The 56,210-nt window shown below is 69.0% G+C and carries 55 protein-coding genes and 1 tRNA gene (1 of these 56 running past the window's edge); 22 read left to right on the forward strand and 34 right to left on the reverse strand.

All coding sequences use genetic code 11. The annotated features are described in order from the left end of the window. A protein-coding gene (locus OC372_RS05055; protein ID WP_262001091.1) for a hypothetical protein crosses the window boundary here: on the reverse strand, positions 1-760 show its 5' portion. 32 nt of this gene lie to the left of the window's left edge; only the first 760 of its 792 coding nucleotides appear in the window; its start codon is at positions 758-760; the stop codon falls past the left edge of the window. Positions 761-900: 140 nt separating this feature from the next. On the opposite strand from OC372_RS05055, the gene OC372_RS05060 reads away from it, so the two are divergent. After that, complete coding sequence (locus OC372_RS05060) at positions 901-1,923, forward strand: DUF2804 domain-containing protein (RefSeq protein WP_262001092.1); 1,023 nt, start codon at positions 901-903, stop codon at positions 1,921-1,923. Here the strand turns inward: OC372_RS05060 and OC372_RS05065 are convergent. Beyond that, positions 1,910-2,980: an NAD(P)-binding domain-containing protein gene (locus OC372_RS05065; protein WP_029261682.1), complete on the reverse strand. Its 1,071-nt coding sequence runs from the start codon at positions 2,978-2,980 to the stop codon at positions 1,910-1,912. The two genes, OC372_RS05060 and OC372_RS05065, sit on opposite strands and share 14 nt — an antisense overlap. A gap of 137 nt (positions 2,981-3,117) precedes the next feature. Between OC372_RS05065 and OC372_RS05070 the strand changes: the two genes are divergently transcribed. The 6 genes from OC372_RS05070 (at position 3,118) to OC372_RS05095 (ending at position 5,921) form a co-directional block, all read left to right on the forward strand. Continuing rightward, positions 3,118-3,190: transfer RNA gene (locus OC372_RS05070), tRNA-Ala, on the forward strand. A 106-nt stretch (positions 3,191-3,296) separates the two neighbouring features. Continuing rightward, entirely contained in the window at positions 3,297-3,758 is a 462-nt protein-coding gene (locus tag OC372_RS05075) for an SRPBCC domain-containing protein (protein WP_262001093.1), read from the forward strand. A 104-nt stretch (positions 3,759-3,862) separates the two neighbouring features. Then, positions 3,863-4,051, forward strand: a complete 189-nt coding sequence (locus OC372_RS05080; RefSeq protein ID WP_029261680.1) for a hypothetical protein — start codon at positions 3,863-3,865, stop codon at positions 4,049-4,051. A gap of 38 nt (positions 4,052-4,089) precedes the next feature. Further along, the gene (locus tag OC372_RS05085) at positions 4,090-4,548 is read left to right on the forward strand and encodes a DUF6153 family protein (protein ID WP_262001094.1); all 459 of its coding nucleotides are present in this window, start codon (positions 4,090-4,092) and stop codon (positions 4,546-4,548) included. A gap of 104 nt (positions 4,549-4,652) precedes the next feature. Then, positions 4,653-5,240 carry a DUF305 domain-containing protein gene (locus tag OC372_RS05090; RefSeq protein ID WP_262001095.1) on the forward strand — a complete coding sequence of 196 codons (588 nt, stop codon included), beginning with the start codon at positions 4,653-4,655 and terminating at the stop codon, positions 5,238-5,240. A gap of 63 nt (positions 5,241-5,303) precedes the next feature. Beyond that, a complete protein-coding gene (locus OC372_RS05095; RefSeq protein WP_262001096.1) occupies positions 5,304-5,921 on the forward strand; it encodes a CueP family metal-binding protein in 618 nt (205 codons plus the stop codon). Between the two features lie 124 nt (positions 5,922-6,045). On the opposite strand, the gene OC372_RS05100 is transcribed toward OC372_RS05095, so the two are convergent. The 11 genes from OC372_RS05100 to rplU all read right to left on the reverse strand — a co-directional run bounded on the left by OC372_RS05100 (position 6,046) and on the right by rplU (position 13,838). Then, positions 6,046-6,330 carry a hypothetical protein gene (locus OC372_RS05100; protein ID WP_262001097.1) on the reverse strand — a complete coding sequence of 95 codons (285 nt, stop codon included), beginning with the start codon at positions 6,328-6,330 and terminating at the stop codon, positions 6,046-6,048. Between the two features lie 95 nt (positions 6,331-6,425). Next, the gene (locus OC372_RS05105) at positions 6,426-7,115 is read right to left on the reverse strand and encodes an SDR family oxidoreductase (RefSeq protein ID WP_262001098.1); all 690 of its coding nucleotides are present in this window, start codon (positions 7,113-7,115) and stop codon (positions 6,426-6,428) included. Position 7,116: 1 nt separating this feature from the next. Beyond that, on the reverse strand, positions 7,117-7,497 hold the full coding sequence (gene rsfS / locus OC372_RS05110; protein WP_029261674.1) for a ribosome silencing factor: 381 nt from the start codon (positions 7,495-7,497) through the stop codon (positions 7,117-7,119). Further along, complete coding sequence (locus OC372_RS05115; protein ID WP_262001099.1) at positions 7,497-8,708, reverse strand: hypothetical protein; 1,212 nt, start codon at positions 8,706-8,708, stop codon at positions 7,497-7,499. The genes rsfS and OC372_RS05115 overlap by 1 nt, the downstream gene beginning before the upstream one ends. Further along, positions 8,705-9,310, reverse strand: a complete 606-nt coding sequence (gene nadD / locus OC372_RS05120; RefSeq protein ID WP_029261672.1) for a nicotinate-nucleotide adenylyltransferase — start codon at positions 9,308-9,310, stop codon at positions 8,705-8,707. The genes OC372_RS05115 and nadD overlap by 4 nt, the downstream gene beginning before the upstream one ends. 6 nt (positions 9,311-9,316) lie before the next feature. Further along, the gene (locus OC372_RS05125; RefSeq protein ID WP_029261671.1) at positions 9,317-9,541 is read right to left on the reverse strand and encodes a hypothetical protein; all 225 of its coding nucleotides are present in this window, start codon (positions 9,539-9,541) and stop codon (positions 9,317-9,319) included. A gap of 67 nt (positions 9,542-9,608) precedes the next feature. Beyond that, on the reverse strand, positions 9,609-10,862 hold the full coding sequence (locus tag OC372_RS05130) for a glutamate-5-semialdehyde dehydrogenase (RefSeq protein WP_262001100.1): 1,254 nt from the start codon (positions 10,860-10,862) through the stop codon (positions 9,609-9,611). Positions 10,863-10,871: 9 nt separating this feature from the next. After that, complete coding sequence (gene proB / locus OC372_RS05135; RefSeq protein WP_029261669.1) at positions 10,872-11,657, reverse strand: glutamate 5-kinase; 786 nt, start codon at positions 11,655-11,657, stop codon at positions 10,872-10,874. Further along, complete coding sequence (gene obgE / locus OC372_RS05140; RefSeq protein WP_029261668.1) at positions 11,654-13,153, reverse strand: GTPase ObgE; 1,500 nt, start codon at positions 13,151-13,153, stop codon at positions 11,654-11,656. Before obgE ends, proB begins: the two co-directional genes overlap by 4 nt. 100 nt (positions 13,154-13,253) lie before the next feature. Continuing rightward, entirely contained in the window at positions 13,254-13,511 is a 258-nt protein-coding gene (rpmA, locus tag OC372_RS05145) for a 50S ribosomal protein L27 (protein ID WP_028501603.1), read from the reverse strand. Positions 13,512-13,529: 18 nt separating this feature from the next. Further along, entirely contained in the window at positions 13,530-13,838 is a 309-nt protein-coding gene (rplU, locus tag OC372_RS05150; protein ID WP_028501602.1) for a 50S ribosomal protein L21, read from the reverse strand. 246 nt (positions 13,839-14,084) lie between these two features. On the opposite strand from rplU, the gene OC372_RS05155 reads away from it, so the two are divergent. Then, a complete protein-coding gene (locus tag OC372_RS05155) occupies positions 14,085-14,351 on the forward strand; it encodes a DUF4031 domain-containing protein (RefSeq protein WP_262001101.1) in 267 nt (88 codons plus the stop codon). Here the strand turns inward: OC372_RS05155 and OC372_RS05160 are convergent. Next, on the reverse strand, positions 14,316-16,949 hold the full coding sequence (locus OC372_RS05160) for an Rne/Rng family ribonuclease (protein WP_262001102.1): 2,634 nt from the start codon (positions 16,947-16,949) through the stop codon (positions 14,316-14,318). The two genes, OC372_RS05155 and OC372_RS05160, sit on opposite strands and share 36 nt — an antisense overlap. A gap of 283 nt (positions 16,950-17,232) precedes the next feature. On the opposite strand from OC372_RS05160, the gene OC372_RS05165 reads away from it, so the two are divergent. Then, positions 17,233-17,850: a vitamin K epoxide reductase family protein gene (locus OC372_RS05165; protein WP_262001103.1), complete on the forward strand. Its 618-nt coding sequence runs from the start codon at positions 17,233-17,235 to the stop codon at positions 17,848-17,850. Positions 17,851-17,919: 69 nt separating this feature from the next. On the opposite strand, the gene ndk is transcribed toward OC372_RS05165, so the two are convergent. The 5 genes from ndk to OC372_RS05190 all read right to left on the reverse strand — a co-directional run bounded on the left by ndk (position 17,920) and on the right by OC372_RS05190 (position 24,146). Further along, entirely contained in the window at positions 17,920-18,336 is a 417-nt protein-coding gene (gene ndk, locus OC372_RS05170; protein ID WP_029261664.1) for a nucleoside-diphosphate kinase, read from the reverse strand. A gap of 1 nt (position 18,337) precedes the next feature. Beyond that, positions 18,338-18,751, reverse strand: a complete 414-nt coding sequence (locus OC372_RS05175; protein WP_262001104.1) for a DUF4233 domain-containing protein — start codon at positions 18,749-18,751, stop codon at positions 18,338-18,340. Continuing rightward, complete coding sequence (locus tag OC372_RS05180) at positions 18,748-20,100, reverse strand: bifunctional folylpolyglutamate synthase/dihydrofolate synthase (protein WP_262001105.1); 1,353 nt, start codon at positions 20,098-20,100, stop codon at positions 18,748-18,750. The genes OC372_RS05175 and OC372_RS05180 overlap by 4 nt, the downstream gene beginning before the upstream one ends. Continuing rightward, positions 20,097-23,477: an isoleucine--tRNA ligase gene (ileS, locus tag OC372_RS05185; RefSeq protein WP_262001106.1), complete on the reverse strand. Its 3,381-nt coding sequence runs from the start codon at positions 23,475-23,477 to the stop codon at positions 20,097-20,099. The genes OC372_RS05180 and ileS overlap by 4 nt, the downstream gene beginning before the upstream one ends. Positions 23,478-23,894: 417 nt before the next feature. Next, positions 23,895-24,146: an endonuclease domain-containing protein gene (locus OC372_RS05190; protein WP_262001107.1), complete on the reverse strand. Its 252-nt coding sequence runs from the start codon at positions 24,144-24,146 to the stop codon at positions 23,895-23,897. Positions 24,147-25,046: 900 nt separating this feature from the next. On the opposite strand from OC372_RS05190, the gene OC372_RS05195 reads away from it, so the two are divergent. Continuing rightward, positions 25,047-25,697, forward strand: coding sequence for a pentapeptide repeat-containing protein (locus tag OC372_RS05195; RefSeq protein WP_262001108.1), 651 nt, complete (start codon positions 25,047-25,049; stop codon positions 25,695-25,697). Here the strand turns inward: OC372_RS05195 and OC372_RS05200 are convergent. The 11 genes from OC372_RS05200 to OC372_RS05250 all read right to left on the reverse strand — a co-directional run bounded on the left by OC372_RS05200 (position 25,687) and on the right by OC372_RS05250 (position 37,549). Next, positions 25,687-27,192 (reverse strand): ATP-binding cassette domain-containing protein, encoded by a 1,506-nt coding sequence (locus OC372_RS05200; protein WP_258134062.1) that lies wholly within the window; start codon positions 27,190-27,192, stop codon positions 25,687-25,689. The genes OC372_RS05195 and OC372_RS05200 overlap by 11 nt on opposite strands. After that, positions 27,189-28,001, reverse strand: a complete 813-nt coding sequence (locus tag OC372_RS05205) for an ABC transporter permease (protein ID WP_262001109.1) — start codon at positions 27,999-28,001, stop codon at positions 27,189-27,191. The genes OC372_RS05200 and OC372_RS05205 overlap by 4 nt, the downstream gene beginning before the upstream one ends. Further along, positions 27,998-28,945: an ABC transporter permease gene (locus OC372_RS05210; protein ID WP_105710131.1), complete on the reverse strand. Its 948-nt coding sequence runs from the start codon at positions 28,943-28,945 to the stop codon at positions 27,998-28,000. The genes OC372_RS05205 and OC372_RS05210 overlap by 4 nt, the downstream gene beginning before the upstream one ends. A 25-nt stretch (positions 28,946-28,970) precedes the next feature. Beyond that, positions 28,971-30,584 carry an ABC transporter substrate-binding protein gene (locus OC372_RS05215; RefSeq protein WP_105710132.1) on the reverse strand — a complete coding sequence of 538 codons (1,614 nt, stop codon included), beginning with the start codon at positions 30,582-30,584 and terminating at the stop codon, positions 28,971-28,973. Between the two features lie 94 nt (positions 30,585-30,678). After that, positions 30,679-32,199, reverse strand: coding sequence for a serine hydrolase domain-containing protein (locus OC372_RS05220; RefSeq protein ID WP_262001110.1), 1,521 nt, complete (start codon positions 32,197-32,199; stop codon positions 30,679-30,681). Beyond that, complete coding sequence (locus OC372_RS05225; RefSeq protein ID WP_262001111.1) at positions 32,196-32,909, reverse strand: type 1 glutamine amidotransferase; 714 nt, start codon at positions 32,907-32,909, stop codon at positions 32,196-32,198. The genes OC372_RS05220 and OC372_RS05225 overlap by 4 nt, the downstream gene beginning before the upstream one ends. Continuing rightward, the gene (locus tag OC372_RS05230) at positions 32,906-34,024 is read right to left on the reverse strand and encodes a dipeptidase (protein ID WP_262001112.1); all 1,119 of its coding nucleotides are present in this window, start codon (positions 34,022-34,024) and stop codon (positions 32,906-32,908) included. The genes OC372_RS05225 and OC372_RS05230 overlap by 4 nt, the downstream gene beginning before the upstream one ends. Continuing rightward, positions 34,017-34,907, reverse strand: coding sequence for an aminotransferase class IV (locus OC372_RS05235; protein WP_262001113.1), 891 nt, complete (start codon positions 34,905-34,907; stop codon positions 34,017-34,019). The genes OC372_RS05230 and OC372_RS05235 overlap by 8 nt, the downstream gene beginning before the upstream one ends. A gap of 25 nt (positions 34,908-34,932) precedes the next feature. After that, complete coding sequence (gene menC, locus OC372_RS05240; protein WP_262001114.1) at positions 34,933-36,081, reverse strand: o-succinylbenzoate synthase; 1,149 nt, start codon at positions 36,079-36,081, stop codon at positions 34,933-34,935. Further along, positions 36,078-36,767 carry a MurR/RpiR family transcriptional regulator gene (locus tag OC372_RS05245; RefSeq protein WP_029261649.1) on the reverse strand — a complete coding sequence of 230 codons (690 nt, stop codon included), beginning with the start codon at positions 36,765-36,767 and terminating at the stop codon, positions 36,078-36,080. Before OC372_RS05245 ends, menC begins: the two co-directional genes overlap by 4 nt. Then, the gene (locus OC372_RS05250; protein ID WP_146114799.1) at positions 36,764-37,549 is read right to left on the reverse strand and encodes a GNAT family N-acetyltransferase; all 786 of its coding nucleotides are present in this window, start codon (positions 37,547-37,549) and stop codon (positions 36,764-36,766) included. Before OC372_RS05250 ends, OC372_RS05245 begins: the two co-directional genes overlap by 4 nt. Before the next feature lie 93 nt (positions 37,550-37,642). Here OC372_RS05250 and OC372_RS05255 point away from each other — a divergent pair, with 93 nt between their 5' ends. The 8 genes from OC372_RS05255 (at position 37,643) to OC372_RS05290 (ending at position 47,182) form a co-directional block, all read left to right on the forward strand. After that, on the forward strand, positions 37,643-38,791 hold the full coding sequence (locus tag OC372_RS05255; protein WP_262001115.1) for a M20/M25/M40 family metallo-hydrolase: 1,149 nt from the start codon (positions 37,643-37,645) through the stop codon (positions 38,789-38,791). 289 nt (positions 38,792-39,080) lie between these two features. Next, positions 39,081-40,913 carry an ABC transporter substrate-binding protein gene (locus OC372_RS05260; protein ID WP_105710140.1) on the forward strand — a complete coding sequence of 611 codons (1,833 nt, stop codon included), beginning with the start codon at positions 39,081-39,083 and terminating at the stop codon, positions 40,911-40,913. Positions 40,914-40,984: 71 nt separating this feature from the next. Further along, positions 40,985-42,028, forward strand: coding sequence for an ABC transporter permease (locus OC372_RS05265; RefSeq protein WP_029261645.1), 1,044 nt, complete (start codon positions 40,985-40,987; stop codon positions 42,026-42,028). Beyond that, on the forward strand, positions 42,025-42,939 hold the full coding sequence (locus OC372_RS05270) for an ABC transporter permease (protein WP_091037101.1): 915 nt from the start codon (positions 42,025-42,027) through the stop codon (positions 42,937-42,939). Before OC372_RS05265 ends, OC372_RS05270 begins: the two co-directional genes overlap by 4 nt. A 1-nt stretch (position 42,940) precedes the next feature. After that, positions 42,941-44,590 carry an ATP-binding cassette domain-containing protein gene (locus OC372_RS05275; protein WP_091037104.1) on the forward strand — a complete coding sequence of 550 codons (1,650 nt, stop codon included), beginning with the start codon at positions 42,941-42,943 and terminating at the stop codon, positions 44,588-44,590. Beyond that, positions 44,587-45,540: an LD-carboxypeptidase gene (locus OC372_RS05280; RefSeq protein WP_262001116.1), complete on the forward strand. Its 954-nt coding sequence runs from the start codon at positions 44,587-44,589 to the stop codon at positions 45,538-45,540. The genes OC372_RS05275 and OC372_RS05280 overlap by 4 nt, the downstream gene beginning before the upstream one ends. Continuing rightward, positions 45,537-46,373, forward strand: coding sequence for a serine hydrolase (locus tag OC372_RS05285; protein ID WP_105710144.1), 837 nt, complete (start codon positions 45,537-45,539; stop codon positions 46,371-46,373). Before OC372_RS05280 ends, OC372_RS05285 begins: the two co-directional genes overlap by 4 nt. Continuing rightward, positions 46,370-47,182: a serine hydrolase gene (locus OC372_RS05290; RefSeq protein ID WP_262001117.1), complete on the forward strand. Its 813-nt coding sequence runs from the start codon at positions 46,370-46,372 to the stop codon at positions 47,180-47,182. Before OC372_RS05285 ends, OC372_RS05290 begins: the two co-directional genes overlap by 4 nt. A gap of 21 nt (positions 47,183-47,203) precedes the next feature. Here OC372_RS05290 and OC372_RS05295 read toward each other — a convergent pair whose 3' ends face one another. After that, the gene (locus tag OC372_RS05295; RefSeq protein WP_262001118.1) at positions 47,204-48,253 is read right to left on the reverse strand and encodes a P1 family peptidase; all 1,050 of its coding nucleotides are present in this window, start codon (positions 48,251-48,253) and stop codon (positions 47,204-47,206) included. A gap of 157 nt (positions 48,254-48,410) precedes the next feature. On the opposite strand from OC372_RS05295, the gene valS reads away from it, so the two are divergent. Both valS and OC372_RS05305 read left to right on the forward strand, forming a co-directional pair. After that, on the forward strand, positions 48,411-51,026 hold the full coding sequence (valS, locus tag OC372_RS05300) for a valine--tRNA ligase (protein ID WP_262001119.1): 2,616 nt from the start codon (positions 48,411-48,413) through the stop codon (positions 51,024-51,026). Beyond that, on the forward strand, positions 51,026-51,241 hold the full coding sequence (locus tag OC372_RS05305) for a hypothetical protein (RefSeq protein WP_105710148.1): 216 nt from the start codon (positions 51,026-51,028) through the stop codon (positions 51,239-51,241). The genes valS and OC372_RS05305 overlap by 1 nt, the downstream gene beginning before the upstream one ends. Positions 51,242-51,272: 31 nt before the next feature. Here the strand turns inward: OC372_RS05305 and OC372_RS05310 are convergent, their stop codons facing one another. After that, positions 51,273-51,491, reverse strand: a complete 219-nt coding sequence (locus OC372_RS05310) for a hypothetical protein (RefSeq protein WP_029261636.1) — start codon at positions 51,489-51,491, stop codon at positions 51,273-51,275. Next, complete coding sequence (locus tag OC372_RS05315; RefSeq protein ID WP_105710149.1) at positions 51,488-52,111, reverse strand: ArsR/SmtB family transcription factor; 624 nt, start codon at positions 52,109-52,111, stop codon at positions 51,488-51,490. Before OC372_RS05315 ends, OC372_RS05310 begins: the two co-directional genes overlap by 4 nt. A gap of 103 nt (positions 52,112-52,214) precedes the next feature. Between OC372_RS05315 and OC372_RS05320 the strand changes: the two genes are divergently transcribed. After that, the gene (locus tag OC372_RS05320) at positions 52,215-54,266 is read left to right on the forward strand and encodes a M3 family metallopeptidase (protein ID WP_262001120.1); all 2,052 of its coding nucleotides are present in this window, start codon (positions 52,215-52,217) and stop codon (positions 54,264-54,266) included. A gap of 19 nt (positions 54,267-54,285) precedes the next feature. Continuing rightward, positions 54,286-54,783, forward strand: a complete 498-nt coding sequence (locus OC372_RS05325) for a GyrI-like domain-containing protein (protein ID WP_262001121.1) — start codon at positions 54,286-54,288, stop codon at positions 54,781-54,783. A gap of 6 nt (positions 54,784-54,789) precedes the next feature. Here OC372_RS05325 and clpX read toward each other — a convergent pair whose 3' ends face one another. After that, on the reverse strand, positions 54,790-56,058 hold the full coding sequence (clpX, locus tag OC372_RS05330; protein WP_029261632.1) for an ATP-dependent Clp protease ATP-binding subunit ClpX: 1,269 nt from the start codon (positions 56,056-56,058) through the stop codon (positions 54,790-54,792). Positions 56,059-56,210: the final 152 nt, after the last annotated feature.

Genomic DNA, 56,210 nt, shown 5'->3' on the forward strand with positions numbered 1-56,210 from the left:
CGACGGTCTGCGGGTCCTCCCGGCGGTAGAACGCCCATACGGGAGCTCCCACCTGGAGATGCGGGATCGCCTGGGGGTAGACGAACACGGTCGTGTCGGCCTCCCACGTCGCCGCTCCTTCGGGTGCCATGAGCACGCGCAGCGCGAGTTCGCTCTGCCCTTCGCGACGTCGGCCCGTCGGCCTCACCTCGAGCACCGACGCGGGCACCTGCGTTCCGCTGGTGCGCGCCCGCACCTGGCGGGGGTCGATCAACCCACGATCGATGCGCCACTGCAGCATCGCGTCGCGCACAGCGGGGTCGCTGAGGTCCGCGAGCTCGACCGTGTCCTGGTCGGTCACGCTGTAGCGCACCGGGACCGGAAGCCCCACCTGGAGCGTCGCGAGATCCGTCGGCTGCACGAGTGTCCGGAGCTGCCCGATGAAGTCATCGGCCGCGCTCGGGGTCACGCGGATGAAGAGGTCGTACTGCGGCACATCGTTGACCGTCATCCCGGTGCGGGTGACCTCGACGATCGTGCCGACCCCGATCTGCGCCTCACCGCGCGGGGTCCTGCGACGCGCCAGGCCCGACGGCATCCCGCCGAACGTCAGCAGCAGGCCCCACGCGACGCCGATGATGATCGGGCCGCCGAGCGTGTCCTCACCGGCGAAAGGGAGGATCGAGTGACGCTGATCCACGCCGAACAGCCCTTCGCCGACCCAGATGACGAGCCAGGCGGAGAGCAGCAGCCAGACGACGAGGAACACGATGCGGAGCATGCTGTTCAGCGTAGCCAGGCACCGGTCTCCGCCCGAACACGGATCCGTGTGCCGGGTCCCTCGTACGGCGGCACCGGGTCCTCTACACTCGGGTCAACGATGCCGACCCGAACGGTATCCCTCCCGACAGCAGGACGACGATGCCCACACCGCTGATCGAGCGCGAGATCACCGCGCCCGTCTCGCTCACGACTCCCGACGGGGCACTGAATCGCGATGCGCTCGGCTGGTCTCGAACGCCTCTGCACGACACATCCGGCATCCCCGGTCGAGGCCACTGGGGGCGCAACAAGCGCTGGGAGTACTGGAACGTGATGACGCCGTCGCACATCATCGCGTTCACCGTGTCGTGCGTCGACTACCTGGCGCTGCACGAGGTCTGGGTACTCGACCGGGCGACCGGCGAGGACATCGGATCGACCGTGATCTCCCCCGGAGCGCGCTCCGCGACGCTGCCGCCTTCGCTCGGGGACGGCCCGGTGCGGGCCCGCACCCGCCGCATCACGCTCGACGTCGACGAGGTGTTCGACGGCACGCGTCTGCGCGGCACCGCTCCTCGCGTGTCGTTCGACCTGCTCGCCGCGCGGCCGCTCGAGCACGAGTCACTCGGCGTGGTCGTGCCCTGGCGTCGGGGGGACGACATCCGCCGGTTCCAGTACACCGTGAAGGATGTGGCGCGGCCGACGACCGGCAGCATCGCCATCGACGGCACCGCCCACGACGTGCCGGTGGGCAGCTGGGCGGTGCTCGACCACGGACGCGGGCGCTGGCCGTATCAGGTGCAGTGGAACTGGGCCGCGGGTAGCGGCATCGTCGACGGCCGCACGATCGGGTTGCAGCTCGGCGCGAAGTGGACGGATGGCTCCGGGGCCACCGAGAACGCCCTGCTCGTCGACGGGCGCCTGTCGAAGATCAGCGAGGAACTCGTGTGGGACTACGACCCCGAGCAGTTCATGCGCCCCTGGCAGGTGCACGGTGCGACCGCCGACCTCACGTTCACACCGTTCTACGACAAGATGTCACGTACGAATGCGCTGGTCATCGCGAGTCGGACCGATCAGCTGTTCGGCGTCTGGTCGGGTTGGGTGCACGACGACACGGGTACGCCGGTGCGCGTTGACGGCATCGAGGGCTTCGCCGAAGAGGTGCTCAACCGCTGGTGACGCTCGCCCCGGCGGACCGCAGCGCGCGCTGCACACCTTTCGCCGCCGAACGCCCGGCACGATTGGCGCCGATCGTGCTCGCCGACGGCCCGTAACCGACCAGCTGCACCCGCGGGTCGGCGACCGCGGTCGTGCCGCGGCCGTTCCGGTCGAGCTGGATGCCGCCGGCCGCGCTGCGCAAGTGCAGGGGCGCCAGGTGGCTGATGGCCGGACGGAAACCCGTGGCCCAGAGGATGACGTCGACGTGCTCGAAGCTGCCGTCGGCCCAGCGCACGCCGTCGGGCTCGATGCGCTCGAACATCGGGCGACGTGCGGCATAGGCGCCCAGACGCTCGGCTTCGCGTTCCTGCGGGCGCAGCATGAGTCCGGTGACGCTGACCACGCTCTCGGGAGGGAGTCCTGCGGCGACGCGCTGCTCGACCAGAGCGACCGCGGCCGCACCGGCTTCGGGCGTGAAGTCGTCGTTCCGCCACACGGGTTCCCGACGGGTGACCCAGAGCGTGTCGGTGATCGGGGCGAGGGCGCCGAGGAACTGCACCGCGGACGCCCCACCGCCCACCACGAGTACCCGCTTGCCGAGGAAGTGCTCGGGGCCGGGATAGTCGACCGTGTGCAGCTGCTCCCCGACGAAGGTCTCCATCCCGGGGTAGTGCGGGAGGAACGGATGCGACCACGTCCCCGTCGCGTTCACCAGCGTGCGGGTCGTCCACTCCCCCTCCCGCGCTCGCACGATCAGGAGTCCGTCTTCGTCCTCGACGCGTTCCACGTGCACCGGTCGGAGCACCGGGAGTGCATGCGTGCGCTCGTATGCCGCGAAGTAGTCGGGGACGGCCACGTTGGCACGGGCTCCGTCACGCGGCGGCGGCGTGTCGCCGGGCAACTCGGCGACACCGTGCACGTCGCGCATCGTCAGGGCGTCCCAGCGATGCTGCCAGGCGCCTCCAGGTCGCTCATCCGCGTCGAGGACGACGTGCGAGATGCCGAGCCGCGACAGGTGGAAGGACGCCGAGAGGCCGGCCTGCCCTGCGCCGATCACCAGACTGTCGAGGATGCTCACGAAGAACAGAACGCCCCGCCACTCCCGGTTGTTCCAGCCCGGTGACGACACTCCCGGGCGGCTGCCGCCGATTGGTGCTCGCGCGGATTCGTGTAGTACTCTTTTCAAGTTGCTCCGGCTTCTACGGAGCGGCATCTGGGCCTGTGGCGCAGCTGGTAGCGCACCTGCATGGCATGCAGGGGGTCAGGGGTTCGAGTCCCCTCAGGTCCACAACGAAACCCGCGAGAGATCGCGGGTTTTCTTGTTTTCCGGGGCCCTTCGAAGCTGCGACGATCACCGGGAGCCGCGGGGAACGTCGCCGTCATAGGCTGACGACATGAGTAGAACCGATCGCGCCAGCCTCCTCCTCCACGTCGGCCGCGACGAGACGTTCGCTGCCTTGACCAGCCGCGAAGCGCTGCTCACCTGGCTGCCTCCCCACGGGATGCACGGGCGGTTCGAACGCTTCGACATGCGCGAAGGCGGCTCGTATCGACTGGTTCTCACGTATGACGACCCCACCGACTCGCCGGGCAAGACCTCGGCCGACTCGGACGCCTCCGAGGTACGCGTCGCGCGGATCGTGCCGGGCGAGCTCATCGTGCAGGAGGTCGACTTCGACTCCGACGACCCGACGTTCCACGGCACGATGCGGATGGAGTGGCGTGTCCGCAGCGTGGCGGAGGGGACGGAGGTCGAGCTAACGGCCCGCGACGTGCCCGAGGGCGTCCGCGCCCGCGACCACGCGCAAGGACTGACATCGTCGCTGGCGAATCTCGCCGCGTATCTCGAGCCGTGAAGCCGCGGCGCCGAAGCTAGCGTGCGACTTCATGAGCGTCAACCCGGTTCATTCCGCACGCTCCAGGATCTAGCGTGAACGCACCTCGACGAAAGGATGCGATCATGTCGAACCCCATCATTCCTCCGGTCCCTCCCGTCCCCCACGATGACGATGCGGCCGACGTGCCCACCAGGGACGTCGACGGTGAGCGCGTCCTCGATCCGGATGTCGATGACGCTCTCGTCGACAGCGCCGAGGCCGATCGCGTCGCCGCGGGAGCGGACGAGGACGCAGACGCCACCGGGGTCTGAGCGGGCCCGAGCCGCACCACCCCGCTTAGACTTACTCCATGGCACCGGTGGCGGCGACGCGGTTCGGAAGGAGCTCATCGAGCATCTTCCGGGGTGTGCTGTCAGGTGTGCTGCTCGTCGCCGCGGTCATCATCGGGCTGCTGGGCATGCACACTCTGAATCTGCACGGCACCGCCGCTGCCGATGCGCCGGCCGCGATGACGATGACCGCTGTCGAGTCCTCCTCGGCACATCACAGCGCAGCCCAGACACACCCGCCCGGAAGCCCCGCGAACGGGGCGGAGATGACCTGCGCAGGTTGCAGCACCGATGATCACGCCGGGGCGGCGATGATGTGCGTGCTCGCCCTTCTGCTTGTGCTTGTCCTCCTCATCGCGCCCGGAGTTCTCCGCAGCTGGTCGGGCACTCTGTTCCGGTCCCCCCTCATCGAGATCCTCACGGCACGGGTCCTCCCCCGCGCCCCCTCGCTTCACGTTCTCTGCATCAGTCGCACCTGAGCGGCTGTCGAGCCCGCGCTCTCGCGCACGGCTCCACACCTCTCACACACTCGCGTGCCGCCGCCCGGCGTGTGCGCCACGACTATGCGTATTGGAGAACACCCATGAAGATTCGTGCTGCGGCCACAACCGCACTCGCCCTGTCTGCCGTCCTGCTCATGTCCGGCTGTACGGCCGGCACCGATGACGGATCCATGCCTGGCATGGATCACGGCTCGTCGCCGTCCGCGGGCGTCGGTGATGCCGACGTCATGTTCGCCTCGATGATGATCGTCCACCACGAGCAGGCGATCGAGATGAGCGACATCGTGCTCGCAGCGAGCGGGATCGATCCCGCGGTGACCGAGCTCGCAGAGCGGATCAAGGCCGCTCAGGGCCCGGAGATCGAACAGCTCGAAGGCTGGCTGGCCGAATGGGACGTCAGCTCCGATGACCGCGACGCGAGTGGGATGGGTCACGGAGACGGAATGATGAGCGAGGACGACCTCACCGCCCTGCGGGAAGCCGAAGGCACCGCGGCCTCTCGCCTCTTCCTCGAGCAGATGATCATGCACCACGAGGGTGCCGTCGAGATGGCGCAGGCGCAGGTCGACGAGGGCAGCGACCCGGAAGCAGTCGAACTCGCCCAGACGATCATCGACGCGCAGACGGACGAGATCCAGGAGATGAAGGACCTCCTCACCGCCCTCTGACCCGTTCGGCGGCCGGTGTCGGTGCGCCCGGCACCGGCCCCACTCCGTATGAAGGACCACGCCATGAACCACGACACGTCCACCCTTTTCACATTGCCTCGACGACGCAAGCTGTCCGCAGTGCTCGCCGCACTCGCCGTCGCCGGCATCGCCCTGGCCGGATGCACCGCGCCCACACCCGACGCCGACCCGGCGGCGGCGCAGGAGATCCTCGCATCGCATGAACTCGCCGGACTCGACGTCGGAGAGGTGATCGAACGACTCGAGGCGATGCCCGTCGCGGACCGACCGGATCGTCTGCTCGCGTCGGTGCAACCCGATGCTCTCGTGCTCCGCGACGAAAGCGGTCGGGAGAGCCGGCTGCCGATGCCCCGAGATACGGTGTACGTCTCGATCGCACCGTTCCGCGAGCACACGCACGAGTGCCACTTCCACAGCCTTACGACGTGCCTCGGTGAGCTCTCCGATACCGAAGTACGGGTCAGCGTCACCGCTGAAGACGGCAAGACACTCGTCGACGAGACCCGACCCACCGAGGACAACGGCTTCATCGGCATCTGGGTGCCCCGGGACATCGAGGCGACGCTGACCGTCGAGAGCGAGGGCCTCACGGGTACCGTGCCCCTGTCGACCACTTCGCCGGACGACCGTACCTGCATCACCGATCTGCAGTTGCTCTGACCGGACGCTGTTCCGATCGGACGCTGCTCGGACGACTGGCCGACGCAGCGAAACGCCCAGGGGACCCAGAAGCGCACCCCCTCCGATCGAGGGGGTGCGCTTCTGTACGGCGTGGTGGAGACGGTCAGGTCGCCATCAGCGGGGGGCGGTGAGGGATCGTGATCGGACGGGTCGCGCGGCTGGAACCACCCATCCGCTCGACGTCCTCGAGCACCTCGAACGCGGTTCCGTAGCGAGTGGCGAGCGGCAGGTCACGGAGCCAGGTCACCTCGACCTCGGTCTCGGCGAGCTCGTAGACGCAGGCGACCACGTGGCGCGGATCGTTGGGTGAGTATCGAAGGTCGTTGATGACCCATTCCGACGCGGTGATGCGATTCAACATGAAGCGCGGATCGGGGAGTTCAGACATGCGGGGGCCCTCCAGGACTCTCTCGAGAAGAGCTTGCGCCCTCAGCGCTCCGAGAAGAAGCCCCTTGACAGCACCTGCGGAGGATGCGGGTCGGCTCAGCGCCCGGGGCGCACCGTCAGGTCGGTGATCTGTGCGTCCCGCGGAAGGTCGAGCGCCGTGAGGATGGTCGTGACCACGGCCTCCGGTGTGGCGTAGCGTTCCGCGTCGTACGCCTGGCCCTCCTGCTGGTGCACGCGCTCTTGCATCGGCGTCGCCGTGCGGCCGGGGTAGATCGAGGTCACCCGCACTCCGTGCAGCGCCTCCTCGGCGCGCAGAGCATCGGCCAGAGCTTTGAGCCCGTGCTTGGACGCCGCATACGCGGACCATCCGGCGTTGGCGCGCAGGCCGGCGCCGGAGTTCACGAACACCACCTGCCCCTGCGACACGCGCAGCACCGGAAGGAGAAGCCGGGTGAGCTCCGCCGGAGCGATGAGGTTGACGGCGAGCTGCTGCTCCCACAGCGCGGCAGGCAGATCAGCGACGTCGCCGAGGTCGACGACGCCGGCGACATGCACCAGCGAATCGATGCGGTCGGGCAGCTGCTGCTTGGAGAGCGCCCACGACAGTCGCCCCGGCTGCGCGAGGTCGCCGACGATGACGGATGCCCCGGGAAGGTCGTCCGCGATCTGCTTGGCACGCCCTGCATCCCGAGCCATCGCCACGACGACGTCGCCACGGTCCAGCAACCGGCGGGCGAGAACCGACCCGATGCCGGAACCCGCACCGGTGATCAGGTGCGTGGTCATGTCAGCTGGCGTCTGCCGCAGGCTCGGCCACGTCGATCGGAACGATCGGGCAGTCCTTCCAGAGGCGCTCGAGTCCGTAGTAGACGCGCTCCTCCTGGTGGAAGACGTGCACGATCAGATCGCCGAAGTCGAGCAGCACCCAGCGGGCCTCCGCCCGCCCCTCACGACGCACGCGCTTGTGACCGGACTCGATCAGGCGGTCCTCGATCTCGTCCGCGATCGCGGCGACGTTGCGCTCGCTGTTTCCCGTCACGAGCAGGAAGATGTCGACGAGCGGCAGCGGCTCGGAGACGTTGAGCGCGACGAGATCCTCACCGCCCTTGTCGATGGCGGCTTGGGCTGCGAGGCGCAGCATCTCTTCGGCAGTTTCAGGTGATTGCATCAGATCATTTTCGTGGTGAAGGCGATGACGAGAACGACGCCGATCGCGAGGGCGAGTCCGCCGGCGATGATGGCGAGGGTCACCATCAGTCGGTTCCCCTTCTCGGGGGCAGGAGGTCGGATGACCTCTCCGGCCGGCTTGATGGTGCTGACGGCCGCACTCGCGGCGATCGGCGTGGGCGAGGATGCCGGCGGCAGCTCGCCATCGATGAGAACGGCGTCGACGTCCTTGCCGTCGGTGGTGCCGAGCGCATGGCCCTGCGAGCCCATGCCCTTCGGCAGCTCGTAGGAACCGGTGACGAGGATCTCTCCGGTCGACGCGACCGGGCCCGAGAGCGAGCCCTCCCCCGGCGACGGGGTGAAGATCAGCGCGTTGGGCGCGGAATGCTGTGACCCCGTCGAATCTCCCACGCCGATCAGCTCGTCGAACGAGGGCCGGAAAGGCGTGTGCGCTTCGGGGGCGTCGGCGAGAAGACCTTCCCCGAAAGAGGAGTTGACCGTCGGACGCACGTCGTCGTCTTCATCGTCGTCGGCATCGTGCACGTCGGCGAGGACGTCACCGTCGACAGCCTCGTCGCTGCCCTCGATGGGAAGTCCGAGCACCGCCTCGACATCGTCTTCGTCGACCGCTGCCTCTGCAGGGGTCTCGACGGCCTCGAGCGGGACGTCGCCGACCGTGTCGGCCGCGACTGCTGCGCTGACGGGGGCGACGGCGACCTCGTCATCCACATCGTCGTCCTCGTCATCGTCGACATCGACAGTCCGAGCGAAGTCCGGGACCCCGGAGACGAGCTCGACAGGGGCTTCTGCAGCGGCCACCGCGGGAGCTTCCTCCTGCTGCGGCGCCTCTTCTTCGACCTGCGCTGCGGCTGCTGCCTCGGCCTCATCGGCGGGCTCGGCGGATGGCACCGCTTCCGCCTCTTCGGCACCGATCACGGAGACGGAACCGGTGCGGGCCTTCTCCTGCTCGCGAACCTGTCGACGGGTCAGCGGGGCATCGCCGTTCGCTTCGTCGGCTACGGCGACCGGCACCGGTGCCGGTTCGATCTGGACGGGTTCCGCGGCACGGGGCAGCGGGGGCGCGGGGGGAGCCGCCTCGGCCGCCGCGGCGGCCTCCTCGCTGGAGATGACCGGGGTCGATCCCGTCAACCGGATCTCCCGCAACTGCTTGCGCGTCAGCGGACCCTGCCCTTGCTGATCCGATGTACTCATGCCTTGCTCCGATACAGGTGATGCTTCGCGATGTACTGAACGACCCCATCAGGGACCAGGTACCAGACCGGCTGATCGTCACGAACGCGTTCGCGGCAGTCCGTCGACGAGATCGACAGCGCCGGCACCTCGAGTTGGCTGACGTTGTCGCTCGGGAGGCCGTCAGTGCTCAGGACATGTCCAGGACGTGAGACCGCGACGAAGTGGGCCAACTCCCACAACTCATCATGGTCCCTCCAACTGAGAATTTGCGCCACGGCGTCGGCTCCCGTGATGAAGAAGAGCTCGGCGTCGGGTCGATCCCGCTTCAGATCGCGCAGGGTGTCGATCGTGTAGGTGGGGCCTTCGCGATCGATGTCGACCCGGCTCACCGTGAACTGCGGGTTCGAGGCGGTCGCGATCACGGTCATCAGATAGCGATGCTCGCTCGGCGAGACACCCGACTTCTGCCACGGATGCCCGGTCGGCACGAAGACGACCTCGTCGAGGCCGAAAGAGTTCGCGACCTCGCTCGCTGCGACCAGGTGGCCATGGTGGATGGGGTCGAACGTGCCGCCCATCACGCCGATGCGCGGGGGGCGCGTGGTCGCAGCGTCGTTCATGCGGGCCTAGTGGCCGTGTCCCGCCTCGTGGCCGTCTTTTCCGTGCTGCGCAGCCCATGCCTCGGCCTTCGCCGAGTGACGGTTGGCGACGTTCTTGTACGAGAACGTCACGAGGCCGAGCGCGCCGAACACGATCGCGGCGATGACCCCGAAGATCAGCGTCTCGAGCGCGACGTTGCCGTGGTGCTCGGTTTCGGCAGCGGCCATCGCGATCTGTGCGACGAGGTTCATCCTGGCTCCGTTTCGTGGCGTGCTGTTCGGGATCCTGCGGGGGTTACAGCGTCCCCCAGTCTAGCCCTCAGCCGCGCGTCTGCCCCGACCCACGCGCGAGCCATTTCGTGCTGGTCAGCTCGGAGAGCCCCATCGGTCCCCGCGCATGCAGCTTCTGGGTGGAGATGCCGACCTCCGCACCGAACCCGAACTCGCCTCCGTCGGTGAATCGCGTGGACGCGTTCACCATGACCACAGCCGAGTCCACCTCGGCGAGGAACCGCTCGGCATTGCGCGAATCCGTCGTGATGATCGACTCGGTGTGCCCCGTGCTGTACCGACGGATGTGCGCGAGGGCCTCGTCGAGCGAGTCGACGACCTTCATCGCGATGTCGAGGCTCAGATACTCGGTCTCCCAGTCCTCCTCGGTGGCGGGGATCACGTTCGACATGAGCCCCACGACCATGTCGTCGCCGTGGATCGCGACACCCTCGCTCTCGAGAGCACTGGCCACCAGCGGCACGAGACGCGGCGCGGCCTGACGGTGCACGAGGACCGTCTCGACGGCGTTGCACACGCTCGGACGCTGCACCTTGGCGTTCACGACGATGTCACGCGCCCAGTCGTCGGGGGCGGTCTCGTCGAGGAAGATGTGGACGTTGCCCGCCCCGGTCTCGATGACGGGCACGGTCGACTCCGTCACCACGGTCTCGATGAGGCCCGCACTCCCCCGCGGGATCAGCACATCGATGAAGCCGCGACCGTGCATGAGCGCCTTCGCGCCGTCGCGGCCGAAGTCGTCGACGGTCTGGATCGCCTCCGCCGTGAGTCCGGTGCCCTCGACCGCCGCGCGCATGATGTCCACGAGCACGGCGTTGGAGTCGTGGGCGGCGCTGCCACCGCGCAGCACCACGGCGTTGCCCGATCGCAACGCGAGCGCGGCGATGTCGACGGTCACGTTGGGCCGGGCTTCGTAGATCGCACCGACCACACCGAAGGGGACCCGCACCTGCTCGAGCGCCACGCCGTTGGGCATGCGGTGACCGCCGACCACGCGCCCGACGGGGTCCGGGAGGGCGGCGACCTCGCGGACGGCGGCAGCCAGAGCCGCGACCCGCTTCTCGTCGAGTCGCAGCCGATCGATCAGGGACTCACCGATGCCGTCCTGCTGACCGCGCGAGATGTCACGACCGTTCGCCTCGATGATGCGCGGCGCGTCCGCCAGGAGCGCGAGAGCGATCGCTTCGAGCACACGAGCCTTGTCAGCGCTGGTCAGGGCCGCGGTGGCGCGGGAGGCCTCTTTGGCGCGCTCCAGGCGCGCCTGCGGGGTCTGGTCGGTCATCCGTCCAGTTTATGAGGTGGCGGGTTCGAACCAGGTTCCTATTTCGGCGCCGGAGAGCGCCTTGTCCACCAGATCTGCGCTGGTGACGAGCACGCCGATGCCGGACGCCGCGGCCAGGCGCGCCGCCGAGACCTTGGTCGCCGCTCCGCCGGTGCCGACGCTGTTGACCACCGTCGCACCGAATTCGAGCCCGGTGAGATCGGCGTCGGGGGCGACGATGTCGATCGGCTCCGCACCCGGATCCGTCGGCGGCTTCGTGTACAGCGACTCGATGTCGCTCAGGAGGATGAGCGCGTCGGCCTCGATCAGCTGCGCGACCAGGGCGCCCAGACGATCGTTGTCTCCGAACCGGATCTCCTGCGTCGCGACCGTGTCGTTCTCGTTGACGATCGGCAGAGTCCGCAGACCGAGCAGTCGCTCCATCGCACGCCGTGCGTTCGAGCGTGAGGTGGGGTGTTCCAGGTCGCCGGTGGTGAGGAGGACTTGACCGGCGACGATGTCGAACGGGCGAAGCGACTCCTGGTACCGGTACATGAGGATGTTCTGCCCTACGGCCGCCGCCGCCTGCTGGGTGGCGAGGTCGTTCGGCCGCGAGTCCAGACGCAGGAACGGGATCCCGGACGCGATCGCGCCGGAGGACACCAGCACGACCTCGGCCCCGCGTGCGTGCGCTGCGGCGAGGGCCTCGACGATCACAGGGATGCGCCACGACGACTCGCCGCTGATCGAGGACGAACCGACCTTGACGACGATTCGCGAGGCGGTCGCCAGATCAGCGCGGGTGCGTGCGGTCACTCGCCGTCCTCGCGGTACGCGGCCAGGCGCTGGGTCTCCACCTCAGCACGAGCCTCAGCCTTGGCATCCATGCGCTCGTAGTACTGCTCGCGGCGCTCCGACGTCGTCCGGCGCGAGTTGGGCGCCAGTCGGGGGTCGGTACCACGGGGAGCGCTCATGAGCTCTGCCGCCGAGGTCATCGTGGGTTCCCAGTCGAAGACGATGCTGTCGCCCTCGCCGATCACGACGGTCGACCCCTGCACCGCACCGAGGCGGAAGAGTTCGTCCTCGACGCCGAGCTTCTCGAGGCGATCCGCGAGGTAGCCCACAGCCTCTTCGTTCTGGAAGTCGGTCTGCTGAACCCAACGCACCGGCTTCTCTCCCATGATCCGGTAGACGTTGCCGTAGGTGCCACCCTCGACGCGGATGGTGAAGCCCTTCTTGGAGCCACGCGGGCGGATGACGACGCGCTCCGGCGGCGTCTCCAGCGCGGCTTCGGCGCGGGCCTTCTCGACGAGCTCGCCCAGCGCGAACGTCAGCGGACGCAGCCCCTCGTGCGAGACCGTGGAGATCTCGAACACACGGAAGCCGCGCGCTTCGAGATCGGGGCGCACCAGTTCGGCGAGGTCGCGCGCCTCGGGCACGTCGATCTTGTTCAGTGCGACGAACTGCGGGCGCTCGAGGAGAGGGGTCTGCCCCTCGGGCACCTCGTAGGCGCCGAGCTCGGCGAGGATGACATCGAGGTCGGAGATCGGGTCGCGCCCGGGCTCGAGGGTGGCGCAGTCGAGGACGTGCAGCAGGGCGGAGCAGCGCTCGACATGGCGGAGGAACTCGAGTCCGAGGCCGCGCCCCTCGCTCGCGCCCTCGATGAGGCCGGGCACGTCGGCGACCGTGTAGCGGAAGTCTCCCACCTGCACGACGCCGAGGTTGGGGTGCAGGGTGGTGAACGGGTAGTCGGCGATCTTGGGCCGAGCGGCCGAGATCGCGCCGATCAGACTCGACTTGCCGGCAGACGGGTAGCCGACGAGCGCGATGTCGGCGACGGTCTTCAGCTCGAGGACGACGTCGCCCTCGTATCCGGGCGTACCCAGAAGTGCGAAGCCGGGAGCCTTGCGCTTCGGAGTGGCGAGGGCGGCGTTGCCGAGCCCGCCCATCCCGCCCTTGGCGACGACGAACCGCTCGCCGGGGATGATCATGTCGATCAGGACCTCGCCCGCGGTGTTCTTCACCACGGTGCCCACCGGCACCGGCAGTTCGAGCGTCTCGCCGAGGAAACCGGAGCGGTGGTCGCCCATGCCGGGGCCGCCGTTGCCCGAGGAACGGTGCGGAGAGTGGTGGTACGAGAGCAGCGTGCCGGTCTGCGGGTCGGCGACGAGCACGATGTCGCCGCCGTCGCCGCCGTTGCCCCCGTCGGGGCCGCCCAGCGGCTTGAACTTCTCGCGGTGCACGGAGACGCAACCGCCGCCGCCCTTACCCGCACGCAGGTGCAGTGTGACGGTGTCGACGAACGTGACCATGTGCGGGTTCCCCTGGGTTCCTGTTTATGACGGTGTGCAGATACACGGACGGGGCGAGCCGAAGCCCGCCCCGAACCGGATGACTAGTGTCGTGCTGAGATCACTCAGCTGCAGCGACGATGTTGACGACCTTGCGGCCGCCCTTCGCTCCGAACTGGACCGCACCGGCGGCCAGAGCGAACAGCGTGTCGTCGCCACCACGGCCGACGTTGACGCCGGGGTGGAAGTGCGTGCCGCGCTGGCGGACGATGATCTCGCCGGCGAGGACCTGCTGACCGCCGAAGCGCTTCACGCCGAGGCGCTGAGCGTTGGAGTCACGACCGTTACGGGTGGAGCTTGCGCCCTTTTTATGTGCCATGTCCTAGTCCCCTCTGGCTTACTTGATGCCGGTGATCTTGACGCGCGTGAGCTCCTGACGGTGGCCCTGGCGCTTCTTGTAACCGGTCTTGTTCTTGTACTTCTGGATGATGATCTTCGGGCCGCGGAGGTTGCCGATGACCTCAGCCGTGACCTTGACCTTCGCCAGCGAGTCAGCGTCGGTGGTCACCGTGGCGCCGTCGACGAGCAGCACTGCGGCCAGCTCGATCTTCTCGCCCTGGGCAGCCTTGACACGGTCGAGCTGAACGATCGTGCCGACCTCGACCTTCTCCTGCCGCCCACCGGCGCGCACTACTGCGTAAACCACTTCATACCTGTTTCGTTGGGGAGCTCGCGGCTCCGAGATCTCACGGGAAGACTGTTGCTTGCATGCACCGTGGAACGGCGGGCGCGAACGCAAGACTCTCCGCTTCGACCGACGAGGACGACGCGGCATACGCACCAAGGGACTACTTTACCGGATGCGGGTCGGTGTCGCAAAGCGAAGCCGCTCCCGCTCCCCCGCGTGTCGCGCCCCGGCCGCCAACGCCGGGAGCAGTCGTAGGCTGACGAGGTGACCGTACTCGTCGACGACCCCCTCTGGCCCGCCCACGGACGCCTGTGGGCGCACCTGGTCAGCGACGAGAGCCTCGACGAACTGCACACCTTCGCGAAGGCGAACGACGTGCCGGCGCGCGCCTTCGACCTCGACCATTACGACGTGCCGGAGGAGATGATCCCCCGGCTCGTCATCGCCGGCGCCCGCCCGGTCAAGAGCAAGGAGCTGGTGCGACGCCTGATCGCCTCAGGACTCCGAGTCCGCGGCCGCGACCGGCGCTGACGGCTCGTTGTTCACCGACACCGGGGTGCCGGTGAGTGCAGCAGTGCTCACCCGACGGCGACCTCGGCCCTGACCCGGAGCCTTCGGCTCCGGAAGGGCGTCGAGAACCGAGTCGAGCAGCTGCTCCGCCGGCGACTTCGGTGCCGAACGATCGCCACCGCGCTTCTTGCGGGCCTTCTTGGGCCGTTCGGCCGCCGTCGGCGCCTCGGACGCTGCCGGGGTGGTCTCCGCCTCTGCAGCGCCTTCCGCGGCCGGAACGATGGTGGAGGCCGCGATCTGAGCCAGCGCCGACTTGGCACCCTCGGTGATGCTGTGGGTCACGCTCGGAGCCGCAGGCGCGTTCTGACTCTGGCCGTTACCGCCGTTGTTTCCGTTGCCGCCGCGCTGACGACGACCGCTCTGGCCGTTGCCGTTGCTGCTGCCGCCGTTGTTGCTGGAGCGGTGCTTCACGACCGGATCGTGGTGCACGATGACACCGCGGCCGGCGCAGACCTCGCAGGCCTCGCTGAAGGTCTCGAGGAGTCCGAGGCCGAGCTTCTTGCGGGTCATCTGCACGAGCCCGAGCGAGGTGACCTCGGCGACCTGGTGCTTCGTCCGGTCGCGGCTCAGGCACTCGATCAGACGGCGGAGCACGAGGTCACGGTTGGACTCGAGCACCATGTCGATGAAGTCGACGACGATGATGCCGCCGATGTCGCGCAGTCGCAGCTGGCGGACGATCTCCTCCGCGGCCTCGAGGTTGTTCTTGGTGACCGTCTCCTCGAGGTTTCCGCCGGAGCCGACGAACTTTCCGGTGTTGACGTCGACGACGGTCATCGCCTCGGTACGGTCGATCACGAGCGAACCGCCCGACGGGAGCCAGACCTTGCGGTCGAGGGCCTTCTCGATCTGCTCCGTGATGCGGAACGCGTCGAACGGGTCGGCCTCCTCCTCGTATGCCTCGACACGCTCGAGCAGGTCGGGCGCGACGCTCTCCAGGTAGGCGCGGATGGTCTGCTGCGCGTCCTCACCCTGGATCAGCATCTTGGTGAAGTCCTCGTTGAAGACGTCACGGACGATCTTCACGAGCAGGTCGGGCTCCGCATGCAGGAGGGCAGGTGCCTGCTGGTTCTCGACCTGCTTCTGGACGTGCTCCCACTGCGCGGTGAGGCGCTGCACATCGCGCGTGAGCTGGTCCTCGGTCGCACCCTCGGCCGCAGTGCGCACGATCACGCCGGACGACTCGGGGAGGACCTCCTTGAGGATCCGCTTGAGTCGCGCACGCTCGTTGTCGGGAAGCTTGCGGCTGATGCCGTTCATCGAGCCGCCGGGCACGTAGACCAGGTAGCGGCCGGGAAGGGAGATCTGGCTGGTGAGGCGGGCGCCCTTGTGTCCGACCGGGTCCTTGGTGACCTGCACGAGCACGCGATCGCCGGGCTTGAGCGCGAGCTCGATGCGCCGCGGCTGGTTGCCGGTCTCCACGCCGTCCCAGTCGACCTCGCCGGAGTACAGCACGGCGTTGCGGCCACGGCCGATGTCGACGAACGCGGCCTCCATGCTCGGCAGCACGTTCTGGACGCGGCCGAGGTACACGTTGCCGATCAGCGAGGCGTCCTGGTTGCGGGCGACGTAGTGCTCGACGAGGACGCCGTCCTCGAGGACGCCGATCTGGGTGCGACCGTTCTTCGAGCGCACGACCATCTTGCGGTCGACGGACTCGCGACGCGCGAGGAACTCGGCCTCGGTGACGACCGGACGGCGGCGACCCGCGTCGCGTCCGTCGCGGCGACGTTGCTTCTTCGCCTCGAGCCGGGTGGAACCCTTGATGGCCTTCGGCTCGGTGATGTACTCGACGACGCGCTGACGCTGACGCGGCTCTTCACGCTGGTCGTCCCCGTCGGATCCGCCACGGCGACGGCCACGACCGCGGCCACGACCCGACGACTCGTCCTGCGACTGCTCGCGCTCGGCGATGCGGTCGAAGATGCGCTCTCCGCGGTCGGGCCGTGCGGGCAGCGGGGTGATCTCGGGCGCGTAGAAGTGCAGTTGCGTGGAGACCTGCGACACGAAGACCTCGGGGAGCAGTCCGAGCGACACGGCGGTCACCACGGCCGGGGCCTCGGGAGCAGCCGGAGCCTTCTCGGCGACAGGTGCCTCGACGGTGGAATCCTCGGCAGCGGTCTCAGTGACGGCCGCTCCTTCGGCCGGAGCGTCGGGAACAGCGCTCTCCTCGACGATCGCCTCGACGTCGGCATCCGAGGGAACCACGGCATCGCCGCTCTCCGCCGCAGCGTCTGCCTCGACCTCGGATCCCGAAGCGTTAGCAGCCTCGGCAGCGATCACCGCGGCCGCCTCGTCGTCGGCAGCGGCATCCGCGGCGGCACCCGCCGCAGCGTCGTCCGCAGCGGCGGCTGCGTCTTCGGCGGCCGCGTAACCGGCGGCGACATCATCGGCGGCAGCGTCGGCCGCGACCTCTGCGGCATCCGATGCGGCGTCGTCCTCGTTCGCCGGCCCTTTCGGGTCGTCGGCGTCGGGAGCAGTGGGCTCCGTCAGCGGCTCCGCGGCGTCAGCCCGGAAGTCGAGGGTAGGTACGTTGTTGTCATTGTTCTCATCGGCCATCTCTGGCTTACTCCCTGCACGGGGCACTGGTGCTCCGTGAAATCTCATGCGGTACCCGCGGGTTCCGCGAACTCACTCGGTGTGCGACCGGCTCATGGCTCTGATCACGTGGGGCATGGGGCCCCGAAGTCTGCGTCGGCACGTGTCGCGGCAAGGCCGTTCATCGTGTCACAGGCCATTATCGCACCAAGTGGGTCCGTTCACGGCATCCCGTCGAGACCAGTGCGTTTTTGTCCGGCCTGTTCTCGCCACATCCATAGCCATCGCGGGGATAATCCTCAGTATGAGCGAGCAGCGCACCCGCCCCGTCGTCTATGCCGTGTGGTTGATCATCGCGAGCGTGATCGGGTGGTTCGCCGCTTTCCAGCTCCTCACCGAGAAACTCGCCAAGCTCGAGAATCCCGACGCGGTGTCCAACTGCTACGTGAGCGTGATGATCCAGTGCGACATCAACCTCAACTCGTGGCAGGGCGAGATCTTCGGTTTCCCGAACCCGATCATCGGACTCACCCTGTGGATGGCCCCGCTGGTCGTGGGCGTCGCGCTGCTTTCCGGCGCGCGCTTCCCGCGCTGGTTCTGGCTGGCTTTCGGCGCCGGGATCACGTTCGCGTTCGGCTTCGTCGTCTGGCTCATCAGCCAGAGCCTGTACGCGCCGAACCTCGGTGTGCTGTGCCCGTGGTGCATGGCCACGTGGGCGGTCACCATCCCGACCTTCTTCGCGACCATGGTGCATCTCACCCGCAACGGCACGTTCACGAGCAGCGAGCGGGCGCAGGAGCGCGCGAACCGGCTGATGCCCTGGGTGCCACTCGCGACGATCCTCGCCTACGCGTTGATCATCCTGCTCGTCCAGCTGCGCGGCCTCGACCTCCTCGGCGAGGTCATCGGCATGATCTTCTGATCTACCGCACGCAAAGACGAACCCGCCGCCGATCCTCGGATCGACGGCGGGTTTTCTCTGTCTCGGATCTCAGTCGAACCAGATGCCGAGCTCACGTGCGGCCGACTCGGGGCTGTCCGAGCCGTGCACCAGGTTCTGCTGCACCTTGAGGCCCCAGTCGCGGCCGAAGTCGCCACGGATCGTGCCGGGCGCGGCCGTGGTCGGGTCGGTCGTGCCGGCGAGCGAGCGGAAGCCCTCGATCACACGGTTGCCCGCGAGACGGATGGCGACCGACGGTCCCGAGAGCATGAACTCGAGCAGCGGCTCGTAGAACGGCTTTCCCTCGTGCTCGGCGTAGTGCTCGGCGAGCAGATCGCGGTCGGGCTCGACGAGGCGGATGTCGACGAGGGCGTACCCCTTCGCCTCGATGCGGGCGAGGATCGTCCCGGTGAGGCCGCGGGCGACACCATCGGGCTTGACGAGGACGAGGGTTTCTTCGGTGGCCATGTCATTCACTCTCTGTCTGAGTCTCGGTCGTGGGCTCGGCGGGGCGTCGTGCGTCCAGTCGGGCCCCTCCGATGGTCGCATACGCCCACATGCCGCCGAAAATCAGGACGACGAGCAGGATGGCCGGAACGAAGAACGCCGACAGTGCGACGATGGCCTGGACGACCCACCCGGCCGTGAGGGCCCAGGGCTTCGTGATCATTCCGGCGATCGCGATGCAGGCGATCGCGAGGACTGCACCGCCGACGATCCCCCACCACTGCTCGATGCCGGCGGGGAGCTGCCGCAGTCCGAAGATCGTGAGTCCGACGAGGAACACCACGATCGCCTCGAACCCGAGCACGATGGGCGCGAGCTTCTGCACGAGCGTGCGCGGCGGCCGCGGGGTGCGTGCGGGGGCGGCATCCGCACTCACGCGCGCCACCCCGACTTCCAGTCCTCTTCCTCGGCGAGGGCGATCGCCTCGCCGGCGAGCACGACCGAGCCGGCGATGACGACAGCCCGGCGATCGGATGCGGCCGCCCACTCGCGCGCCGCGTCGGCGGCGTCGGAGAGGGAGTGATGCACGGTCGCCCGCTGACCCGTCTGCTCGACGAGGTCGGCGATCGCGTCGGCGTCGCTCGCGCGATCCGAGTCCGGCGCCGTCGCGAAGACGTGCGCGACGGCGGGAGCGAGCCGGCCGAGGATGCCTGCGGCGTCCTTGTCGTCGAGCACACCGAGCACGAGGCCCCACTCGTCGAAGTCGAAGCTGTCGTCCAGCGCCTGGGCGAGGGCCGTGGCTCCATGGGGATTGTGCGCGGCGTCGACGATCACGGTGGGCGCGATCCCGAGCAGCTGGAGCCGTCCGGGAGACGTCGTGCCCTGGAGTCCATCGGAGATGATGTCGCCCGCGATCGCCTGGGTCGCCCCGCCGATGAGCGACTCGACGGCGGCGACGGCGAGTGCGGCGTTGTGGCCCTGGTGAGCTCCGTACAGCGGCAGGTACTCCTCGGCGTACTCCCCCGCGAGTCCGCGGATCGTGAGCAGCTGGCCGCCGACGGCGAGCTTCTGCTCCGTGATGCCGAACTCCTCGCCCTCGAAGGCGATGGTCGCGTTGCGCTCCGCCGCCACGCGACGCAGCACCTCGGCGGCCTCGGGAGGCTGCTGGGCGGAGACGACCGCCGCGCCCTCCTTGATGATGCCCGCCTTGACCTCCGCGATCTCCGCGATCGTGTCGCCGAGCCGATCCGCATGGTCGATGTCGATCGGTGCGAACACCGCGACGTCGCCGTCGGCCGTGTTCGTGGAGTCCCACTCCCCGCCCATGCCGACCTCGAGCACCAGCACGTCGACCGGCGCATCCGCCACGGCGACGAACGCCAGGACCGTCAGTAGTTCGAAGAAGGTCAGCGGCGCATCCCCCGCGGCCTCGAACTCGGCATCGACGATGTCGACGAAGGGCTCGATCTCATCCCACGCGTCGGCGATCGCCTCGTCGGCGATCGGCTCGCCGTCGATCATGATGCGCTCCGTGAAACGCTCCAGGTGCGGGCTCGTGAACAGGCCCGTGCGCAGGTCATGCGCGCGCAGCAGGCTCTCGATCATGCGCGCCGTCGAGGTCTTGCCGTTCGTGCCCGTGATGTGGATCACGCGGTAGGTGCGCTGCGGGTCGTCCAGGAAGGCGAGGATGCGCGCGGTGCGCTCCTTGCGCGGCTGCACCCAGCGCTCCCCCGCGCGGCTCCGCAGCGCCTCGTAGACGGCGTCCGCTCGTTCCCTCTCGCTCATGCTCCGGCCTTTCCGCTCGCGACCGCAGTCGCATCGATCGTCACGATCACCGGGGCCTTCGTCGCACCGAGCGCACGCGCTCCCGAGCGGAAAACGCCGTCGCCGGGGCTCGTGACCTCATCGACCAGGGTCTCCAGGTCGTCGGTCGGCTGCACGGCGAAGGCGACCGCGAGCGTCTCAGCAGCGATCAGCTCTGCATGGGCCTCCAGCGCGGCGGCGTCGTCGGGCGACGCGTTCAGTGCCAGGACGATGCGGTCGCTGACGTCGAGACCCGCATTCTTCCGCGCCTCCTGGACCACGCGGATCGCGTCGCGGGCGAGCCCCTCGGCCTCGAGCTGCGGCGTGGTCTGCGTGTCGAGCAGCACGAACCCGCCCGAGGGAACGATCGCCAGCGCCTCGCCGTCCGGACGCCCGGTGGTCTCCAGCGCGAGGTCGTACTCGGCGGGCTCCAGGGCGATCCCACCCGCGGTGACGACCCCTCCCTCCTCGGACCAGTCCCCCGCCTTGGCCGCCTTGATCACGGTCTGCACGTTCTTGCCGAGACGCGGACCCGCGGCACGCGCATTCACGCTCAGGCGGTGCGTGATGCCGTATTGGACGGCGGTCGAGTCCTGCAGGGCGACGAGCTCAACCGACTTGACGTTGAGCTCCTCGCGCAGGATCTCCTCGAACTGCCCCAGCGTCCCGGCCAGCGGCGACACGACGGTCAGACGCGCCAGCGGGAGTCGCACGCGCAGCTTCTCCTTCTTGCGCAGAGCGTTGCCGACGCTCGAGAGCTCGCGCACCGCATCCATCGCGTCACGGATCTCGTCGGCGGCCGGGAACTGCGTGTCATCCGGCCAGTCCGTCAGGTGCACACTGCGCCCGCCGGTGAGGCCCTGCCACACGCGCTCGCTGATCAGCGGCACGAGCGGTGCCGCGACGCGGGTGAGCGTCTCGAGCACCGTGTACAGCGTGTCGAATGCCTCGCGGCTCTTCGGGTCCTCGGTGACACCGACCCAGAAGCGGTCGCGCGAGCGACGGATGTACCAGTTCGTCAGCACCTCGGCGAAGTCGCGCAGGCGCGCCGATGCCGTGGTCGAATCGAGCCCTTCCAGGTCCGCTCGAACCTCGCGCACGAGGTCACCGAGGCGAGCCAGGATGTAGCGGTCGAGCACATCCGTGGAATCCGTGCGCCATTCGGCCTCGTAGCCGTCGACACCGGACGCGTTCGCGTAGGTGGCGAAGAAGTACCAGGAGTTCCACAGCGGCAGCAGGAACTCGCGGACGCCGGAGCGGATGCCCTCTTCGGTCACCGCGAGGTTGCCGCCGCGCAGCACGGAGCTCGACATCAGGAACCAGCGCATCGCGTCGGAGCCGTCGCGATCGAGCACCTCGGAAACGTCCGGGTAGTTGCGCAGCGACTTCGACATCTTGTACCCGTCGCTGCCCAGCACGATGCCGTGGCAGCTGACACCGGTGAACGCCGGGCGGTCGAACAACGCCGTCGACAGCACGTGCATGACGTAGAACCAGCCGCGGGTCTGACCGATGTACTCGACGATGAAGTCCGCCGGCGCGTGCGAGTCGAACCACTCCTGGTTCTCGAACGGGTAGTGCACCTGGGCGTAGGGCATCGAACCCGAGTCGAACCACACGTCGAAGACGTCTTCGATCCGTCGCATCGTGCTCTTGCCCGTGGGGTCGTCGGGGTTCGGGCGCGTCAGGTCGTCGATGTACGGGCGGTGCAGGTCGATCTCGCCCTCGGGGTTGCGCGGCAGCGTGCCGAAGTCGCGCTCCAGATCCTCGAGCGAGCCGTAGGCGTCGACGCGCGGGTACTCCGGGTCGTCGCTCTTCCAGATCGGGATCGGCGAACCCCAATAGCGGTTGCGGCTGATCGACCAGTCGCGCGCCCCCTCGAGCCACTTGCCGAACTGACCGTGCTTCACGTTCTCCGGCACCCAGGTGATCTGCTCGTTGTTCGCGAGCATGTCGTCCTTGATGTCCGTCACGCGGATGAACCAGCTCGACACGGCCTTGTAGATCAGGGGATTCCGGCAGCGCCAGCAGTGCGGGTACGAGTGCTCGTAGCTCTGCAGACGGATCAGACGACCGTTCTCGCGGATCAGGCGCACCAGCGGCGTGTTCGCGTCCATCCACAGCTGACCCGCCACATCGGTGACGTTCGGGAGGAACTTCCCGCCGTCGTCGAGAGACAGGATCGTGGGGATGCCGGCCGCGCCCGCGACCCGCTGGTCGTCCTCACCGTAGGCCGGGGCCTGGTGGACGATGCCGGTGCCGTCGCTGACCGTGACGTAGTCGTCGACCAGGATGCGCCAGGCGTTCTCGGTGCCGTACGTCTCGGTGTCGGCGTAGTAGTCGAACAGACGGTCGTAGGTGACGTCCTGCAGCTCGGCGCCGCGGACGGTGGCGTCGACCGCGGCGAGCGCCTCCTCCGCACTCTCGTATCCGAGGTCCTTCGCGTAACCGCCGACGAGCTCACGGGCGAGCAGGTAGCGATGCGCGGACGACTCGATCGCGGCGTCCGTGGTCCCGGCGACCTGATGCACGTCGGCCGCGCCGAGGGGACCGGCCGGCAGCACGACGTACTCGATCTCCGGCCCCACGGCGAGTGCGACGTTTGTCGGCAACGTCCAGGGCGTGGTCGTCCAGGCGAGGGCGCGCACTCCCGTGAGCCCGAGCGACTCGGCCTTGGCCCCGGTCAACGGGAAGGTCACCGTGACGGAGGGGTCCTGACGCATCTGGTACACGTCGTCGTCCATGCGCAGCTCGTGGGCGCTGAGCGGGGTCTCATCACGCCAGCAGTACGGCAGCACGCGGTAGCCCTCGTAGGCGAGGCCCTTGTCGTACAGCGTCTTGAACGCCCAGAGCACGCTCTCCATGTACCCGAGGTCGAGCGTCTTGTAGCCGCGATCGAAGTCGACCCAGCGCGCCTGGCGGGTGACGTAGTCCTGCCACTCGTGCGTGTAGGCGAGCACGGAGCTCTTCGCCTTCGCGTTGAAGACGTCGATGCCCATCTCCTCGATCTCGGCCTTCTCGGTGATGCCGAGCTGCTTCATCGCCTCGAGCTCGGCGGGAAGTCCGTGCGTGTCCCAGCCGAAGACCCGGTCGACCTTGTGGCCGGTCATGGTCTGGAAGCGCGGGAACACGTCCTTGGCGTACCCGGTGAGGAGGTGGCCGTAGTGCGGCAGGCCGTTCGCGAACGGCGGGCCGTCGTAGAACACCCACTCCGGCGATCCCTCACGCTGCTCGATCGAGGCGCGGAAGGTGTCGTCGTCATTCCAGAACGCGAGCACCTCCTCCTCGATCTGCGGGAAGCGGGGGCTGGGCGCGACGGAATCGGCGGCGGGGCCGAAGGAGGAACGGGGGTAGGTCATCGTGTCTCGCAGTGGTCGTCGTGGCGGATGCTCCTGCGAGGACGACCCTCACGGACCGCGGTACCACCTCGCGTGCCACGCCTTGCGACGCGACCACTCTCACTGCGGCTGTGACGGGCCTGCCCCGCTCGGTTCTAGTGAGCACACCCCGGGGGATGCGCCGTTCTTCCGAGAGCTCCCCGGTGATGCCGGATCGATGCTCGTCCCTCCAGTGTACGCGGGTCCCGCGCGGTGGGCCGCCCTGCGCTTCCCGCGCTTCCCGCCGTCCTGCGCTTCCGCGGACTTTCGCGCTTCCCGCGGCCTTTCACGCTTCCCGCGGTCGAAATCGAGGAGATTGGCCGAACAAAAGACGAAAGGCCGAGGGAGCGACGCCTCCGAATACCGACAGGCCCCGTGCCCCGTGCACGTCTCGGCGACTCAGGCCTCGTGCATCCCCTGCGCGACGGCGCGCATGATCAGGTCCTGCACTGCTGGCCACTCGAACATCATCTGAGAGTACGAGACTCGGATGACGTGGTATCCCCCGAGCTTCAACACAGCGTCATGCCGGATGTCTTCACTGCGCTGTGCACCGACATGATGCCCACCGTCGATCTGGATGACGAGGCGGCTGCCGATCAGAGCGTCGACACGGTGACCTGCGATCCAGATCTGAGCGCGCACGGGCACCCGGGCCAGCGGAGCCGCTCGCGGAGGTACGTCTCCAATCCCGCATCCGAGAAGGGCGTGGCGGTCGCCAGAACTCGACGAGCGGCTGGTCTCCAGGGAAGGCCCCTCAGGTCCTCGATCTTCACAAGCGATCTGTTCAATGCGGACTCCCACGTGGCGAGCGCCTGCTCAAACGGTTCGCACTCGGCGATGTGCGCCAGCACGTTCTCTACCGGATCGACCAACGCGTCAGGGTGACGCGGGATGACCGGTGCTCCCCAGTGCACTTTGGCTCGGAGGTCGCGCCGACTCGCAGAGTTCGTCCCGACGGCGACGTGCGGGACACCGTTCGGGTCATGCACCCAGAGCCCGAGGCGGCCGGCCTGAGTCCGACAGGTGAGTACCACCCCGTGTCGGGCTGCGCCCAGTAGGAGCGGGTCGGCCGTGGGCGAGGCGAGCCATCCACGTCGAGGACGGGTGATGGCTCCGGCTCTGAGCGCAGCTTCCACTGCCGTCCTGCCGAACCCGAGATCAGCGACGCGTCCGGACCGCACGATACCGCCGAGGTCGACGATTCGCTCCGTGAGTCCCTCCGCCGTTCGCCGCACCCGTCCAGTGTGAAGCTGTGATGCTCCGTCGCCGAGCGCGAAAACGCCATCTGTGCACCGCTGTGCGCTTCCAGGTCGGGTGGAGGACAAGTCGCGGTCGCATGTCTTCAGGTATTTCGCGCTCCGCTCGGCCGAAATCCGTGCGGGTGGCCGCGCCGAGCGCAGAAGGCCGGGGCGACTGTGAGTCGACAGCCTGCAGCGCCCGGCAGGAAGTCGGAGCGTGCGACTCGGGTGCGAATCTGCGATGTCGTGACCGTGTCCGGGCCGAGGCCGGGGCCGGGGCCGTGTCTGTGCCAGGCCATAGCCTCGGAGCATGGCCCGCACGACAGAGTCCCCCGCACCGCCCCGTATCAGCGACCCCGATCTGCCCCGGGAGTTCGAGCCCGCATCCCCCGCGCGCAGCGCCGACATCATCGCCGCGAGGCTCGAGCTCAGCGGAACGGTGGACCTCGCCTACGCGACACTCGAACAGTGCACCGTGTCGGCGGATGCCGAAGCCGTCGACCTCACGGGCGCGACGGTGGTCGACGTCGAGATGTCCGGGGCACGCATCGCCTCACTGCGGATGCGCGACACCGGTGTGCGACGACTGCGGATCGCTGGCGGCCGCATCGGCACCCTCGACCTCAGCGAGGCACGCATCTCGGAACTCGAGCTGCGTGACGTACGGATCGACTACCTCAACCTCGGTGCCGCGAAGGTGACCGACCTCGAGATCTCCGGCTGCGCGATCCGCACGATCGACATGCCGCAGGCCGACCTCACCCGCGTCCGGTTCACCGCCACGACCAGCGACGAGGTCGACCCGCGGGGCATGCGCGCCACAGACGTCGATCTGCGCGGTCTCGATGCGATGACCTATCTCGACGCCAACAGCCTCCGCGGGACGACACTCTCGTCGTTCCAGGTGCAGCAGCTGGCGCCCGTGATCGCGGCGGGCCTGGGCATCCAGATCAAGGACTGACGGGACCGCTCGCCTCCCGCAGCTCTCGCGTGAACGGATGCTGCGGCGCCGCGAACACCTCGGCGGTCGCGCCCTGCTCCACGATCCGGCCATCCTGCATGACGAGCACCTCGTCGGCGACGGCTCCGACCACATCGAGGTCGTGCGAGACGAGGATCATCGTCAGTTTCCGTTCTTGCTGCAGTCGGGCGAGCAGCTGCAGCACGCGTTCGCGGACCGAGGGGTCGAGCGCCGACACGGGTTCGTCGAGGACGAGCACCTCGGGGTCGGCGGCGAGCGCCCGGGCGATCGCTGCGCGCTGACGCTGCCCGCCGGAGAGCGCGCGAGGACGACGGTCGGCGAGTTCGGGTGCGAGGCCGACCTCGTCCAGCAGCTCGGCGACCCGCTCGGCCCGTCTGCCCCGGGGCACGCCCGCGGCCTCGAGCCCCTCGCGCAGGGAGCGCCCGATCGTCCATCGGGGGTCGAAGGCACCGAGCGGGTTCTGGTGCACGAGCTGCACCCGCGGCTCGCCGATCCAGCGCAGCGAGCCGGCGTCCGGCTGCTCGACACCGACGATCATCCGCGCCAAGGTCGTCTTCCCCGATCCGGACTCCCCCACGACGCCGAGCGTCCGCCCCGCCACGACGGTGAACGACGCCTCGACGACCGCCGGCACCGCGTCGAAGCTCTTCGAGAGTCCGTCCACGACCAGCACCGGCGCCGACTCCGTCCGCACCCCCGCACGCGGTTCGTGGATCGTCGCCGCGATCAGCTGACGCGTGTACTCGTGCTGCGGGCTCTCCAGCACCTCGGACACCGGGCCGGACTCGACCACCTGCCCGCCCTTCATGACCAGCACCCGGTCCGCGAGCCGCCGCACGGCCGCGAAGTCGTGGCTGATGAAGACGAGCGCGGTCCCGGCGTCCGTGATCTCGCGCAGCAGGCCGAGGATCCGCGCCTGCACCGTGGCGTCCAGCGCCGTCGTCGGCTCATCAGCCACGAGGACGACAGGAGATGCGGCGATCGCGGAGGCGATCAATGCCCGCTGTCGGAGTCCGCCCGAGAGCTCGTGCGCATACTGCCGGGAGCGACGCTCCGCATCCGGCATCCACACCCGCCGCAGAAGCTCTCGCACCCGGGCGTCGAGCGCCGCCCGGCCCCGCACGATACCGTGCAGGCGCAACGGCTCCGCCACTTCCGCACCGATGCGGCGGAGCGGATCGAGCGAGACCAGGGCGTCCTGCGAGACGAGGCCGATGCCGGCGCCACGGAGCCCTCGCCAGCCGCGCTCGGAGAGCGTCGCCGCATCCCTCCCGTCGACGGTGAGCGTGTCGACCGTCACCGTCGCATCCGACGGCGTGAGCCCGAGGAGTGCGCGCGCGGTGAGTGTCTTGCCCGCTCCGGATTCCCCGACGATCGCGACGCACTCCCCCGGCTCCACCGCGAACCCGACACCGTCGACGACCGGGTCCGCGCCGAACGCGATCCGCAGTCCCCGCACCTCCAGCGCACTCACGACGTCCGCCCTTCTGCGCGTGCCCGCAGGATGCGCCCGATGACGGTCGCCGAGATGACGGTGAGGGTGATGGCGATTCCGGGGAAGACCGCGATCCACCACGCCTGTCCCAGCACGTTGCGTCCTCCGGCGAGCATCAGCCCCCATTCGGGCGTCGGCTCGGACGGGCCGAGACCGAGGAAGCTCAGGCCCGCCGCGGCCAGGATGCTCGACCCGATGCCGATCGTCGCGAGCACACTCAGCGCCCCGAGCACACCGGGGACGACGTGACGTGTGAACGCCTTCACCCTCGGTACGCCCAGGATGCGCGCGGCTTCGACGTGCTCGGCGACCCGCAGGGTCTGCGTCTGCACGCGGGCGAGCCGGATGTACACGGGCACCGCGGCGAGAGTGACCGCGATCGCGATGTTCACCGGCCCCGGCCCCAGCACCGCGACCACGACGAGAGCGACGAGGAACTCGGGAAAAGCCATCAGCACGTCGTTGACCCGCATCACGGTGGTGTCCACCGCTCGGGGTGCGACCCCGGCGAGAGCTCCGATGACGAGGCCGATCGCCAGCGCGACCGCCGTGGCGAGAAGCCCGATCCCCAGCGAGCGCCCAGCCCCGTAGACGACACGCGAGTACACGTCGCGACCGCTCTGGTCGGTGCCGAAGAGATGCTCGGCACTCGGCGGGAGCAGCGCCGAGCGGACGTCGGTCTGCAGCGGATCGTGAGTCGCGAGCATTCCGGGGAAGACGGCGGCGAAGACGATCAGGGTGAGCATCGCCACGGCCGCCCACAGCAGCACGCGCTGCGCACGCTTCATCGGACACCTCCGGCTCGGGCCGCTCCGACGCGTGGATCGATGAGGGGATGCACGAGTTCGATCACGAGGTTCACCACGACGAACACCAGGGCGCTCAGGAGGATGATGCCGGTGATGACCGGAAGGTCCCGGTCGCTGATCGCGGCCAGCGTGACACGGCCGAGTCCCGGACGGGCGAACACGGTCTCGACGAGCACGGCACCACCGAGCACGGAACCCGTGAGGTACGCGGCGAGCGTGATGGCGGAGGCCGCGCCGTGACGCAGCCCATGACGCACCGTGAACCACGAGGGACTGGCACCGCGGGCACGCACGGTCTCCGCGAACGGCATCCGCTCCGCCTGCATCAGGCCGTCCCGCAGCACCTGACTCAGCAACGCCGCGACCGGAAGGGCGAGGGTGATCGCCGGCAGCACGAGAGTGGCCGGGTTCCGCGCCCCCGAGACGGGGAACCAGCCCAGGCCGAAGGCGAAGACGCTGAGCAGGATGAGCCCGATCCAGAACACGGGTGACGACAGCACGACCAGTTCGATGCCCGCGGCGACGGTACGAGCCACCTGGCCGCGCACGAGCACCGCGACGGCGAGCGCCAGCACCAGGGCGATGAGGAGCGCGAGCACCGAGAGCTGCAGGGTCGCGCCGAGCTGCCGGCCGATGACCTCGGACACCGGCATCCGCAGCTGGTACGACTCGCCCAGGTCTCCGCGGGCCAGCTGCCCGATGAAGCCGAGGTACTGCTCGAACGGCGGCCGATCCAGCCCGAGGTCGGCGCGGATCCCGTCTTTCACCGCCTCGCTGACCTGCGCCTGGGGACCGAGCATCACCGACACGGGATCACCCGGGATCACCCGGAACGCGAGGAAAGCGACGGTCGCGGCACCCCACAGCACGATGACGACGGATGCAGCGAGGCCGACGATGCGGACGAGAGCAGCCTTCACCACCCCTGCCCTCCGCTCAGCCGGCGGTTCAGCCGACGGTCACATCGTAGAACAGCGGCCGACCGTAGAGGTCGTACTGCAGTCCCTCGACGCGCTCGCCGACGGCGGTGATCGCCGACGGGCTGTACAGCGGCACGATGGCGGTGTGTTCGGCGTTCCACTGCTGCAGCTGCGCGTAGAGCTCGTCGCGCTCGCCCTGGTCGCTGCTGGCCACGGCCTGCTCCAGGAGTGCGTCGATCTCGGGGTCGCTCACCTGCGACGCGTTCTGGACGCCGTCGGTGTGCAGGTGGCTGCGCAGCAGATCGGGGTCGACTCCCGAGAAGCCCCAGTCGGTGAGGTCGAACGTCTTGGGCTCGTACTGCTCGTTGTAGGCGCCCGGCTCGAGCACCTCGCGCTTCACCTCGAACCCGATCCCCTTCAGGTCGGACTGGATCGCGTTGGCGAGCGCCGCGCGGTCGTCGGGAACCGGGGTCCAGGCGATCCAGCGCACCGACAGCCGCTCGCCGTCCTTCATACGGATGCCGTCGGCGTCGCGCTCGGTCCATCCGGCTTCGTCGAGCAGCGCGTTCGCGGCGTCCTGATCGAACGGCCAGCTGCCCTCGAGCGAGGCGTCATAGCCCGGGGTCGTCGAGCCGAGGATGCTCCATGCACGCGGGAACTGTCCGAAGTAGATCTCCTCCACCGCCGCGTCGATGTCGATGCCGCGCGCGAAGGCCTGACGCACCTTCTCGTCGGCGAACACCCCGTACTTCTCGTTCAGGTACAGCGAGTACGGCAGACCGGGGTACTCGATCGAGTCGACCGTGACGCCGTCGCCGAGGTCCTGCGCGAGGTTCGGCGGGATGTTGCTGGCGAGATCGGCCTCACCGCTGGTCACCACGCCCGTGCGCACCGAGGCCTCGGGCTGGATCTCGACGCGCAGCGTCTCGAACTTCGGAGCCTTCGTGTCGTGCGGGCCCCAGGCGTAGTCATCGTTGCGGGTGTACACGATCTCCTGGTCGGGCGTGTACTCGGTCAGCTCGAACGGACCGGTGCCCACGGTGATGCCGGGGCCGCCCGCCTTGAGCTTGTCGCCCGACTCCTCGAGCACGGCGGGCGAGTAGAACCCGAGCTGCGGCGTGCTGGCCGCCTGCAGGAAGGGTGCGTACGGCTGGGTGAAGGAGACCTTCACCGTGTAGTCGTCGATGACCTCGGTGCCCTCGTAGAAGGCCGCGCCGAGCATGCTGGCTGCCTGGGCCGAAACCGTCGCGGGGTCGACGATGCGGTCGAAGTTCGCCTTGACCGCCGCCGCGTCGAAGGGCTCGCCGTCGGTGAAGGTCACGTCGTCGCGGAGCGTGAAGGTGTACTCGGTGCTGTCCGGCGAGACCTCCCACTCTTTCGCGAGCCAGGGCGTGAACGTGCCGTCGGTCTCCTGGAAGACGAGCGAGTCGAGCACCGCCCGCTGCACCATGCCCGAGACATCGAGCTGGCTGATCTGCGGGTCCATGTGCCCGGCCGACAGGTTCGCGCCCTCGATGGACCACACGAGTTCTCCGTCACCCTCCCCCTCCGAGGCAGGAGCAGCGCAGGCGCTGAGCACCAGGGCGGTGGCGGCGGCGAGCGCGGCGAAAGGCAGGAGACGGCGCACGGGGTTTGCGGGCATGACGATCCTCAGAACGGACGGGGCGGGATGCGTCCATTCTACGGCGATTTCTTGGACTGGGTCGAAAAGCATGCCCCCGCGGCTCCGGGGCTCCTCACTCCCCGTCGAACACGATGCGATGGCGGTCGGCGGGCGAGACGATCTCGTCTTTCGTCCTCGTCTCGCCGTGGACGATGACGGCGACATCCAGGTTCTGCACGCGAGGCCGGGGCACACCCACCAGGCGCGCTTGCACGCGCAGGTCTGCCCTCTCCCCGGCGATCCGCCAGAGCAGCTCGGCCTCGGTGGCGGATGCGATCACCCGCTCAGCGAAGGGCTTCTGAACGGGGTGCATGCCGCCGATCGTGGCGATGTGGGCCGCAAGGCGGGAATCACGGATGCCCGGCGGCACATCCTCGAGGACGTGATCGGCCAGGCCCGGATACTCGGCGGCGGATCGGCCCTCTCGGATGGCGTCATCGATCGCCCGCGCCGCGGTCACGGTCTCCGGCCACGGCTGCACCACGGCCGACGGCGCGTCGGTGCCGTCGAGCGCGTCCTGCAGTGCGGCACCGGCCACACGCCGCGCACCGAACTCGTCCGAGTTCCCGAACGCCACCGCGCCGATGCCGGTCGCCGCATGCCAGCGCATGTGGGCGGAGAAGCCCGGAAGGCCGCCGGAGTGCTGCACGATGCGGCCGAACCGCCGGTCGTGCTCCACGAAGAGTCCGTACCCGTAGCCGGCACCGGCGAGGTCGCGTCCGTCGAACATCCCCGATGGCACGTCGATGGGTGTCCTCGGCTGCTGCATCTCGATCCGCGAGGAGGGCGCGAGCACGTGCGGCGCGAGCGGGTCGTCGGTGAAGGCCGAACCGAGGAACCACATCCAGGTGGCGATGTCGTCCACGGTGCTGAACATGCTCCCGATGCAGCCGAGGGCGCCGGTGCGCACATACGGCTCGGGGTGGAAGGTCGCGCCGTCGTCGAAGGTGCGGAAGCCGCGGGCCAGGGTGTCGTGCGCATAGCCGTCGGCCGAATGGGCGGTGCTCGTCAGTCCCAGTGGCTCGAGCAGTGTCTCCCGCACCACGTCCTCGACGGCTCGTCCGGTGACGGCCTCGACCGCCGCGCCGACCAGCGACTGCCCGAGATTGGAGTACTGGTACGTGGTTCCGGGCGCGGCGGAGAGCAGCATCCCCTCGGAGAACAGCGCAGCGATCTCCGCTCGGGAGTCGCCCAGGTGGCGGTCGACCCAGGCGTTGTCCTCGCCGAGCCCCGACCGGTTGGAGAGCAGCAGGTCTCCGGTGAGCAGGGCATCCGCGCCCCGGTGCCTGGCGCGCACGGCGGGAAGATACTCGGTGATCGGGGCATGGAGATCGAGGGCCCCGCTGTCGCGCAGGGCGAGTGCCGTCGCGGCGAGAAAGCTCTTCGACATCGATGCGACCCGGAACACGGTGTCCCGACTCGTCGTCGCGGCGTCGGCGCGCGGATGTCCGTGGGCGCGGACACCCCGCACCTCCCCGCGCTCGCACACGGCGACGATCGATGCGGGGGCGGTCCGACGCGCCCTCTCGTCCAGCCCGCGCCGGAGGGCGCGGCCCACCGTCGTCGTCGCGAGCGGAGCGGCCGCCGCGTTCACCCGCGACCTCCGACCAGGATCTCGTCCGCGAACGCCTCGACGATCGCACGGCTGACCTCGGTGTTGTGCGCGTCGACCTCCTCGGCGGCGGCGATCAGGCGCACCAAGGATCGTCCTTCTCCGCGCAAGGCGGCATCGTCCCAGCGGGCGAGATCGGCAGCCGAGGCCTCCGGGTGGAACTGCACGCCGCGGACGTGCCGCCCCAGCCGGAAGGCCTGAATCTCGATGGCGTCGCTGGATGCGAGCAGCACCGCCCGCGGCGGCAGACGGGTGATCATGTCCTGGTGGTTCTCGATCATCGGGGCACCGTCGCCGAGCGTCGCGATCACCGCGTCCTCCCGGCCGGACGGGGTCGGACGGATGGGCGTCGCCCCGCGCTCGACGGGGCCGGTCTTCGCCTTCACCTCTCCTCCGGCCACGTGCGCGAGCACCTGCGCGCCCAGGCAGATGCCGAGCGTCGGGAGGTCGTGGTCGATGGCCTCGGCGGCGAGCGCGCGCTCGACCGCGAGCCAGGGCGCACGGTCGTCCTCGTCCGGCATCAGGCCGCCGCCGAGGAGCACCAGTCCGGCGTAGCCGTCGAGAGTGGCGGGGAGCTCCTCCTCCGCTGCGACCACGGCGTCGACCGCGATGCCGCGGTCGACGAGCCAGGCCCCGAGGCGCCGCGGTCCGGAGCTCGCGGAGTTGACGACGACGAGCACGCGCGGGCTCACAGCGCTCCCTCCCGCGTCGACACATCGACGGCGGGCACCAGCGCGGCGGTCGCGGGCGGTGCGGCCCGCCCTGCCAGGAAGGACTCGTGATCGCGATCGGAGGCCTCCAGGACCCGGAGCACGTTCTCGTGCGCGAGGCCGGCGAGTTCGGCCTCCGACCATCCCCGCGCTCGCAGCTCTGCGAACAACACCGGGTAGCCGGAGACGTCGGCGAGCCCGTCCGGCATCGCGTCGGTGCCGTCGTAGTCCGCGCCGATGCCCACGGCATGCGGTCCCGCGACCCGTCGGATGTGGTCGAGATGATCGGCGACGTCGCGGACGCTCACGGCCGGCGCCTCGCCCTCGCCTCCGGCCTCCCACCAGTCGCGGCGGGCCTGCGAGACGAACGTGGGTACGAAAGCGACCATCACCACTCCGCCCTGGGCACCGATCGCGGCGAGCACGTCGTCGGGGACGTTGCGCGGGTGATCACAGAGGGCGAGAGCACCGGAGTGGCTCACCATCACGGGGCGGGTGGTCTCCTCGAGGGCGTGACGCATCGTCGTCGGGGCCACGTGGGAGAGATCGACGAGGACCCCGATGCGGTTCATCTCGCGCACGACCTCGCGGCCCCACGCACTGAGACCGCCGTGATGCGCGTCGTCGGTCGCGGAGTCGGCCCAGGTGGTCGTCCGCGACCAGGTGAGCGTCATGTACCGCGCGCCCAGACGGGCGTACTGGCGCAGCACCGCGAGCGAACCGCCGAGCTGGCTGCCGCCTTCGATGCCGATGAGCGAGGCGATCCGCCCTTCCGCCATCGCCTGGCGCACATCCGCTGCGGTCCGCGCGAAGGCGAGGCGCTCGGGGTGCGCGTCGACCAGACGGTGCACGAAGTCGATCTGCTCCAGCGTTCCGACGACCTGCTCGGCACCCTGCAGCACCGGATCGACCCATACCGACCAGAACTGTCCGGCCACCCCGCCGATCGCGAGCCGGGGAAGGTCGGTCTGCGTCGACGGCACGCCGTCCGCGAGTTCCTCCACCCCATACCCGAGCAGGGTCCTGCTCGCCCACGCCAGGTCGTTGTGTCCGTCGATCACACTGTCGAGCATCCGCTGTGCACCTCTCTCAGTCATCGCGCGCGTCCAGCGCCGCGTTCATCCGCGCGGTCAGGTCATGGTCGATGAACCGCTCCGCACCGTCGAGCTGCCCCACCGGCACCGCGCCGCGCGTGCTGGAGCACAACCACAGCGCATCCGCCCGATCCAGATCGTCGCGCATGAGCACCCCGATCCTCGTCGGGACGTCGGTGACTCCCGAGAATGCATCGGCCTGGGTCGTTCCGGGGAGGACGCCGAGCTCGGCGGGTGGTGTGACGAGCTCGCCGTCGATGCGGGCGATCAGCGTCGAGCGCGGGCCCTCGAGCACGAATCCGTCTGCGCTCACGAAGATCACGTCATCGGCGCCGCGACGGGCCGCCTCCCGAAGGGCAGCCTGATTCACCGCATAGGCGAGCGACTTCGCTCCCTGCAGCAGCCAGGGGGCGGTCTGCATCACGTCGTGCCGGTAGCCGCGATCCAGCACGACGGCGCGGACGCCGCGCATACGGACGGCGGAGGGGTCGCTGCCGGCGAACCCGAGCACCCAACCGGTCGGCGCTCCCTGGTCGAATTCGTCGCCTCGGGTCATGACGAACTTGACGGACGCGATCTCCCCTTCCTCCAGCACTCCGGGAAGGGACACCGCCGCGGCCGCCCGGAGAACCGCGGCTCGCCACAGGTCGCGTCGGGGCGCGGGCAGCTCCATCAGCCCCGCCGAGCGTTCGAGGCGCGTCAGATGAGCCTCGAGTGCTTGCGGCCTGCCGCCGCGGACCACGGCGGTCTCGAACACCCCGTCCCCGCGATTGACGCCGAGGTCGGTCGCCCTGACGATCGGCTCACGCGGGTCGATGGGGTGGATGCTCTCCTCGACGGCGGACGTGCCCGACAGGTCGAGGCGAAACAGCAGCAGCGCACGCATGATGGTCCTCTCCGGAATGGGCGTCTCACCCGTGCGTGAGCGCGGGATCGCGGACGGTGGTGTCGGCGGAATCCCAGGTGCGGAACACGGCCCGCTCGATCCGCTCCACGAGGACGTCGTGGCCGATGCCCGCTCCGCGAGGAACCTGCACCCTGCCCTCCACCGCGGTGACGGGTGGGGCGATGATGTCGTCGACGTAGTACTTGTCGGAACCGGAGACGTCCGACGGGAGGAGGAACCCGGGCAGTGCCGAGATCGCGACGTTCGCCGCCCGACCGATCCCGAACTCGTGCATGCCCCCGCACCAGACGGGGATGCCGGCGTCGACGGCGAGGTCGTGCGCCGCCTTCGCGACGGTGAGTCCCCCCATCCGCGACACCTTGATGTTGAGGATGCGCGCGGCGGAGAGCCTGATCATCGTGCGCAGATCGCCGAGCCCGATGACGGACTCGTCCAGGCACACCGCCGTTCCGATCCGGGCCTGGAGCGTCGCATGCGCCACCATCTCCCGCGGGGCGAACGGCTGCTCGATCATGGTCAGACCCAGTGCGTCGAGCTGTGTGAACACGGCAGCGGAGTCGTCGTCGTCGGGATACGCGCCGTTCGCGTCGACGTGGAGGTCGAGGTCGGGGTGCGCGTCGCGCACCGCTCGCACCGGCTCCACGTCCCACCCGGGGGCGATCTTGAGCTTCACGCGCGGATATCCTGCCGCGCGCTGCAGCTCCACCTGGCCCAGGAGCTCGTCGATCGACGGCTCGATGCCGAGCGAGACTCCTGCCACCACCTCGTCACGGGTGCCCCCGAGCGCCGTCGCGAGGGAGAGCCCCCGGCGGCGGGCGAAGAGGTCCCACACCGCGCCGGAGAAGCCGGCTCGGGCGAACTCGTTGCCGCGTACCCGCGCCCACGTCATCTCCAGATCGGCAGGTTCCTCACCCTCGGCACCGACGAGGGCCGGCACGAGGTAGCGGGTGGCGATCTCCCACGCCGTCGTGGTCGTCTCCGCGCCGAAGTACGGGTCGCTGGGCGCGGCGATCTCTCCCCAGCCACGACGGCCTTCCTCGTCGGTGGCCTCGACGATGATGTGCTCGATGCCGGATTTACGATGCGAACTGGTCTCGAAGCTGTGCCGCAGGTCCTGACGCACCGCGAACAACCGGATGCGGGTGATCTTCACGTCTCCGCCTCCTCGTCGACCTCGGGCCGCGAGGGATCCGAACTGTACAGTCCCAGTCGTGCGACGAGCCGATCGCGCTCGGCCAGGCGACGGCGGGCTCCCTTCGCGCTCGCCGTCGTCAGCGCACTCAGCAGGTGGCAGACGGCCGCGACCGGGGTGGGCGAGTCCGCGTAGGACGCCGACCCGGTGCGCACCCGGATGAGCGAGGTCGCGAGCGGCGCCAGCGGGGCGTCCTCGCTGTCGGTGATCACCACGAGCTGCCCGCCGGCCTCCCGGAACAACTGCCCGAGCCGCACGGTCTCCTCGCGGTAGCGCCGGAGGGAGAAGGCGATGAGCACGTCGGAGGCCCGTACATCCGTCAGCACGGTCAGCGGCTGCAGCGCATGCCCGTCGACGAGGAAGACGTTGGACAGCGTCGCGGACAGGTCGGCGTTGAGCAGCTGCGCGTAGGCCGCCGCCTTCCCCTCACCCGCGACGTAGCGTCGTCGGGCGCCCAGCAGCAGCGCCGCGGCCTGCGGCACCTGGGCCGACGTGCTCAGCTCCTCGAACGTGAGCGCGAGCGTGCGCAGCTCGGTCTCGATGATGCGCGCCTGGATGCTCTCCGCCGAGAGGTTGGTCCGGATGCGCTCGCCGAAGCGGTCCCGCGGCGAAACGAGCTCGCGGTCCTCGTGCTGCTGGTCGCTCATGCGATGGCCTTCCCTGATGTGGCGCGGTAGACCGCGGTGTGCTCGTCGACACGGGAGGCCGCGACGAGCACGTCGCCTCGCCGGAACACCTCCGTCATCGCACTCTCCAGCTGCCGCCGCAGCGCCGGGCGCTCGCCGGGGGCGAGCTCATCCGCACGCGCGGGGATCGCGATCCAATCGGCGTCGCCGACGTGCACGACGCGCCCCCAGTCCTCCCTGCCCAGTCCCGCCGGAACGCCCGATCGCGGCGCCCGGGGTGCGGTCGTGGTCGCGGTCAGATCCCAGGAGACCACGAGCCGGTCGGTGTCGGGCCGGGCGTAGTAGTCGCGTTCGAACGCGATGCCGACCGCACCGAGCGAGCTGAGGTTGAAGTGCGCGTTCCGTGCCAGCAGCGGATCGAAGGTCCAGCGCATGGACTGCTGCCCCCACCGGAGCGCGACGTCGCGTTGGGCGAGCTTGAGCGCCTGACCGACTCCGCGGCCCTGCTGCGCGGCATCGACCGCGGCCGCCTGCGAGTAGTGGAAGTGGGTCCCGCTCGCATCGCAGCCCGCGAAGCCGTACGCGAACCCGATGAGCCCCCCGTCGTCTGCGAAGGCCCCCACCGCGGATCCGCCGTTACGTGCGAGCGCGGTGAGCAGATTGGCGTTGAGCGCGTACTCCTGCTCGGTGTACGCGAAGACGCGCGCATAGAGTGCCGCCGCCTCACGGAACTCGGAGTACTGGGTCAGTTCGCGGCAGTCGTAACCGACGCCCGCGTCGGCGGCCACCGAAGAGTGAGGCACGATACGTTTCCTAAGATCGAACGAGTGATGCAGCTGGGAGCGATGTTATCGGCGGCTTGCACCTCAATCAAGAGGCAGATACGGTTCGTAACTGTGACCACTTTCCCGGCAGCTCCCGGAGCGGACCACCCTTCAGACGACATCATCGCACTCGTGCGCGAACTTGTGACCCGCGAGTCGCCCACCCGCGATGCCGTGGCGAGCCGCAGCATCGCCGATCTCCTCACCGGATGGTTCGAGGGCGTCGGCGGGGAGGTCCGCCAGGAGCCGACCGCCGCGGGAACGGATCTCGTCATCGACGTCGCCGGAGCCGGCGATCCGTACCTCCTGATCGGTCACACCGACACCGTGTGGCCGGAGGGCACCCTCGACGGCGCGCTGCCCTGGTCTCAGCAGGGCGACGTCGTGCGCGGGCCCGGCGCCTACGACATGAAGGCCGGGATCGTGGTCATGCTCGAAGCCCTGCGGCGACTTCAGCCGCTCCCGCGCGAACGCCGCAGAGCCGTGCGCATCGTCCTGGTCGCCGACGAGGAGGTCGGCTCGCCCGAGTCGGGTCCCCTGCTCGCCGAACGCGCACGCGGAGCTGTCGCGGCCATCGGATTCGAGTCGCCACATCCGGACGGCGCCCTCAAGGTCGGCAGGCGCGGGAGCGCACGGGTCAGGATCGCGGTCACCGGGCGCGCCGCACACGCCGCCCTCGACCCCGAGCACGGCATCTCCGCCGTGGACGAGCTCGTCGATCAGTTGATGCGGGTGCGAGAGATCGTCGCGGATCCCGCCTTGCCGGGACCCGTGCTCTGCAATGTGGGGACGATCTCCGGTGGCGCCCGCGCCAACGTGATCCCCGCACGGGCAGAGGCGGAGATCGGTCTCCGCTTCACCGATCCGGTCACCGAGGAGCGGGTGATGCGGGCACTCGCCGCACTGCGGCCCGTCCGCGCCGGTGCGGAGATCGTCGTCGAGACCTTGAGCGCCCGCCCTGCCTGGCTCGCCTCCGCGCAGGACGCCGCGCTGGTGGCGACCATCGAACGGTCCGCCGCGGGCATCGGACAGCGCATCGAGGCGCGTCCGGCGGCCGGCGCGGGCGACACCAATCTGCTGGGCGCCCTCGGGCTGCCGACGGTCGACGGATTCGGACCCCGCGGAGGTGGCGCGCATGCGGAGGACGAGCACTTCCTGCGCTCCTCCCTCGGCGAGCGCATCGCACTCCTGCGTGCCGTGCTCACCCTGCCCGCGGAGTGAGGATACGATTCCCGTTTGCGCCCTGATCACGCTGATCCGAGGGATACGTTCCGGATCTCGGGACGGAAATACTGCATCTTCGAACTCCCTTCGCGTGGGGCGCATCCTTGCATCCGCATGTTTCCGGGCTGTTACACCCGGAAAGCAACCTGCGCCCAGATGCCGACTTGCGAAAAATCTTCGACGATACGCAACGAATCCCTTGACCCGGAGGCAGACTTCCGCTTGCATGGTCTCCACCGACCCGGCTTCATCGTGGATCCGGGCGGCGCCCGAAGGGACTTCTTCTATGCGTCTTGCCCCCCGCTCCAGAACAGCACGAAGTCTGACCGCCGCTGCGATCGCCTCCGCGCTCCTCATCGCTGCTCCCGCCGGTGCCGCTCAGGCGCAGTCCGTGAGTGCCGCCACCGAATCCCCCGCCTCCGAGACCACGTTGCGCATCGCGACGTCCGGCTTCGTCGACACGTTCAACCCGTTCATCTCGATCTACCTGACGCCGACGAACATCATCCGCTACGTGTACGAGTCCCTCGTGCAGAACGACGCCGAGGACGGTTCCCCCACCAAGGGCCTCGCCGACTCCTGGGAGGCCAGCGACGGCGGCCAGACCTGGACCTTCACCCTGCAGGACGATCTCACCTGGTCGGACGGCGAGCCGATCACCTCGGCCGATGTGAAGTACACCTACGACCAGATGATGACCGTGCCGGCCCTCGGGACCGCGAACGGCAACCTCGTCTCCAACTTCGACTCGGTCGAGACCCCCGACGACAAGACCGTGGTGATCTCGCTCAAGACGCCGCAGGCACCCAACCCCGGCTCCGAGATCCCGATCGTCCCGCAGCACATCTGGGAGGCGGTCGACGACCCGACCACGTTCGCGAACGACTCCGAGGTGGTCGGCTCCGGCCCCTTCGTCCTGGACAGCTACTCGGCCAACCAGTCGATCGTGCTCAAGGCGAACAAGAACTTCTGGCGTGGTGCCCCCAAGATCGACGCGATCCAGTACGTGTACTACACCAACTCGGACGCCCAGGTGCAGGCGCTGAAGGCCGGCGACGTCGACCTCGTCTCTGGCCTCACCCCGACGCAGTTCGAGGCGCTCGACGGCGTCGAGGGCATCACGACCCATTCCGGGATCGGACGCCGCTATCACTCGATCAGCATCAACCTGGGCCAGCAGACCCGCGAGAACGTGCCCTACGGCACCGGTAACGCGGCGCTGAAGGACCTCGAGGTCCGCCAGGCGATCCGCCTCGGCACCGACACGGAGACGCTGCTCGACAAGGTGCTCTCCGGCGAGGGCGTGCAGGCCACCAGCTTCATCCCCGCGTCCTTCCCGAAGTGGCACCTGTCGGACGACGACGAGGTGATCGTCGGATTCGACCCCGACGCAGCGAAGGCGAAGCTCGACGACGCGGGCTGGGTGCCCGCTGCCGACGGCATCCGGGAGAAGGACGGACAGCGTCTGAGCCTGCGCCTGCTGACGGACGCCGACGACTCGAACGAGCAGTCCATCGCCGAGTTCTTCGTCCCGTGGATGAAGGACATCGGGATCGAGATCGCGGTCGAGTCGACCGACTCCGACACCATCAGCGCGAAGGCCACGTCCGGCGACTACGACCTGTACTTCAGCGGATGGTCCGTCAACCCCGACCCCGACTACCAGCTCGGCATCAACACCTGCATGAACCTGCCCACGGCGACCGACGGCACCGGCGGCACCACGCAGGACGGCTACTGCAACCCCGAGTTCGACGAGTTGTACGCCCAGCAGCGCTCGGAGACCGACGAGGAGAAGCGCCAGGAGATCGTGCACGACATGCTGGCGCTGAACTACACCGACACGGCGCAGGTCGCCACCTGGTACGCCAACTCGCTCGAGGCCTACCGCTCCGACCGCTTCACCGGCTTCACCCTGCAGCCCAAGGACGGCGGCATCATCGCGAACCAGGCCGGCTACTGGGGCTACCTCACGGTCGAGCCCGTCGAGGGCGCGACCGCCAGCGGCACCGGCACGAACACCGGACTCATCATCGGAGGCATCGTGGTGGGAGTGGTCCTCATCGGAGGACTGGTCTTCTTCCTGATCCGTCGTCGCAACATCGCCGACGTCGAATGACTCCAGCGAGACGCCGCGGGCGGCGGTCATCCGCCCCCGCGGCGTCTCCCGGTCCGCTGTAAGGAGACTTCATGTCGAACGCGGTTCCCCCATCCACATCCGCCATCGCCACCAGCGCCGCAGCCGAGGAGCAGCCGAGAGGTCTCGGCGGCCTCCGCTACTTCCTGGTCAAGCTGGGCGGCGCGGCCATCAGCATGGCGATGGTCATCCTCCTCGGATTCTTCGCCTTCAAAATCCTGCCCGGAGACCCGGTCGCATCGATCGCGCGCGAGCGCGGCATGAGCGCCGAACAGGTGGCGCAGTTGCGCGAGCAGCTCGGCCTGAACAAGCCCCTGTGGCAGCAGTTCATCGACTACCTCGGCAACGTCTTCACGCTGAACTTCGGCACGAGCTACGTGTACCGCACCTCGGTCTCCGAACTCATCGGCATGTATTTCTGGAACACGATCCTCCTCACCGGCACCGCGGCGATCATCGCCATCGCCCTCGGCCTGTGGCTCGGGCAGAAGGCCGCGTGGAAGCACGGCTCCACCTTCGACCGCATCGTCTCGGGCACCTCGCTGGTGTTCTGGTCGGTCCCGACGTTCTGGCTCGCCCTGCTGCTGCTGATGATCTTCGGCGGCACGCTGCACTGGTTCCCCACCGGCGGGATGGTCTCCCCCAACCCGCCCACCGATCCCGTCGGCGCCGTCCTCGACGTGATCTCGCACATGGTCCTGCCCGTGATCACGATGGTCGCCGTCGTCTATGCGCAGTACCTGATGGTGATGCGCAGCTCGCTCCTGGAGGAGATGGGCGCCGACTATCTCACGACCGCGCGCGCGAAGGGACTACGGGAAGACCTCGTGCGCCGCCGCCACGCCGTCCCCAACGCCCTGCTCCCGACCGTCACCCTCGTCTTCATGCACATCGGCGGGCTGATCGCCGGGGCGGTGACGGTGGAGACCGTGTTCTCGTGGCCCGGACTGGGCAAGCTCACCTTCGAGGCCATCTCCGGTCCCGACCTGCCCCTCCTGCAGGGCACCTTCGTGGTGTTCTCCACGATCATCATCGTGATGAACCTCATCGCGGACCTCATCTACCGTCAGCTCGACCCGAGGGTGAGGCGCGCATGAGCACGGCATCCACTTCCATCCGCTCGCCCCGCGCGCTCGCCTGGCACCGCCGTGGGGCGGCGTTCGCCGACTTCTGCCGCCAGTTCACGCACCACCGCGCGGGCATGGTCGGTCTGATCTTCCTGGTCATCGTCGCGGCGGTGGCCATCCTGGCACCGGTGATCGCACCGTCGAGCATGCTCGACGTCACCAAGCTCGTCGACCCGGAGCGGTTCGCGCCGCCCTCGTGGCAGCATCCGCTCGGCACCGATCAGCAGGGCCGCGAGATCTGGGTCCGCATGGTGTGGGGGGCGCGCGTCTCCCTTCTGGTCGGGCTCGCGGCCACCGCGATGTCGATGGTCATCGGCACACTGGTCGGGCTCTCCGCCGGTCACTTCACCGGCTTCTTCGGCGGCCTGATGATGCGCATCATCGACTTCTTCCTCGTGCTGCCCTCGCTCATCCTCGCGATCGTGCTCTCCTCGGTGCTCAGCCGCGGTGTCTGGACGATCATCATCGCGATCGGGCTCACCTCCTGGGCAGGCACGGCGCGCGTGGTGCGGGCGCAGACCCTGTCGATCGAATCGCGCGACTACATCGAGCGCTCGCGGGCCCTCGGCGCCGGCCACTGGCACATCATCATCAAGCACCTCCTCCCCGGCGTGCTGCCTCTGGTGCTCGCCAACACCACGCTCACGGTGGGTTCGGCGATCATCTCCGAGTCCACGCTGGCGTTCCTCGGGCTCGGCGACACCACGCTGCAGTCCTGGGGCTCGATCCTGAAGAACGCGATGGACGTGTCCGCGGCGACCAGCGGCTACTGGTGGTACGTGCTCGTGCCCGGTATCGCGATCGTCCTGGTGGTGCTGTCGTTCACCCTGATGGGCCGCGCCGTCGAGAACATCACGAACCCGACGCTGAGGAGCCGATGACATGCCCGATCTGATCTTCGACGACGTCTCGATCACCTACCGCACCGCCGGGCGCGCCGGGCGGGACGAGGTCGCCGCCGTCCGCAACGTCTCACTGACGCTGCCGGCGGGCCAGACGCTCGGCATCGCCGGGGAGTCGGGGTCCGGTAAATCGACCCTGGCGATGAGCGTGCTGCGCCTGCTGCCCCACAACGCACGCCTGAGCGGCCGCGTGCTCCTGGGCGACCAGGACGTCGCGGAGCTCTCCTTCGGCCAGCTCCGCGCGGTGCGCTGGGCGCAGACCTCCATCGTGTTCCAGGGGGCGATGCACTCGCTGAACCCGGTGCGGACCGTGGGCTGGCAGCTGCTCGAGGCCCTGGAGCTGCACGCGTCGGATCGCTGGAAGAGCGAGAAGGGCCGCAAGCAGCGCATGGCGGAGCTGCTGGATGTCGTCGACCTCCCGCAGCAGAAGTCCGAGTCGTACCCGCACGAGCTCTCCGGCGGCCAGAAGCAGCGGGTGATGATCGCGATGGCCCTGGCGTGCGACCCCGAGGTCATCATCGCCGACGAGCCGACGACCGCTCTCGATGTCATCGTGCAGAAGCAGATCCTCGACATGATCTCGCGGCTCGTCTCCGAGCGCGGCATCTCGATGCTGATGATCAGCCACGACCTGTCGGTCCTCGCGACGGCGTGCCAGCGCATCGCCATCATGCGCGACGGCGAACTCGTCGAGGTCGGTGAGAGCTACGCCGTCTGCACGCGTCCGACGCAGGACTACACCCGGCAGCTGGCCGACGCCTTCCCCACCATCGGCGATCCGGCCTCCCGCCTGGCGCCGGTGACCCGGCACGGGCAGGGCGCCGACGAGGTGCCGGACATCGCCCATGGCGACGAGGTGCTGCTGGAGGCCCGCGGGGTCAACGTCACCTATCGATCGGGTAGTCGGCCGGTGCACGCCGTGCGCGACGTCGACCTCACCGTGCGTCGAGGCGAGATCGTCGCGCTCGTCGGACAATCCGGTTCAGGGAAGTCGACACTCGCCAGGGCGCTCATGGGCCTGCAGCCCGCCGACCCCGGCTCCCGGATCCTCTTCGACGGCGCGGAGATGCCAACGAAGGGCCGCGACCTCGCGCACTTCCGCTCTCAGGTGCAGCTCGTGCTCCAGGATCCCTGGGCCGCGCTGAACCCGAAGCACAGCGTGTACGAGTCGGTCGCCGAAGGTCTGCGGGTGCAGCACTTCACAGGCGACGAACGCGAGCGCGTGGCCCAGAGCCTCACTGATGCCGAGATGACGCCGCCGGAGAGGTTCTTCAGTGCCATCCCACAGGAGCTCAGCGGCGGGCAGCGCCAGCGCGTGGTCATCGCCGGTGCCCTCGCCGTGCAGCCGCAGATGCTCATCGCCGACGAACCCGTCGCTTCGCTCGATGCCTCGGTGCGGGGAGAGATCCTCGGCCTGCTGCTCGACCTGCGCCGGCGGCTCGGACTCTCCGCGCTCGTCATCACGCACGACCTGGGCCTCGCCTGGAACATCGCCCACAGCGTCGCCGTGATGTACCGCGGGGAGATCGTCGAACGGGGCACGACCGAGGAGGTCCTGTTGAATCCACAGCACGAGTACACCCGGCATCTGCTCTCCGCAGCACCGCGCATCGAGGAGCAGCCGGCATGACCCGCACGACCTCTCCTTACCTCGACTCCGCCCCGCTGCAGCCCGGAGATACCGTGGCGATCGTCTCGCCGTCCGGGCCGGGGAACGAGGAGAACACGCAGCGCGCGGTCGACTACTACGAGTCATGGGGTCTGCGGGTGCGGGTGGGCGACCACGTGCTCACCCCGCACCCGCGCGCGTCGTACCTCGCCGGTCCCGACGATGTGCGCCGCTCGGATCTCGTCGATGCGTGGATGGACCCGGACGTGGATGCCGTCGTGGCCGCCCGGGGCGGGTACGGGGCACTGCGACTGCTCGACGGCATCGACTGGGCGGAGATGCGCCGCGGAGCGCTGCGGCGCGACGGTCGCCCGAAGCTCCTCACCGGCTCCTCCGACATCACCGCGCTGCACGAGACCATGCGCGCGCATCTGGACCTGGCGACGCTGTTCTGCCCGATGGCGGGCAACAACGTCTTCCGCGACTCGGAACAGGTGCGCGCCGACGTGCAGCGGTGGTTGTTCGAGCCCTGGCGCGGACGCGAGCTGATCGGCCCGAAGACCGAGGTGATGACACCGGGGCGCGCGGTCGGGCGTTTCACCGGCGGCAATCTCAGCCTGCTCGCCGCCGGGCTCGGCGCCCCCGAGGCTGCCGTGCCGGCTCCCGGCATCCTTTTCCTCGAGGACATCACCGAGGAGCCCTACCGGCTGGACAGCTTCGTGACGCAGCTGCGGAGGGCGGGGCGACTCGCGCAGGTGAACGGGATCGTGCTGGGCTCCTGGCACGAATGCGGCGACCTCGACCTCGTGCACGCCCTCATGCGCGACGAGTTCCAGGATGCGGGCGTACCCGTGCTGTGGGAGCAAGGCTTCGGACACGACCCGCACGCCCTGACGATCCCCCTCGGCGTCGACGGCGTCCTCGATGCGATGACGGATGAGCCGCGACTCACGGTGGGAGTGCCCGGATGATCGCCGTGCCGACGCTCGATCCCCGCATCACCTGGTCGGTGCGGATGATCGACGCCGACAGCGGCGCCACCCTCGCCGAGCACGACCCACACGTGCAGTGCGAGACCGCCAGCATCGGCAAGATCTTCCTCCTGCTCGAAGTCGCGCGCCGACTCGAAGACGGCACGCTCGATCCGGATCAGCCGGTCGCCATCCCGGAGGGGCACCGTGTGGAGGACTCCGGTCTGCTCTACCGGATGCGCAATCAGGGTATCGGCGTGCACGACGCCGCCCTCCTCGTCGGCGCGGTGAGCGACAACCTCGCCACGAACGCCCTCATCCACCTGTGCGGCCTCGAGTCCGTGCGCGCCGTCGCGCCGGCCCTCGGATACACGCAGACCTCGCTGCACGACTACATCCGCAACGAGCGCACGCCCGACCTGCCCTGGACACCGTCGTACGGCACCGCGGCGGAACTGGCCGACCTGATGCGCCGCCTCGGTGCCGGTGAGGCCTTCTCCCCCGCGGTGAGCGCACGCGTGCTCGACTGGCTGGCCGCCGACACCGACACGTCCATGACCGCCGATGCCTTTCTGCTCGACCCGCTCGCCCACGTGGACGCCGAGTACCAGGGCATGGTCCTGCGGCACAAGACCGGCAGCGTCGGATTCGCCCGCGTCGACACCGGCCTACTCCGCGGCCCCGTCGCGACCGTCGCCTACGCGGTGGCCGCGAACTGGAAGCAGAGTCCGACCGATCTGCGCGCGCCCGTCATCGACGGTATGAGAGACATCGGAGAGCGGATCCGACTGCATGTCACCGGGCTCGCGCGTGACGAGACGGGGCTCGCATGAGCGTCATCGGCGCGGAACTGCCTGCGGATCACGGCGCGGTGTGGTCCGTCCTGGTGAAGGACATCGACACCGGCGAGGTGCTGCTGCAGCATGAGCCCGAGGCGGCGCTCGATACCGCGAGCGTCGGCAAGATCTTCCTGCTTCATCGGCTGCTCACCGAGGTCGATGCCGGGACGCGGAGCCTGGAAGAGCGCGTGACGCGCCGCCCCGTGGAGTCCATCGACGACTCCGGACTCTGGTACCTGCTGCAAGCGGCGGAGCTGTCGCTCCACGACGTGGCCGCCCTCATCGGCGCGGTCAGCGACAACGCCGCGACGAACACCCTGGGCCGGGTGATCGGGATCCCCGTGGTCCAGGAGCACACGCGCGCCCTCGGCTACACCTCCTCCGCGCTGGACGACATCGTGCGATGGCCGATCCCGCCCGGCGCTCCGACGACGCTGTCGCATGCGAGCGCCACCGAACTGGTGCGATTCATGACGCGTCTCGCCGACGGGACCGACCTGACCCCGGCATCGGCCGACACCCTCCGACGCTGGCTCGGCGCGGGCATGGACCTGTCGATGGTCGCGTCCGCCTTCGACCTCGACCCGCTCGCACACTGGGGCTTCGACCGCGGCATCTGGCTGCTCAACAAGACCGGCACGATCTCCCGGGTGCGCGCCGACACGGGCATCGTGATGTCGCCGGATCGCCGGATCGCCTATGCGGTGCTGGCGAACTGGGACCGCGGCGCGGACTGGCGCGGACCGGTGCTGGCCGCGATGCGCACGATCGGCGAGGGCATCCGCAACGCGCTCGCCGGGTGAGTCCACGGCTGTGCACGCGGGTCAGACGGCCCCGGCGCGGGCGAGACGCGCCCGGACCTCGTCGATGGGCACCGCACGCGCGGTCCGACCATCGGGGCCGACGGTCGTCTCGGCGGCGAGCACGGAGTTGATCAGGGCCTCCTCCACGGCATCCATCGTGGCGGCGAACAGCGGCGACAGCACGTCGTCCGCCACCGGACCTCCGAGCGCCGGATCGTGCACCGAGAACGCGATCGCGTAGTCGCCGCTGCCCTGCGCGTAGTCGGCGCCGACGCCCCGCATCGCGAACACCGCACGGCCGGCCACCCGCCCGAGCTGGCGTCCGTCGACGGGCGCATCCGTCGCGACGACGATCATGCACGAGTTGCCGACGGGTTGAGCTGCGGCCTCGGCCAGCAGCTCCTCCGCGGGAAGCGGTACTCCCGCGATCCGCAACGTCCCACTGAAGTTGGTCTGCACCAGGGCACCGACCGTGCGCGTCCGTCCGGCGACGTCGACGAGTCGGGACGACGTGCCGATGCCGCCCTTGTAGCCGAGCGCGACCGTCCCCGCACCGGCCCCGACGCACCCCTCCACGACGGGGCCGGCGGCCGCCGCCTCCAACGCCTGGACCACCTGCTCCTCGCCGACGGCCCGGCGCCGGATGTCGGAGAGGAAGCCGTCGTTCGTCTCACCCACGACCGGGTTCAGCGTCATCGTCCGCGCGTGGGACGGGGTCGCCAGCAGGTGTCCGAGCAGCGCGTCGGCGACGCGGAAGACCGACAGGGTCGAGGTGAGGAGGATCGGGGTCTCCAGTGCGCCGAGCTCGCGGAGCTGCGTGGCACCGACGAGCTTGCCGTAGCCGTTGCCGACCGAGAGGTTCGCGGGGAGGCTGCGGCGCTCCCCGGTCAGGGCATCGGGCACGATCGCGGTGACCCCGGTGTGGAGACCATCGCCGTGCAGCGTGGCGTGCCCGACCCGGACACCGCCGACATCGGTGATCGCGTTCTCCGCACCGCGCGCGAACGCCCCCGACGGGACGCCGAGGTCGGCGAGGCGGGGACGGGAGGAGGCGGACGACAGCGGTGTCATGCTCCGATCCTTCCAGGGGCGGAGGAGCGGACATCCGCGCCGCGCCGGGCGACTCCGCCGTGTCCAGCCGGCCTTCCGCTCGCTCGGTAGACTGGTCCGCACACCCCACACTCAGGCACGCTCACACAGTGCCGCATACATCGCTCGAGGAGACCCCATGCCTGCTTCCGAATCGATTCCCACCGGGATTCCCGACAAGCCCGTACTCGAAGGTCTCGAAGCGAAGTGGGACGCCGCCTGGGCGGAGCAGGGCACCTACCTGTTCGACCGTCTGCGCGCGGCACAGGCCGGCCGCGAGGGCGTGTACTCGATCGACACCCCGCCGCCGACGGCATCCGGAAGCCTGCACATCGGGCACGTGTTCTCGTACACGCACACCGACGTGAAGGCCCGCTACGAGCGCATGCGCGGCAAGACCGTGTTCTACCCGATGGGCTGGGACGACAACGGCCTTCCCACGGAGCGCCGCGTGCAGAACTACTACGGCGTGCGCTGCGATCCCTCGCTCCCCTACGACGCCGACTTCACGCCCCCGTTCGAGGGCGGCGACAACAAGTCGAGCCGCGCGGCCGACCAGCAGCCGATCAGCCGCCGCAACTTCATCGAGCTCTGCGAGCGCCTCACCATCGAGGACGAGAAGCAGTTCGAGGCGCTGTTCCGTCAGCTCGGACTGAGCGTGGACTGGACCCAGACCTACCGCACGATCTCGGACGACACTATCCGCCAGAGCCAGCTCGCATTCCTGCGCAACATCGAGCGCGGCGAGGCCTACCAGGCACTCGCACCGACCCTGTGGGACATCGACTTCCGCTCCGCCATCGCGCAGGCAGAGCTCGAGGACCGCGACCAGCAGGCCGCGTACCACACGATCGAATTCCCCTTCGCGGACGGCTCGGGATCGATCGCGATCGACACCACGCGCCCGGAGCTGCTCCCCGCATGCATCGCCCTCGTGACGCACCCGGAGGGTCCGCACAAGCACCTCATCGGGACGAAGGTGAAGACGCCGTTCTTCGGCGCCGAGATCGAGATCCACGGACACCACCTCGCCCAGCCCGACAAGGGCACGGGAGCGGCGATGGTCTGCACCTTCGGCGACGTGACCGACATCGTGTGGTGGCGAGAGCTGCGCACCACCGAGAACGAGCCCCTGCCGAACATGACCACGATCGGCCTCGACGGACGCTTCCTCCCCGAGGCGCCCTCGTCCGTCGAGAACCCGGAGGCGATCTCCTGGTACGCCGAGGAGCTCGCGGGCAAGACCGTGTTCAGCGCGCGCAAGGCGATCGTCGAGAAGCTGCAGGAGACCGGTGACATGACGGCCGTCGGCAAGCCGTTCAACCACGCGGTGAAGTTCTTCGAGAAGGGCGACCGTCCGCTCGAGATCGTGTCGACCCGCCAGTGGTACATCCGCAACGGCGCCCGCGACGGCGAGCTGCGCGACACGCTCATCGCCCACGGTCAGGAGCTCGCCTGGCACCCGGAGTTCATGCGCGTGCGCTACGAGAACTGGGTCGGCGGCCTCACCGGCGACTGGCTGGTGTCGCGCCAGCGGTTCTTCGGAGTGCCGATCCCGCTCTGGTACGCGCTCGACGAGAACGGCGAGCGTGACTACGACCGTGTGCTCGCCCCCGACGCGGCGACGCTCCCGATCGACCCGACGACCGATGTCCCCGCCGGATACACCGAGGACCAGCGCGGCGTGGCCGGCGGGTTCGACGCCGAGGCCGACATCCTCGACACCTGGGCGACGTCGTCCCTCACGCCGCAGCTCGCGGGTGGCTGGCAGCGCGACGAGGAACTCTGGAACCTCACCGCGCCGTTCGACCTGCGCCCGCAGGGTCAGGACATCATCCGCACGTGGCTGTTCTCGACCATGCTGCGCTCCACTCTCGAAGACGACCGGACTCCGTGGCGTAACGCCGCGATCTCCGGCTTCATCGTCGACCCCGACCGCAAGAAGATGTCGAAGTCCAAGGGCAACGTCGTCACCCCGGCCGATGTGCTCGAAGCTCACGGCTCAGACGCGGTGCGCTACTGGGCGGCATCGAGCCGACTCGGCATGGATGCGGCGTTCGACCCGCAGAACCCGACGCAGGTGAAGATCGGCCGTCGCCTCGCCATCAAGGTGCTGAACGCGGCCAAGTTCGTGCTGTCGTTCCCCGTGCCCGAGGGCGCGCAGGTGACGCATGCCCTGGATGCATCGATGCTGACCGCCCTCGACGGTGTGGTGACCGAGGCGACCAAGGCGTTCGATCGCTACGACGCCGCCCGCGCGCTCGAACTGACCGAGGCGTTCTTCTGGACCTTCTGCGACGACTACCTCGAGCTCGTGAAGGAGCGCGCCTACAACCAGGCCGACGTGGGTCAGGCTTCCGCCGCGCTCTCGCTGCGCCTGGCCCTCTCGACGCTCCTCCGCCTGCTGGCGCCGGTGCTGTCCTTCGCCACCGAGGAATCGTGGTCGTGGTTCGAGGAAGGGTCCGTGCACACGGCGGAGTGGCCCACGCCGCTCGGCATCGACGGCGACCCGGCCGTGCTCGCTGCCGCGAGTGAGGCGCTGATCGGCATCCGTCGGGCGAAGACCGAGGCGAAGGCCTCCCAGAAGACTCCGGTCTCGCGCGCCGCGATCGCCGCTCCGGCTGCGAAGCTCGAGGCGCTCCGTGCCGCCGCCGATGACCTCCGCGCCGTCGGCCGCATCGCCGAGCTCGAGTTCAGCGAGGCCGAGGAGTTCGCGGTCACCGCGATCGATCTCGCACCGGTCGAGGGTTCCTGATGCAGCTCGGCACTCGATGGGCGGCCGGATCCGAGGCACCGGCCTCGGTCCCCGCATCGCTGCGTCCCGCGATCGCCGCGGTGGAGGCGAAGGGCCTCACCGGCCACTGGACCCTCACCTGGCTCGAGGGCCGCGCCATCGCGGAGCTCGACGCCGGCTGGGAGGTCTTCCAGGCCGCATCCGGCGAGGTCGTCGCCCGCCCCTTCACGGACTGAGCCCGCCCGCACGGAGAGACTTCGGGCTCGTTCAGAACCGTGGGATGTCGAGCTGCGCGAGCGCGCGGGTCAACGACTGCGGATCCTGTGTCGGTGTCTGCTGCTGCCGCAGTCTGTCGAGAACGCGCGCGTGCCGCTCGGCCCGGCGGGCGACGCGGCGAGCGACCCATGCGGTGAGAGTCTCGGCCAGCCGAAGCAGCCGAGCCTCGGTGTGGGTCGGAGCCATCAGGTGAAGCGTTGCGGTGGTCATGATTCCTCCTCCGAGTCGGTGGCGGGTGCGGATGACGCGGTCGACGGTGTCGACAGGTCGAAGAGCTCGGTTCGCAGCGACACCCGCCGCACGTCCGGGCCGGTCTGACCCCGGTAGCGCTCGATCGCGCCCTCGACGATCGCCTCGAGCTCATCGCGGAGCGACACCGCCTGCTCCGGCGTCAGATCCAGGTGCGTGGTCATGATGACGCCGGTGTCGCGCCACTCCTCCGGCACGTCCGCCTGAGGGCGATTGACGTAGGCCATGAGGGTCTCGTGACGAAGACGGAAGAACTCCGAGTTGACGATCTGGGCCGCCGCGCGATTGGCGGGCGAGGTCATCTCGTCGGGACCGGGAACGTCGATCCGTCCCTTCGGCCGTTCCCACCACCGCTCGCGGGCGGTGCCTCGCCCCTCGACCTCGCGGATGAGGTCGTGCGCGGCGAGTGCGCGAAGGTGGTAGCTCGTGGATCCGGAGGTCTCCCCCACGAGGGCCGCCAGCGAACTGGCGGTCTGCGGGCCGCGAGCCGCCAGCAGGTCGAAGATCTTCACCCGCAGCGGGTGCGCGAGCGCCTTGAGTGCCCCGGCATCGAGCGTCCGTACCTGCGTCCCGTTCGTCATGTATGCAAAGATACCTTTGCAAAGCTTTCTTTGCAAGTGTTTCTTTGCAAGACTCTCCTGACGATTCCTGAGCTCTGATGACCTCGGTGGATAGGCTCGGAAGATGACCGACGCCATGAATCCGCTCCTCCAGCCGTCGACTCTCCCCTTCGGGCTCCCCGATTACCCCGCGATCCGGCCCGAGCACTATCTCCCGGCATTCCAGGCCGGGTTCGAGGAGCAACTCCGCGAGGTCGCCCGCATCACGATGGTGCGATCGATGCCGACCTTCGAGAACACCCTCGAGGCGCTCGAACGCTCGGGTGAGCTGCTCGACCGGGTCGCGCACGCCTTCTACACGGTCAGCTCCGCGGATGCGACGCCGGAGATCCAGGAGATCGACGAGCAGCTCGCCCCCCTCATGGCCGCCCACCAGGACGCGATCACCCTCGACGCGCAGCTGTACTGGCGCGTGCAGCAGGTGTTCGAGCAGCGGGATGCTCTCGGTCTCGACGCCGAGCAGCGCTACCTGGTGGAGCGCCACCACCGCGAGATGACGCACGCGGGTGCCGGCCTCGACGACCAGGCCAAAGAACAGCTGACGGCGCTGAACCAGAAGCTCTCGACGCTGACGAACACGTTCGAGCGCAACCTGCTGAACGACACGAACGACCTCGCCGTGGTGTTCGACACCCCCGCGGAGCTCGATGGTCTGAGCACCGGAGAGCTTTCGGCCGCGGCGCGTGCCGCGACGGACCGCGGGCTCGACGGCAAGCTGCTCATCACGCTGCCGCTGTTCACGGGACACCCCGCCCTGGCCCAGCTGCGAGTGCGGGAGTCGCGACGGCGCATCATGGCCGCCTCTCTCGCGCGCGGATCCCGCGACAACGCGAACGACAACCGCCCGGTCCTCCTCGAGATCGTGCGGCTGCGGGCGGAGCGTGCGGCTCTGCTCGGGTACGAGTCGCACGCGGCGTACGTCACCGCCGACGAGACGGCCGGGACTCCCGATGCCGTCGAGCAGATGCTGCGTCGGCTCGCCGCGCCCTCCGCACGTAATGCGACGGCCGAGCACACCGCTCTGCAGGCGATCGTCGACGAGACCGAATCCACGCCGTTCGCCGTGGAGGCCCACGACTGGACGTACTACACCGAACGGGAGCGCACGGCGCGGTACGACATCGACTCCAGCGCCCTGCGCCCCTGGTTCGAGGCGGAGCGCGTGCTGCAGGACGGAGTCTTCTTCGCCGCGACGCAGCTGTACGGTGTGACGTTCGCGGAGCGCGAGGACCTGGTGGCTTACCACCCCGGGACTCGCGTGTTCGAGGTGCGCAACGACGACGGAACTCCCGTCGGCCTGTACGTCCTCGACCTGTACACGCGCGATTCGAAGCGCGGTGGGGCCTGGATGAACGCGATCGTGAGCCAGTCACGACTGCGCGGCACCGCACCGGTCGTCGTCAACAACCTCAACGTGCCGCTGCCCGGCGACGGCGAGCCCACACTGTTGACTCTCGACGAAGTCACCACGCTGTTCCACGAGTTCGGACATGCCCTCCACGGACTCTTCGCGACGGTGACCTACCCGCACTTCGCCGGGACGAACGTGTTCCGCGACTTCGTCGAGTTCCCGAGCCAGGTGAACGAGATGTGGATCCTCTGGCCGGAGGTCCTCGACAACTACGCCCGACACCACGAGACCGGCGCACCCCTCGACCCCGCCATCGTCGAGCGCCTGCGCGCGACCGAGACGTTCGATCAAGGCCACGCGACGAGCGAGTACCTGGCCGCCGCATGGCTGGACCAGGCGTGGCACCGCGTGGGTGTCGACGCGGAGATCGGCGACGTCGCCGCGTTCGAGGCCGCCGCCCTCGCCGACATCGGCCTCGACGACCCGGCTGTCCCCACCCGCTACTCGTCCACATACTTCGCGCACGTCTTCTCCGGCGGGTACAGCGCGGGCTACTACTCCTACATCTGGAGCGAGGTGCTCGACGCCGACACGGTCGACTGGTTCCGGGAGAACGGCGGGCTCACCCGCGCCAACGGTGACCGGTTCCGCGGGCGCTTGCTCGGGGTCGGCGGTTCGAAGGACCCCCTGCAGGCGTACCGCGACTTCCGGGGTCGCGACGCCGAGATCGAGCCGCTGTTGAAGCGCCGTGGTCTCGGCGGCTGAGTCGTGAGACCCTGAGGGCATGAACGCATTCCCCGACGCACCGTTCGGCCCGGCTGACCGTCTGGACCTCGACGCCGTTCCGCTCGCGGTGATCCGTCACAATGGCATCCGCATCGCCGACCTTTCCGACGCGTTCGACGCGGGCTACTCGGCGATCGCCCTGACGTTCGCCGGCGACGTGCTGACCCCGGCCGGCCCCGCGCTCGCGATCTACCACGGCGACCCGATGGACGTCTTCGATCTCCAACTCGGCTACCCCGTGGTCTCCCCGCCGGAGAATCCGATCCCCACGGCGAGCGGAAGTGTCATCATCGGCTCGGCCCTGCCGTCGGGGCCCGCTGTCGCGACGACCGTGTTCGGCTCCTACGAGGAACTCGGTGCCGGATGGGCGGGTCTCGTCGAACGCGCCGGAGCGCAGGGATTCCGTACCGGAAGTGTCTGGATCGAGGTGTACGTGTCCGATCCGAGCACAACGCCGGCAGAGCTGCGCACCGACCTCATCTTGCCGCTGGCCTGACCGAGGTCACGCGCTCTTGCGCTTGCGCTCCATCACGATGGTGGGCGGCGCGCCTTCGTCGACGGCCGCGCGGGTCACGATGACCTTGGCGACGTCTTCTGCCGAGGGGATCTCGAACATGATCGGCCCGAGGACGTCTTCGAGGATGGCGCGGAGCCCACGGGCACCGGTCTTGCGCTCGACGGCGAGGTCGGCGATCGAACGCAGCGCGTCTTCTTCGAACTCGAGCTGCACGCCGTCGATCTCGAACATGCGCTGATATTGCTTCACCAGCGCGTTGCGCGGGCCGGTCAGGATGTCGATCAGCGCGGCCTGATCGAGCGGCGAGACCGACGTGACGACGGGAAGACGGCCGATGAACTCGGGGATCAGGCCGAACTTGTGCAGGTCTTCGGGGAGCACCTCGCTGAACAGGTCGAGGTCCTTGCCCTTGTCGTGCAGCGGCGCACCGAAGCCGATGCCGTGCTTGCCGACACGTGCGGACACGATGTCCTCGAGCCCGGCGAAAGCCCCGGCGACGATGAACAGCACGTTCGAGGTGTCGATCTGCAGGAACTCCTGGTGCGGGTGCTTGCGGCCACCCTGCGGCGGAACCGACGCGACCGTGCCCTCGATGATCTTCAGGAGCGCCTGCTGCACGCCCTCACCCGAGACGTCACGGGTGATCGACGGGTTCTCGGCCTTGCGGGCGATCTTGTCGACCTCGTCGATGTAGATGATGCCCTGCTCAGCGCGCTTGACGTCGTAGTCGGCGGCCTGGATGAGCTTGAGCAGGATGTTCTCGACGTCTTCGCCGACGTACCCTGCCTCGGTGAGCGCGGTGGCGTCGGCCACGGCGAAGGGCACGTTCAGGCGCTTGGCGAGCGTCTGCGCGAGGTAGGTCTTGCCGCAGCCCGTCGGACCGATGAGCAGGATGTTGCTCTTCGCGATCTCGACCTCTTCGGCCCGCTGCTCGGCGGACTGCAGAGTGCCGAGTGCACGAACGCGCTTGTAGTGGTTGTAGACGGCGACGGAGAGAGCGCGCTTGGCGGGCTCCTGACCGACGACGTACTCCTCGAGGAACGAGAAGATCTCACGCGGCTTGGGCAGCTCGAACTCCGCGACACCGTCGCCGGAGGACTCGGCCATCCGCTCTTCGATGATCTCGTTGCAGAGCTCGACGCACTCGTCGCAGATGTACACGCCGGGTCCGGCGATCAGCTGCTGGACCTGCTTCTGACTCTTTCCGCAGAATGAGCATTTGAACAGGTCAGCGCTTTCACCGATGCGGGCCATGCGCGTCCTCCTATGGGGGATCAGAGATCGTCCTTCGAGCCTAACCGCTGCATACGACACTGGGCCGCATTGGACCGTACTCGGCATCGGGTCGCGACACATGAGGAGTCAGGAACCGCCGCTATCCCCGGTTCCGGGGCGGCGATTCCCGA

This window comes from Microbacterium sp. Mcb102, assembly GCF_024519805.1.
Taxonomy (GTDB): Bacteria; Actinomycetota; Actinomycetes; order Actinomycetales; family Microbacteriaceae; genus Microbacterium.

Excerpts from the sequence above, each read along its gene's own strand:
- OC372_RS05060 (WP_262001092.1), top strand. The coding sequence starts at position 901 with ATGCCCACACCGCTGATCGAGCGCGAGATCACCGCGCCCGTCTCGCTC.
- OC372_RS05075 (WP_262001093.1), top strand. The coding sequence starts at position 3,297 with ATGAGTAGAACCGATCGCGCCAGCCTCCTCCTCCACGTCGGCCGCGAC.
- OC372_RS05080 (WP_029261680.1), top strand. The coding sequence starts at position 3,863 with ATGTCGAACCCCATCATTCCTCCGGTCCCTCCCGTCCCCCACGATGAC.
- OC372_RS05085 (WP_262001094.1), top strand. The coding sequence starts at position 4,090 with ATGGCACCGGTGGCGGCGACGCGGTTCGGAAGGAGCTCATCGAGCATC.
- OC372_RS05090 (WP_262001095.1), top strand. The coding sequence starts at position 4,653 with ATGAAGATTCGTGCTGCGGCCACAACCGCACTCGCCCTGTCTGCCGTC.
- OC372_RS05095 (WP_262001096.1), top strand. The coding sequence starts at position 5,304 with ATGAACCACGACACGTCCACCCTTTTCACATTGCCTCGACGACGCAAG.
- OC372_RS05100 (WP_262001097.1), bottom strand. The coding sequence starts at position 6,330 with ATGTCTGAACTCCCCGATCCGCGCTTCATGTTGAATCGCATCACCGCG.
- OC372_RS05105 (WP_262001098.1), bottom strand. The coding sequence starts at position 7,115 with ATGACCACGCACCTGATCACCGGTGCGGGTTCCGGCATCGGGTCGGTT.
- rsfS (WP_029261674.1), bottom strand. The coding sequence starts at position 7,497 with ATGCAATCACCTGAAACTGCCGAAGAGATGCTGCGCCTCGCAGCCCAA.
- OC372_RS05115 (WP_262001099.1), bottom strand. The coding sequence starts at position 8,708 with ATGAGTACATCGGATCAGCAAGGGCAGGGTCCGCTGACGCGCAAGCAG.
- nadD (WP_029261672.1), bottom strand. The coding sequence starts at position 9,310 with ATGAACGACGCTGCGACCACGCGCCCCCCGCGCATCGGCGTGATGGGC.
- OC372_RS05125 (WP_029261671.1), bottom strand. The coding sequence starts at position 9,541 with ATGAACCTCGTCGCACAGATCGCGATGGCCGCTGCCGAAACCGAGCAC.
- OC372_RS05130 (WP_262001100.1), bottom strand. The coding sequence starts at position 10,862 with ATGACCGACCAGACCCCGCAGGCGCGCCTGGAGCGCGCCAAAGAGGCC.
- obgE (WP_029261668.1), bottom strand. The coding sequence starts at position 13,153 with ATGGTCACGTTCGTCGACACCGTCACACTGCACCTGCGTGCGGGTAAG.
- rpmA (WP_028501603.1), bottom strand. The coding sequence starts at position 13,511 with ATGGCACATAAAAAGGGCGCAAGCTCCACCCGTAACGGTCGTGACTCC.
- OC372_RS05160 (WP_262001102.1), bottom strand. The coding sequence starts at position 16,949 with ATGGCCGATGAGAACAATGACAACAACGTACCTACCCTCGACTTCCGG.
- OC372_RS05165 (WP_262001103.1), top strand. The coding sequence starts at position 17,233 with ATGAGCGAGCAGCGCACCCGCCCCGTCGTCTATGCCGTGTGGTTGATC.
- ndk (WP_029261664.1), bottom strand. The coding sequence starts at position 18,336 with ATGGCCACCGAAGAAACCCTCGTCCTCGTCAAGCCCGATGGTGTCGCC.
- OC372_RS05180 (WP_262001105.1), bottom strand. The coding sequence starts at position 20,100 with ATGAGCGAGAGGGAACGAGCGGACGCCGTCTACGAGGCGCTGCGGAGC.
- ileS (WP_262001106.1), bottom strand. The coding sequence starts at position 23,477 with ATGACCTACCCCCGTTCCTCCTTCGGCCCCGCCGCCGATTCCGTCGCG.
- OC372_RS05195 (WP_262001108.1), top strand. The coding sequence starts at position 25,047 with ATGGCCCGCACGACAGAGTCCCCCGCACCGCCCCGTATCAGCGACCCC.
- OC372_RS05205 (WP_262001109.1), bottom strand. The coding sequence starts at position 28,001 with ATGAAGCGTGCGCAGCGCGTGCTGCTGTGGGCGGCCGTGGCGATGCTC.
- OC372_RS05215 (WP_105710132.1), bottom strand. The coding sequence starts at position 30,584 with ATGCCCGCAAACCCCGTGCGCCGTCTCCTGCCTTTCGCCGCGCTCGCC.
- OC372_RS05230 (WP_262001112.1), bottom strand. The coding sequence starts at position 34,024 with ATGACTGAGAGAGGTGCACAGCGGATGCTCGACAGTGTGATCGACGGA.
- OC372_RS05235 (WP_262001113.1), bottom strand. The coding sequence starts at position 34,907 with ATGCGTGCGCTGCTGCTGTTTCGCCTCGACCTGTCGGGCACGTCCGCC.
- OC372_RS05245 (WP_029261649.1), bottom strand. The coding sequence starts at position 36,767 with ATGAGCGACCAGCAGCACGAGGACCGCGAGCTCGTTTCGCCGCGGGAC.
- OC372_RS05260 (WP_105710140.1), top strand. The coding sequence starts at position 39,081 with ATGCGTCTTGCCCCCCGCTCCAGAACAGCACGAAGTCTGACCGCCGCT.
- OC372_RS05265 (WP_029261645.1), top strand. The coding sequence starts at position 40,985 with ATGTCGAACGCGGTTCCCCCATCCACATCCGCCATCGCCACCAGCGCC.
- OC372_RS05270 (WP_091037101.1), top strand. The coding sequence starts at position 42,025 with ATGAGCACGGCATCCACTTCCATCCGCTCGCCCCGCGCGCTCGCCTGG.
- OC372_RS05275 (WP_091037104.1), top strand. The coding sequence starts at position 42,941 with ATGCCCGATCTGATCTTCGACGACGTCTCGATCACCTACCGCACCGCC.
- OC372_RS05280 (WP_262001116.1), top strand. The coding sequence starts at position 44,587 with ATGACCCGCACGACCTCTCCTTACCTCGACTCCGCCCCGCTGCAGCCC.
- OC372_RS05285 (WP_105710144.1), top strand. The coding sequence starts at position 45,537 with ATGATCGCCGTGCCGACGCTCGATCCCCGCATCACCTGGTCGGTGCGG.
- OC372_RS05290 (WP_262001117.1), top strand. The coding sequence starts at position 46,370 with ATGAGCGTCATCGGCGCGGAACTGCCTGCGGATCACGGCGCGGTGTGG.
- OC372_RS05295 (WP_262001118.1), bottom strand. The coding sequence starts at position 48,253 with ATGACACCGCTGTCGTCCGCCTCCTCCCGTCCCCGCCTCGCCGACCTC.
- valS (WP_262001119.1), top strand. The coding sequence starts at position 48,411 with ATGCCTGCTTCCGAATCGATTCCCACCGGGATTCCCGACAAGCCCGTA.
- OC372_RS05305 (WP_105710148.1), top strand. The coding sequence starts at position 51,026 with ATGCAGCTCGGCACTCGATGGGCGGCCGGATCCGAGGCACCGGCCTCG.
- OC372_RS05310 (WP_029261636.1), bottom strand. The coding sequence starts at position 51,491 with ATGACCACCGCAACGCTTCACCTGATGGCTCCGACCCACACCGAGGCT.
- OC372_RS05315 (WP_105710149.1), bottom strand. The coding sequence starts at position 52,111 with ATGACGAACGGGACGCAGGTACGGACGCTCGATGCCGGGGCACTCAAG.
- OC372_RS05320 (WP_262001120.1), top strand. The coding sequence starts at position 52,215 with ATGACCGACGCCATGAATCCGCTCCTCCAGCCGTCGACTCTCCCCTTC.
- OC372_RS05325 (WP_262001121.1), top strand. The coding sequence starts at position 54,286 with ATGAACGCATTCCCCGACGCACCGTTCGGCCCGGCTGACCGTCTGGAC.
- clpX (WP_029261632.1), bottom strand. The coding sequence starts at position 56,058 with ATGGCCCGCATCGGTGAAAGCGCTGACCTGTTCAAATGCTCATTCTGC.